Source organism: Micromonospora sp. DT228 (genome assembly GCF_049841595.1).
Classification (GTDB): Bacteria; Actinomycetota; Actinomycetes; order Mycobacteriales; family Micromonosporaceae; genus Micromonospora.
Genome location: NZ_JBNCKO010000020.1, coordinates 1 through 57,671 on the forward strand (window position 1 = coordinate 1; position 57,671 = coordinate 57,671).

General features: G+C 69.5%; 43 protein-coding genes and 1 pseudogene (1 of these 44 running past the window's edge). 34 read left to right on the top strand and 10 right to left on the bottom strand.

Going from position 1 to position 57,671, the window contains the following annotated elements:
- Window positions 1–180 precede the first annotated feature (180 nt).
- On the bottom strand, window positions 181–966 hold the full coding sequence (locus tag ACLQ29_RS29825) for an SDR family NAD(P)-dependent oxidoreductase (protein WP_425774740.1): 786 nt from the start codon (window positions 964–966) through the stop codon (window positions 181–183).
- A 77-nt stretch (window positions 967–1,043) separates the two neighbouring features.
- Here ACLQ29_RS29825 and ACLQ29_RS29830 point away from each other — a divergent pair, with 77 nt between their 5' ends.
- Window positions 1,044–1,448, top strand: coding sequence for a winged helix-turn-helix transcriptional regulator (locus ACLQ29_RS29830; protein WP_425774741.1), 405 nt, complete (start codon window positions 1,044–1,046; stop codon window positions 1,446–1,448).
- Window positions 1,449–1,874: 426 nt separating this feature from the next.
- On the opposite strand, the gene ACLQ29_RS29835 is transcribed toward ACLQ29_RS29830, so the two are convergent.
- Window positions 1,875–2,435 (bottom strand): AAA family ATPase, encoded by a 561-nt coding sequence (locus tag ACLQ29_RS29835; protein ID WP_425774742.1) that lies wholly within the window; start codon window positions 2,433–2,435, stop codon window positions 1,875–1,877.
- A 121-nt stretch (window positions 2,436–2,556) separates the two neighbouring features.
- A complete protein-coding gene (locus ACLQ29_RS29840) occupies window positions 2,557–3,375 on the bottom strand; it encodes a transglutaminase domain-containing protein (RefSeq protein WP_425774743.1) in 819 nt (272 codons plus the stop codon).
- 121 nt (window positions 3,376–3,496) lie between these two features.
- Between ACLQ29_RS29840 and ACLQ29_RS29845 the strand changes: the two genes are divergently transcribed.
- Window positions 3,497–4,429 (top strand): ABC transporter ATP-binding protein, encoded by a 933-nt coding sequence (locus tag ACLQ29_RS29845; protein WP_425774744.1) that lies wholly within the window; start codon window positions 3,497–3,499, stop codon window positions 4,427–4,429.
- Window positions 4,426–5,229 carry an ABC transporter permease gene (locus ACLQ29_RS29850; RefSeq protein WP_425774745.1) on the top strand — a complete coding sequence of 268 codons (804 nt, stop codon included), beginning with the start codon at window positions 4,426–4,428 and terminating at the stop codon, window positions 5,227–5,229. Before ACLQ29_RS29845 ends, ACLQ29_RS29850 begins: the two co-directional genes overlap by 4 nt.
- 109 nt (window positions 5,230–5,338) lie before the next feature.
- Here the strand turns inward: ACLQ29_RS29850 and ACLQ29_RS29855 are convergent, their stop codons facing one another.
- Window positions 5,339–9,373, bottom strand: a complete 4,035-nt coding sequence (locus tag ACLQ29_RS29855; protein ID WP_425774746.1) for a hypothetical protein — start codon at window positions 9,371–9,373, stop codon at window positions 5,339–5,341.
- A 237-nt stretch (window positions 9,374–9,610) separates the two neighbouring features.
- Here ACLQ29_RS29855 and ACLQ29_RS29860 point away from each other — a divergent pair, with 237 nt between their 5' ends.
- The 3 genes from ACLQ29_RS29860 (at window position 9,611) to ACLQ29_RS29870 (ending at window position 14,361) form a co-directional block, all read left to right on the top strand.
- Window positions 9,611–10,069, top strand: coding sequence for a hypothetical protein (locus ACLQ29_RS29860; RefSeq protein WP_425774747.1), 459 nt, complete (start codon window positions 9,611–9,613; stop codon window positions 10,067–10,069).
- A gap of 207 nt (window positions 10,070–10,276) precedes the next feature.
- Window positions 10,277–13,471 carry a BTAD domain-containing putative transcriptional regulator gene (locus ACLQ29_RS29865; RefSeq protein ID WP_425774748.1) on the top strand — a complete coding sequence of 1,065 codons (3,195 nt, stop codon included), beginning with the start codon at window positions 10,277–10,279 and terminating at the stop codon, window positions 13,469–13,471.
- Between the two features lie 110 nt (window positions 13,472–13,581).
- On the top strand, window positions 13,582–14,361 hold the full coding sequence (locus ACLQ29_RS29870) for an AfsR/SARP family transcriptional regulator (RefSeq protein ID WP_425774749.1): 780 nt from the start codon (window positions 13,582–13,584) through the stop codon (window positions 14,359–14,361).
- A 69-nt stretch (window positions 14,362–14,430) separates the two neighbouring features.
- Here ACLQ29_RS29870 and ACLQ29_RS29875 read toward each other — a convergent pair whose 3' ends face one another.
- Window positions 14,431–15,219, bottom strand: coding sequence for an SDR family oxidoreductase (locus ACLQ29_RS29875; RefSeq protein ID WP_425774750.1), 789 nt, complete (start codon window positions 15,217–15,219; stop codon window positions 14,431–14,433).
- Between the two features lie 37 nt (window positions 15,220–15,256).
- A complete protein-coding gene (locus ACLQ29_RS29880) occupies window positions 15,257–15,619 on the bottom strand; it encodes a nuclear transport factor 2 family protein (protein WP_425774751.1) in 363 nt (120 codons plus the stop codon).
- 78 nt (window positions 15,620–15,697) lie between these two features.
- Between ACLQ29_RS29880 and ACLQ29_RS29885 the strand changes: the two genes are divergently transcribed.
- From ACLQ29_RS29885 to ACLQ29_RS29895, 3 genes are all read left to right on the top strand, one after another.
- Window positions 15,698–16,492 (top strand): MerR family transcriptional regulator, encoded by a 795-nt coding sequence (locus ACLQ29_RS29885; protein WP_425774752.1) that lies wholly within the window; start codon window positions 15,698–15,700, stop codon window positions 16,490–16,492.
- 100 nt (window positions 16,493–16,592) lie between these two features.
- The gene (locus ACLQ29_RS29890; protein ID WP_425774753.1) at window positions 16,593–17,813 is read left to right on the top strand and encodes a CynX/NimT family MFS transporter; all 1,221 of its coding nucleotides are present in this window, start codon (window positions 16,593–16,595) and stop codon (window positions 17,811–17,813) included.
- A gap of 206 nt (window positions 17,814–18,019) precedes the next feature.
- Window positions 18,020–19,060, top strand: a complete 1,041-nt coding sequence (locus ACLQ29_RS29895) for an SdrD B-like domain-containing protein (protein ID WP_425774754.1) — start codon at window positions 18,020–18,022, stop codon at window positions 19,058–19,060.
- 282 nt (window positions 19,061–19,342) lie between these two features.
- Here the strand turns inward: ACLQ29_RS29895 and ACLQ29_RS29900 are convergent, their stop codons facing one another.
- Window positions 19,343–20,311, bottom strand: coding sequence for an AEC family transporter (locus tag ACLQ29_RS29900; RefSeq protein ID WP_425774755.1), 969 nt, complete (start codon window positions 20,309–20,311; stop codon window positions 19,343–19,345).
- A gap of 1,259 nt (window positions 20,312–21,570) precedes the next feature.
- Between ACLQ29_RS29900 and metH the strand changes: the two genes are divergently transcribed.
- Window positions 21,571–25,185 (top strand): methionine synthase, encoded by a 3,615-nt coding sequence (metH, locus tag ACLQ29_RS29905; RefSeq protein ID WP_425774756.1) that lies wholly within the window; start codon window positions 21,571–21,573, stop codon window positions 25,183–25,185.
- A gap of 276 nt (window positions 25,186–25,461) precedes the next feature.
- Here the strand turns inward: metH and ACLQ29_RS29910 are convergent, their stop codons facing one another.
- The 3 genes and pseudogenes from ACLQ29_RS29910 to ACLQ29_RS29920 all read right to left on the bottom strand — a co-directional run bounded on the left by ACLQ29_RS29910 (window position 25,462) and on the right by ACLQ29_RS29920 (window position 28,063).
- On the bottom strand, window positions 25,462–26,235 hold the full coding sequence (locus tag ACLQ29_RS29910; protein ID WP_425774757.1) for a GDSL-type esterase/lipase family protein: 774 nt from the start codon (window positions 26,233–26,235) through the stop codon (window positions 25,462–25,464).
- 86 nt (window positions 26,236–26,321) lie between these two features.
- Window positions 26,322–26,748 (bottom strand): annotated as a pseudogene (locus ACLQ29_RS29915) (S8 family serine peptidase); the annotation flags it as partial.
- A gap of 28 nt (window positions 26,749–26,776) precedes the next feature.
- Window positions 26,777–28,063 carry an MFS transporter gene (locus ACLQ29_RS29920; RefSeq protein ID WP_425774758.1) on the bottom strand — a complete coding sequence of 429 codons (1,287 nt, stop codon included), beginning with the start codon at window positions 28,061–28,063 and terminating at the stop codon, window positions 26,777–26,779.
- A gap of 220 nt (window positions 28,064–28,283) precedes the next feature.
- Here ACLQ29_RS29920 and ACLQ29_RS29925 point away from each other — a divergent pair, with 220 nt between their 5' ends.
- The 24 genes from ACLQ29_RS29925 to ACLQ29_RS30040 all read left to right on the top strand — a co-directional run.
- Window positions 28,284–29,063: a class I SAM-dependent methyltransferase gene (locus tag ACLQ29_RS29925; RefSeq protein WP_425774759.1), complete on the top strand. Its 780-nt coding sequence runs from the start codon at window positions 28,284–28,286 to the stop codon at window positions 29,061–29,063.
- Window positions 29,064–29,161: 98 nt separating this feature from the next.
- Entirely contained in the window at window positions 29,162–32,404 is a 3,243-nt protein-coding gene (locus tag ACLQ29_RS29930; protein WP_425774760.1) for a BTAD domain-containing putative transcriptional regulator, read from the top strand.
- Between the two features lie 64 nt (window positions 32,405–32,468).
- On the top strand, window positions 32,469–32,603 hold the full coding sequence (locus tag ACLQ29_RS29935) for a hypothetical protein (protein WP_425774761.1): 135 nt from the start codon (window positions 32,469–32,471) through the stop codon (window positions 32,601–32,603).
- Window positions 32,604–32,798: 195 nt separating this feature from the next.
- Window positions 32,799–34,046, top strand: coding sequence for a TfuA-like protein (locus ACLQ29_RS29940; protein WP_425774762.1), 1,248 nt, complete (start codon window positions 32,799–32,801; stop codon window positions 34,044–34,046).
- Complete coding sequence (locus ACLQ29_RS29945; protein WP_425774763.1) at window positions 34,033–35,181, top strand: YcaO-like family protein; 1,149 nt, start codon at window positions 34,033–34,035, stop codon at window positions 35,179–35,181. Before ACLQ29_RS29940 ends, ACLQ29_RS29945 begins: the two co-directional genes overlap by 14 nt.
- Window positions 35,182–35,190: 9 nt before the next feature.
- Window positions 35,191–36,246 carry an amidohydrolase family protein gene (locus tag ACLQ29_RS29950; RefSeq protein WP_425774764.1) on the top strand — a complete coding sequence of 352 codons (1,056 nt, stop codon included), beginning with the start codon at window positions 35,191–35,193 and terminating at the stop codon, window positions 36,244–36,246.
- Between the two features lie 63 nt (window positions 36,247–36,309).
- Window positions 36,310–37,296, top strand: coding sequence for an ABC transporter permease (locus ACLQ29_RS29955; protein ID WP_425774765.1), 987 nt, complete (start codon window positions 36,310–36,312; stop codon window positions 37,294–37,296).
- Window positions 37,297–37,376: 80 nt separating this feature from the next.
- Window positions 37,377–38,168 carry an ABC transporter permease gene (locus tag ACLQ29_RS29960; protein WP_425774766.1) on the top strand — a complete coding sequence of 264 codons (792 nt, stop codon included), beginning with the start codon at window positions 37,377–37,379 and terminating at the stop codon, window positions 38,166–38,168.
- Window positions 38,165–40,210 carry a dipeptide ABC transporter ATP-binding protein gene (locus ACLQ29_RS29965; RefSeq protein WP_425774767.1) on the top strand — a complete coding sequence of 682 codons (2,046 nt, stop codon included), beginning with the start codon at window positions 38,165–38,167 and terminating at the stop codon, window positions 40,208–40,210. The genes ACLQ29_RS29960 and ACLQ29_RS29965 overlap by 4 nt, the downstream gene beginning before the upstream one ends.
- Window positions 40,211–40,238: 28 nt before the next feature.
- Complete coding sequence (locus ACLQ29_RS29970) at window positions 40,239–41,939, top strand: ABC transporter family substrate-binding protein (protein WP_425774768.1); 1,701 nt, start codon at window positions 40,239–40,241, stop codon at window positions 41,937–41,939.
- Window positions 41,940–42,199: 260 nt separating this feature from the next.
- Window positions 42,200–43,351 (top strand): 2,3-diaminopropionate biosynthesis protein SbnB, encoded by a 1,152-nt coding sequence (gene sbnB, locus ACLQ29_RS29975; protein WP_425774769.1) that lies wholly within the window; start codon window positions 42,200–42,202, stop codon window positions 43,349–43,351.
- A gap of 51 nt (window positions 43,352–43,402) precedes the next feature.
- Window positions 43,403–44,386: a 2,3-diaminopropionate biosynthesis protein SbnA gene (gene sbnA, locus ACLQ29_RS29980; protein WP_425774770.1), complete on the top strand. Its 984-nt coding sequence runs from the start codon at window positions 43,403–43,405 to the stop codon at window positions 44,384–44,386.
- A gap of 19 nt (window positions 44,387–44,405) precedes the next feature.
- Complete coding sequence (locus ACLQ29_RS29985) at window positions 44,406–45,725, top strand: phenylacetate--CoA ligase family protein (protein ID WP_425774771.1); 1,320 nt, start codon at window positions 44,406–44,408, stop codon at window positions 45,723–45,725.
- A complete protein-coding gene (locus ACLQ29_RS29990) occupies window positions 45,713–47,425 on the top strand; it encodes a prenyltransferase/squalene oxidase repeat-containing protein (RefSeq protein WP_425774772.1) in 1,713 nt (570 codons plus the stop codon). Before ACLQ29_RS29985 ends, ACLQ29_RS29990 begins: the two co-directional genes overlap by 13 nt.
- A gap of 7 nt (window positions 47,426–47,432) precedes the next feature.
- Window positions 47,433–47,801: a hypothetical protein gene (locus ACLQ29_RS29995; RefSeq protein WP_425774773.1), complete on the top strand. Its 369-nt coding sequence runs from the start codon at window positions 47,433–47,435 to the stop codon at window positions 47,799–47,801.
- Window positions 47,798–48,100, top strand: a complete 303-nt coding sequence (locus ACLQ29_RS30000; RefSeq protein WP_425774774.1) for a phosphopantetheine-binding protein — start codon at window positions 47,798–47,800, stop codon at window positions 48,098–48,100. The genes ACLQ29_RS29995 and ACLQ29_RS30000 overlap by 4 nt, the downstream gene beginning before the upstream one ends.
- Window positions 48,100–49,044, top strand: a complete 945-nt coding sequence (locus ACLQ29_RS30005) for a hypothetical protein (protein ID WP_425774775.1) — start codon at window positions 48,100–48,102, stop codon at window positions 49,042–49,044. Before ACLQ29_RS30000 ends, ACLQ29_RS30005 begins: the two co-directional genes overlap by 1 nt.
- Window positions 49,038–50,579 carry an aromatic amino acid ammonia-lyase gene (locus ACLQ29_RS30010; protein WP_425774776.1) on the top strand — a complete coding sequence of 514 codons (1,542 nt, stop codon included), beginning with the start codon at window positions 49,038–49,040 and terminating at the stop codon, window positions 50,577–50,579. The genes ACLQ29_RS30005 and ACLQ29_RS30010 overlap by 7 nt, the downstream gene beginning before the upstream one ends.
- Window positions 50,580–50,623: 44 nt before the next feature.
- On the top strand, window positions 50,624–51,841 hold the full coding sequence (locus ACLQ29_RS30015; RefSeq protein WP_425774777.1) for a phenylacetate--CoA ligase family protein: 1,218 nt from the start codon (window positions 50,624–50,626) through the stop codon (window positions 51,839–51,841).
- A gap of 42 nt (window positions 51,842–51,883) precedes the next feature.
- Window positions 51,884–52,648 carry an SDR family NAD(P)-dependent oxidoreductase gene (locus tag ACLQ29_RS30020; protein WP_425774778.1) on the top strand — a complete coding sequence of 255 codons (765 nt, stop codon included), beginning with the start codon at window positions 51,884–51,886 and terminating at the stop codon, window positions 52,646–52,648.
- Entirely contained in the window at window positions 52,648–54,063 is a 1,416-nt protein-coding gene (locus tag ACLQ29_RS30025; protein WP_425774779.1) for an amidase family protein, read from the top strand. Before ACLQ29_RS30020 ends, ACLQ29_RS30025 begins: the two co-directional genes overlap by 1 nt.
- Before the next feature lie 32 nt (window positions 54,064–54,095).
- Window positions 54,096–55,388: a hypothetical protein gene (locus tag ACLQ29_RS30030; RefSeq protein WP_425774780.1), complete on the top strand. Its 1,293-nt coding sequence runs from the start codon at window positions 54,096–54,098 to the stop codon at window positions 55,386–55,388.
- A gap of 23 nt (window positions 55,389–55,411) precedes the next feature.
- A complete protein-coding gene (locus ACLQ29_RS30035; protein ID WP_425774781.1) occupies window positions 55,412–56,788 on the top strand; it encodes an ATP-grasp domain-containing protein in 1,377 nt (458 codons plus the stop codon).
- Window positions 56,778–57,671: the 5' portion of a GNAT family N-acetyltransferase gene (locus ACLQ29_RS30040; protein ID WP_425774782.1), read on the top strand. Its footprint extends 273 nt past the window's final position; only the first 894 of its 1,167 coding nucleotides appear in the window; the start codon lies at window positions 56,778–56,780; the stop codon falls past the right edge of the window. The genes ACLQ29_RS30035 and ACLQ29_RS30040 overlap by 11 nt, the downstream gene beginning before the upstream one ends.

The following is a 57,671-nucleotide window of genomic DNA, read 5'->3' on the forward strand; positions in this document are numbered from 1 at the left end:
CGCCGTGCGCTACGAAGCCACCGTGCACATCGCCGCGATCAACGAGTGGCTATGACCGACTTCGACACAGACCCTAGTGCCACGCTGAGCCCGAGGGCGTCAGCGTCGGCGCAGCGGCTGCGCGACGCCAAGAAGGTCTGCCTGCTGCCGGGCGCTGTGCGTGTGGGCGGCGAGGGGGCCTCAGCTCAGAAGCTCTTCCGTGAGGCCCATCAACCGCTCGGCGTCGCGGGGGTCGAGGGTCGGGAAACTGAGCGGCAGTCGCTTCTCCCGGTCGACCGCGGTCACCGGCGCGGCCGGCGGCGCATCCAGGAACTGGTGAATCGGCGCCACCGCGTCTGCGACAGGTCGGGCCGCCACCGCCAGCAGTCCTCGGACCACCAGCGGGAGTGCGCTTCGATCGCCGCTCTTGGTGAATCCGGGGTGGTAGAGCACGTATCGGGCGCGGCTGCCGGACCGCTGGCCGAAGCCCACGCCGAGCAGGTCGTTGGCTCGACCGGCCTGCAGCTGTGCGGCGATGGCCGAGTAGCCCGACTGCAGCTGCGGGTCGGCCCAGTGCACCTCGCCTTTGGTGACCCCGACACCGGCGACGTTCACGATCACCGGCGCGGTAGCCCGGTCCAGGGCCGGACGCAGGCCGAAGCTGAGCAGATATCGACTGAGGTAGTAGAGCGCGAATGTGCGCTCCAGGCCCTCGACGGTCATGACGCGTCGCGGTGTCACAGCATTGGCGAACAGCGCCAGCGCGTCCACGACTTCGTTCTCGGTAAGGATGTGCTCGATGACCTGCCGCGTCTCGGCCATGCTGGACAGGTCGACGGGAAGGAAGGCGATCGAGCCGCCGGCCAGGGCCTCGCCGCGTTCGCGGCTGCGGCCGAGTACCAGGACGCGGTCGCCGCGTTCGGCCCGACCTAGGGCCAACGCACGTCCCATCCCGTTCGTGCCGCCACTGACTACCACGACGCCCATGTCGTCCCCCGTTATCGTTGCTCATTGACGTGCTCATTCTGGGCAGCCGGTCGGCGGAGGCGAAAGAAGGCATTTTCATGTCCACAAGTAACATCGGTGTGAGTGCCTCACTCCACGACCATCGGCTGCCGACGCCCGTTCCGGTCAGCGAGTACGAGCACTGTCCAGTAACCGACGTGCTGCGGCGGGTGAGTGACAAGTGGACGCTGTTGCTGGTCACCCTGCTCGGCCGGCATCCGTACCGGTTCAACGAGTTGCATCGGGCCGTGGAGGGCATCAGCCCGCGCATGCTCACCCGGACGTTGCGCACGCTGGAGAGCGACGGTCTGGTCGAACGGGAAGTGTTTCCGACGTTGCCGCCGAGCGTCGAGTACCGGCTGACGCCGCTCGGCGTCAGCCTTCTAGAGCCGCTCTCCGCGCTGACCGACTGGGCAGTCGACCACCACGCCGAGATCGCTGCGGCACGCCGGGGACCCATCTGAGACACCACGCGATGCCCGTCTGTCGCTGACAAGGCGCGGCGATCGTGAGCGTGCTACCCGATCGACCGATACGACTGCGGAGCCAGCACTGGTGTCGGCCACAGCACCGGGCCAACAGCGAACGATCGGTCGGCGTCGGCGGCCCGGTGCGATCCGGTTTAGGGGAGCAGGTTGCGAGCGGTGCGGGGCCCTGAACAGCCTTGATTGGGTGCAGGTTGGCGAAGCGGTCTCCGCACCCGAAGTATTCACGGAGGCAGGACAGCGACGAGGCCTTGACCTGCGGTGACGCGGTCGAGCGGTACGGTTCGACCTTCCAGTCGAAGTGGCAAGGGCCTACTGCTCCCAGCATGGCCTTTCCCCGGGTCACGGTCGCCTGTCGTCGCAATGGCGATCCGCTCCACAGGGCGGTGGCCACGACAGCCGCCGTCAGTAACCGTCCTCGGGTCTCGGCGGTACAGAGCCCGGGCTTCCCGCAGTCGCTCGGAGGGCGATCCGCAGGGCGGCTTGGGCAGGCGTGAGGTGCGTGGTGTCGATGACCTCGGCCTCGGCATGTAGCCACGTGCGGGCCGCCTCGGCGTAGGGCTGGAGGTACTTCAGGCGGAACGGGGAGGGGACGGGGTGTTCTCCCTCGATACGCCCGCGGAGGGTGTCTTGGTCGGCGTGGAGGACGAAGTGCCTTACCGGGATGGCGTGTTGGGCGAGGCCGGTGCTGATCTCGCGCCAGTACTGCTCCACCAGGACAGTCATGGGCATCACCAGAGTGCCCCCGGTGTAGTCGAGCACGCGGCGGGCGGTCTCGACGACGAGCTGCCGCCAGGGCAGCCAATCCTGGAAGTTGTCCGTCTCGGGCAGCCCAGGCGTGATGTCCATGAGAGCCTCGCCGACCTTCTCGGCGTCGAACACTCGCGAATCCGGGATCAGTTGCTGCACGAGCGCGCTGGTCGTCGTCTTGCCCGCGCCGTGGGTGCCGTTGAGCCATACGATCACGGGACACATTCAACCGTGCCGGCACCACGGTCAGTCGGAGGGTGAGTCAGATTGGCCGGGTGACCCGCTTCCGCACCGTCACTGTCGGCGGGTGGAAGCAGCACTGACTGCGCACGCGCGCTCAGGGCAGCAGCTCAGCCGGCACTGCCAGGTCCTCACGGGCGTAGAGGTCGGCGATGGCGCCGTGATCGTCGGAGGCACATACGGCTGAGATCGTATCGATGAGTGCGTCGTAGTCGGGACCGGTCTTGCCCTGGTAGGAGGTGTCCATGCGCCCCCATTCATCCCAGGGCAGCATCTCGACCTTGTTCAGCGCGGCGAGGTCCCTGACGGCGTTTCCTCGAATCTCCGCAGGTCCCCAGTTCTCAGTGCCGTACACGCCGAACTGCGCGGCGTCGATACGGCCGTCGCGGAAGGCAGTCCATGCCTCGCCGCCGGCGAGGAACTCGCCGGTGGCGAGGTCTTCGGGCGTGGCCACGAGGGAGTCACCCAAGATCTCGGAATCGATTCGCACCCAGCGGCCGCCATGCCGGTACTCGGTGATCCAGTGGTCCACGCCCTGCCCTGGTTGAAAGTACGTGGCGAAGCCACAGCGTGCGCGGGCCGCGATCCCGCGGTAGCGCAGCAAGGCACAGCTGAGCACGGCGAAGTGGCGGCAGGTGCCGATCACTCGCCGGTCAGGGGCGCGTGCGGCAGTCAGCGGGGCTGGGTCGAGGGCGAGCAGGGCACCGATGATGCCGTCGACAGGACGCAGTTGGTTCTCGGCGAACCGCGGCTCGGAGACTCCGAGCGCTCTTGCGTCGGTGGGCTGAATGACGAGCTCGTGAACGAGGTGGCAGATGTCGACGGGCTCAGTCGGAAGATCATCGAGCGCTGGCTTGTGGACCGTGCCGATTGTCGTCAGCGGACCCGCCATGGCGTAATCGATCATTTCCGTCATGCCGGCCATCGTAGGCATGGCCGGGGCGGATCCAGTGCACGGGTGACCCGTGCAAACGACACGGTCGAATCATGACAGCACGGGGATCGGCATTGCGTTCCCGGATGGGCAGGCTGGAGTCATGGAAGACGTCGTCATTGAAGTGAACCAGCTGCGTCGCAGCTATGGGGAGTTCGAGGCGGTCCGGGGGGTGTCTTTGGCCATCGGCCGCGGCGAGCTGTTCGCCCTGCTGGGCACCAACGGCGCCGGCAAGACCACCACGATCGAGGCGCTCGAGGGGTTGCAGCGGCCGACCTCCGGCGAGGTGCGGGTGCTCGGCCTGGACCCGGTCGCCGACCGCTCCGCGGTACGTCCGCGGACCGGCGTGATGCTCCAGCACGGCGGTTTCACCGGCGCTTTGACCGTACGCGAGACGATCGAGTCCTGGCGTGCGCTCACCGTCCGTCCGCGCACCACCCGCGACATGCTCGAGACGGTGGAGCTGGCCGACCGGGCCGACGTCGCCGTCGAGCAGCTCTCCGGCGGTGAGGGTCGGCGGCTGGAGCTGGCGTTGGCTGTGATGGGCCGGCCGGAGGTGCTCTTCCTCGACGAGCCGACCACCGGCATGGACCCGGCCTCGCGGCGCCGCACCTGGAATGTCATCCGCGAGCTGCAGGCGGGCGGGACCACCATCCTGCTCACGACGCACTATCTCGAAGAGGCGGAGGTGCTCGCCGACCGGGTGGCGATCATGCAGGGCGGGCACATCGTGTCTCGCGGGACACCCGAGGAGGTGGTGCACACGCTGCCGGCGCGGATCACGTTCCGCTCACCGGAGGGGTCCGACCTGCCCGATCTGCCGCACGGCACGCTCTCGGTGGACGGCGACCGCGTCGCCTACGAGACCCGCGACCTGCAGGACGACCTCTCCCGGCTGCTGGACTGGGCCAAAGCCACGGGAGTACGGCTGTACGGGCTCTCCGCGCGCCCGGCCACCCTCGAGGACGTCTTCCTGGACATCGCCGCCGAGCACGACAACGCCGGGTACCGACCGGAACGTGAGGAAGTTCGATGACCCCCGTCACGACGGATCGGGCGGCGCGGCCGTCCTGGCAGATGCTCGCCCTGCTGCGCATGGAGCTGCTGGCGCTGCGACGCAACTGGACCGCCACCGCCCTCTCCGTGGTCACTCCGCTGCTCATCGGGCTGCTGTTGACCAGCGGGTACGGCGGCCAGATGGTCCCCGGAGTGCGCCGGGTGGTCAGCGTAACCGCGCTGATCATGGTCTTCGTGGTGCACCACCATCTGACCACCGTCTACGCCTCGCGCCGGCAGGAGAACGTGCTCAAGCGGATGCGCGTGGGTCTGCCGTCCGACCGCACCATCCTGCTCGGCACTGCCAGCAGCACCGTGCTCACCTTCCTGGCACAGACCGCCGTGCTGGTGCTCTATGCCATCCTGGTTCTCGACCTGCCGGTGCCGCGACACCCGCTGGTGATCCTGCCTGCACTGCTGCTGGGCGCCGCGGTGATGGCCGTCTTCGCCGCGGTACTGTCCGCGGTCACCCGCAGCTCTGAGGCCGCGATGCTGACCACCCTGCCGTCCATGGTGATCTTCCTGGCCACCCCGGGTGCCCTGCTGCCGCTGGGTGCGCTGCCGGCGCCGATTGAGCGGGTGCTGTGGTTCCTGCCGACCGGCCCGTTCACCGAGATGCTGCGCGTCGGCTGGCTGGCACAGACCGACGGGGGTCGGGCGCTCGGCTTCTGGGACAGTTACCTGCTCGCGCTGCCCTCGGCGGGTGTGCTGCTGGTGTGGCTGGTCATCGGCGCCTGGCTGACCCGCCGCTTCTTCCGCTGGGAGCCCCGGCACGTCTGATCCGCCGCCGGCCCGTGGTGCGCCATGGGAGTGGTCCAGACGAGCGCGAGCGTGGCCAGAAGCCCGAGCAGCCGACGGCCGCCCGGGCTCCCGGATCGTGACGCGTTCGTCACGGGTACATCTGCGTGACGGTGAAATTCATCGATTGAGCGAAGAGACTGACACCGGTCGGGCTGTTGGGGTGGAAGGACTGCTGCGACGCCGGGCCGTCCGGGGTGTCACCCGGCGACTTGTCCGTCACGATGCCGTGGATGCCCGCCGGCGAGCCGCAGGCCGCCTTGCCCTCGAACTCGTCGATCGGGTCGGAGTAGTACGCGATCGTCGCGCCGTGCGCGGTGTTGAAGTCGCGGACGACGTCCAGTTGCTCGCCACGCAGCAGCACGCTCATCTCGGACAGCCACACCCGTTCCTCGTCGCTGAGGACGAGCTTGAGGGCGCAGAGCGGGTCGCCGCCGATCTCGACGAGCTTCGGGTACCCCATGAGCATGATCTTGGCGTTCGGCGCCTTCTTGCGGATCTCCTCCAGCACCTTCGTGTTCGACCGGGGAACCGTGTCGGTGATGCGGCGTCTGGTCGACACGTCCACGGTGTCCGTCTCGCCCGACAGCTTCGCCTTGAAGCAGTCCAGCGGGCCGGCCATGAAGACGCACTCCCTGATCACCGAGCTGAATTTCGCGTCGTTGCCGCCGATCGAGATCGTGACGAGCGTGGTGTTCTCGTCCAGGTAGCCCTTGTCGAGCTGGGACACCTCCAGGTACTGGCCCTTGCCCCGCTCGTTGTCGGCGTTGCGGGGCTCGTTGCTGACGGTACGCAGTGGCAGGATGTTCTCCGTCTCCGCGCCCGAGCAGGCGATCAGGTGGTAGTCCATGTTGACGTCGTGCTGCTGGCTCGTGATGTCCGCCCGCGGCCCGATCGGCGTGGACGATCCGGGCAGCACCGCCTTGCGCGACCACGCGTTCTTCGAGCGGTGGCAGCCGTTGCGGAAGGCGTTGTCGCGGTTGTTGTCCGTCTCGCGGTAGTAGTCCGAGCCGTTCACCGGCGAGGCGCCCTCGCCCGACGAGAACGAGTCGCCGAGCGCCACCACCTGGTGCTGCGGCTTGCCCGGCAGTGGGATGAACGCCGCCGCGTCGAAGGCCACGTTCTCCTGCGGCCGGCCCAGGGCCAGGTCGCCCTGCCCGCTGGTCGGCACGTCGTCCCGCAGCTGCGCCAACTCCTCCGGGGTCAGGTCCGACACCATGTTGGTCAGCTCCACCTTCGGGACGTTGTTGAACTCGAACACGCCGAGCGCCACCCAGCGGTTCGCGTACCCGCGCTGCTGGACCATGCGGGTCTTGACCACGCCGTTCTTCGTCGTGATCTTGTATGCCGCCTGCTGCGTGGTACCGAGGTGATCGGGGATGTGGACCATGACCCGCATCCAGCCGTTCACCGTCCGGTCCAGCGTCCACGTCCCACTGACGTAGAGGTTGCTGCCCGGCTCGCGGGTGTGCGTGAACCAGTAGTGCGCGCCGTACCCGCCGCCGACCTGGTGCAGGTCGATCTTGCCCGGGTACTGGAGCGTGCCGTTCTGCGTCTCTCCGGCGAACCCGTGCGTGAACGTGCCGCTGTTCGTTCGTCGGGTGCAGAGCCAACCGGCCTCGTCACGGCGTGGACTGACGACGTCGTTGATCACGTCGTCGACCACGAGCGCGTTCGCCGGCAGGTCGGTGCCGCACTTCGGGTAGTAGCTCACCCCGGCGGCCGGATATGCCCAGCCGGGGTCGTACCTGATGGCGGCGTTACCACAGTCCAGACAGCCCGGTTTCCAGTCCGCGGATCGGTTGTACCAGCACTTGAGGTCGCGGTCGCCAATGCCGTTCACGTGGTGGCACGGGCCGGCCGGCTCATCGATCACCTCGGGCGCCGTCGGCGGGAGGTTGTTGCCGTAGAAGCAGTCGTTGGACTGGTCGCAGAACGTCTGCAGGTGCGGCTTCACCCGCGCGCGCCCGTCGTTCGTGCTCCACCACGCGTACCGGTAGCCGTCGGTGTAGGTGTCCGGCTTCTCGATCGCGTTGAGCGGGTGGCCGGCCCAACCCATGATCTTCTCCGGGTACGGCCAGTGGCTCGGGTGCCGCGCGTCGTCGTAGGTGAACTCCAGGAACGCCTTGCGGTTCGCCGGGTACCGCGGGTTGGCCGGGTTGTTCGCCCAGCCGACGCCCCACGGCCCGTCCGTGCTGCCCTGCGGCTCGTAGAAGCCGGTGTTGTAGGCCCACACCGCGAAGAACCAGCTCTCGATGTACTGCGGGTCGCCGCCGTTGACCTTCATGTTGTACGCGTGGACCTGGTTCCACTTGTCCTGCAGGATCCGCAGCGACTGGGAGATGTTCGCGGCGAAGTCCACGGTGATGGCCAGCTGCTGGTTGTACGGCAGCGGGACCTCGTTCGGCTTCTGGAACCCGGGCTTGCGCATGCCGTCGGTGACCTGCCCGACGCCGTAGCCGCAGTCAGACTTGTCCCAGCGGATCGTCCAGTCGTCGCTCGTGTCGGCGTCGTAGATGTCCAGCCCGTAGTAGTTGCCGATGAGCGGGTTGCCGAACTCGCCGGGCAGGACGTGCGGCGAGGCCTGCCACAGGTTCGACTCCTGGGCGAGGATGCCGAGCATGATCTGCGCGGGCACGTGGCCACCTCCGTTGAGCGGCCGCATCGGGAACCACTGCGCGACGTTGTAGCCGGGCAGGCCGGACTGGTTGAAGTTGTTGCCCCGGTTGAGGATCAGCGCGTCCTGCACCGCCATGTCGACGACCCACTCGATCTCCCGGGCGCGCGGCTGGTACACCTGAACCCGCACGTCGTTGCGGGGGATCGCGCACCAGGCGGCGTTGTCGACCGGGTCGTGCAGCGGTGTCGCCAGCGTCGTGGCGCCCGGTGCCGACCGGGCCCGCCCCGGCGTCTTCGGGTTCGCCCGAGCGCCGGCGTCGCCCGACGTCGGCGTGGTGGGCGTGACCGCGAAGTCCACGCTGCGACCGGTCGCCGGCACCTTGGCCTTCATGGTGAGCGACCGTCCGCGGCGGCCGTCCGCGGCCTGCGCCGCCCGTGGATCGGTCGTCCACCTGATGTCGTCCAGCAGCAGGTCACCCTCGCTGGATATCTCCGCCTGCACGCTCGCGTCGAGCTTTGCGACACCCGTGGGCAGCTTGTGCACCGTGCCGGGGGTACCGGTGATGCCGACCCGACCGCCCGCGCCCTTGACCACGTTCATGTCGGTCGTGCCGCCCTCGGCCAGCGTGGCCGTCGCGCCGGACTTCACGACGGTCCGCTTGACCCGACCGGCCTTGCTGTCGGCATCCATGTACACGACGGCGTCGCCGTTGGCCGCCAGCCGGAACGGCACCCCGGTGGTCCTCGCGACCGCCGACCGGCGACCCTTGCCGTCGACCTTGACCAGCGCGCCGTTGTCGGCGGCGATGATCTCGTCCTTGACCGGTAGCGCCGAGGTGAGCTGGCCCGCCACCTGGATCGGCGCGGCCACGGTGCCGGTCGCGGCGTCGAGCTGCGTCAGGCGGGTCTTGCCCGAGCCGGTGTCGCCGCCGGTGAACGTGCTCAGCACGACGTTCTCACCGGTCCCGCAGCCGGGGCTGAAGTACGCGAGGGACGCGTGCGCGGCCACCTTCCGGACGGACTGGTCCTTGAGGTCCACGACCGCCACGAAGGCGCCGCGGTCGAACAGGTCGGGCTTGTTCGTGTAGGCGCGCGGCGCGTACGTGACGACCAGCCGCCGGCCCGACTCGGTGAGACAGCCGTTGCCGATCCACTGGTCGGTCTCCAGCCCCGGCTCGCTCAGCGTGGCTGCGGTCGTCCAGCTGTAGCCGGAGGCTGCCGACGCCACGAGCACGTGCAGGCCGGTCATGTCGCCGGAGAGGGTCCAGGCCCGATCCTGCGACGTCCGCCAGCCCTGCTTGAGGGCGGAGTCCCGCTGACCGGGGGGTATCGAGGTGGACGCCACATCCTTCGGAGGCGGGTCCGGCGCCGCGGCGGCCGGCGCGGGGAGCACCACGAGACCGCCGGCGGCGATCGAGGCGGTGGCGAGCGCGATGGTGGCGCCGCGACGGGCGGCGCCGGGACTGGGCCCGCGCGGCGGCGCGGGGCGGGGCGGCGATGCTGACACTGCGGTTCCTCCAGGATGGCGTGGGGTCGATGCAGTGTCGGAACCGCGCTCACCGTCGGCGCATCACGATGTCATCGCCGGCGCCCACGCCGACTCCGACGCCGACGGCGGCATGACACCGCGCGGTGCCCTGACGATGCGCCCGCAGTGTGGCGACGCCGCAGGATCACCCCCACGACTTGCAGCACGACTGAGGAGGACAGCATGAAGGTAGGAAAGGTCCGGAAGCATCGCCTGGTGCCGACGCTGATCGCCCTGGTGGCGTTCATGGGGCTCGGCGTGGTCACCACGGCGGTACCGGCGTCGCCCGCGCTGGCCGCGTGTTCGGGCACCGGCTGTCACAACGTCAATCCCAACGGCCAGTGCAGCGGCACCCGGCACGGCTGGACCGGCGGCGGGTACGACAGCGGACTCGGCATCGTCGTCGTGAAGTCGTCCGGCTGCAGGGCGGCCTGGGCACGCCTGCAGAACGACCAGTACGTCCGCTACGCGGGTGCGACGTTCACCGTGCGCATCGAGCGCCGGGTGTGGTCGTCCTACGGCTACTGGTACACCGGCAGCCTCAGCAAGCAGTTCCTCTCCACCAACGGCGGGGTGTGGACCAACATGCTCGAGGATCTCGACTCCTCGGACGAGCACCAAGCCTGCTTCAGCTTGAATGGCGGCGCCTGGACTTGCACCCCCTGGGTCTACTGAACAGCAGGCGGACGTCAGGGCCCCCGGCGGCGCGGGGGCCCTGAGATCCGCCATCCGACAAGCTGGCTGTCGACCCGGGGAAACTGCCCGCCGGGTACGCCTCGCATAGACGTATGGCCCTCTAGCGATGTCGGTTCGTCTTGTTAGCCTGCGGCTGTGGAGCTGCGCCTGCTTGGCCCCGTCGAGGCTGTCATCGACGGACGGGTCGTGCCCATCAGACGCCGTCAGGAGCGACGGCTGCTCGCCATCCTCTCGATGCGACCGGGCCAGTTTCACTCCGCGGAGCGACTCATCGACCTGCTCTGGGAAGATCGGCCTCCGGCCCAGGCACGGGCGGGCCTGCAGGCCATGATCTCGCACCTGCGGTCCACGCTGGAGCTGGGCCGGTCGACGGAGCCCGCGTTGCTCGCCCGACCCAACAGCTACGCACTCGAGATCCGGGCAGAGCGGGTCGACGTGCACCGGTTCACCGCCCTGGTGGCCGAGAGCAGGGGCGTCGCCGACGCCGAACAGCGCATCGCGATACTCAGCACCGCGCTCGGTCTGTGGCGGGGCGCCGCCCTGGCCGACGTCTTCGACGACGCCCAGCGAAGCCGGCTCTTCCCGGATCTCGACGAGGCACGACTGACCGCGCGGGAAGAACTGCTCGACGCGCGCCTCGACGCCGGCCAGCACCGGCAGATGCTGGCACCGCTACACGAGCTGATCAGTGAGGCGCCGACACGCGAGCGCCCCGTCGAGCTGCTGATGCTGGCCCTGAGCGGGATCGGTCGTCGCACCGAGGCCCTCGCGGCCTACGCCACCCTCACCGATCGGCTCGCCACCGACCTCGGTGTCGCTCCCGGACCGCAGATCCAGGCGACGTACCGGACGCTGTCACGCGCCACCGCACCCTCGGACGCCGCGCCGACGTCTCCTGGCGGGCCGGCGCAGCTACCGCTGCCGCCGGGGCACTTCGTCGGCCGCGGCGCCGAGTCGCGTCAGCTCGACCGCCTGCTTGCCAACGCGGCAGCGCCGCAGGTCCTGATCCTCTCCGCGGTCGTCGGCACGGCGGGTGTCGGAAAGACGGCCACCGCCATCCGGTGGGCGTACAGCGTCCGGGACCGCTTCCCGGACGGGCAGCTCTTCCTCAACCTGCGGGGCTACTCCGCCGGTCGGCCAATGCGCTCGGCGGAGGCGCTCGGCGTGCTGCTGCGGGGTCTGGGCGTGCCGGCGGCCCGCATTCCGGCCGATCCGGAGGAGGCATCGGCGCTCTACCGCACCGTCGTCGCCGATCGCCGGCTGCTGATCGTGCTGGACAACGCCCTCGACGCCGAGCAGGTCCGGCCGTTGCTGCCCGGGTCCGCGGACAGCCTGGTGGTGGTCACCAGCCGTGACCGCCTGACCGGGCTCGTGGCCCAGCAGGACGCCCACCGCCTGACCATCGGACTACTCCCGGAACCGGACGCTATCGAGCTGCTCACCGTCCTGCTCGGTGTCGACCCGCGAGCCGCCGAACGCGACGCGATCCGGGACCTCGCCCAGGTCTGCGGTCGGCTCCCGCTGGCCCTGCGGATCGCGGCGGCGCTGCTGCACGACGAGCCTGACCTCGCGGTGTCGGCGTACGTGCGGCAGTTGCGGCAGCGGAGCATCGCCGCCCTGGCGATCGACGACGACCCGAGCGCCGCCGTACAGACGGCGTTCGACCTCTCCTACACCCGGCTTCCCGGCGAGGCCCAGCGGATGTTCCGACTCCTCGGCACCGTTCCAGGGCTCACGCTTTCGGTCGACGCGGTCGCGCACCTGGCGCAGACCAGCCGGGAGTCGGCCCGTCGGACGCTGGCCCGACTCTTCTCTGCGCACCTGCTGGAGTCCGACGACGATCGCGTCGCGCTGCACGACCTGCTGGGGCGTTACGCGGGCCAGCACAGTGCGCGGCAGGGTGGCCGGCCGGAGGCGCAGACAGTCCTCGCCCGCCTGTTCGCGTGGTACCTGGTCCGCGCACAGGCTGCCGGTGACCTGTTGGCGCCGGGGCGGGTCCGCCTGGAGCTGCCGGCGGGCCTGGCGGCCGGTGACGCTGGCCTCCCGGACCGTGACGCGGCACTGGCCTGGCTCGAGGCCGAGGAGTCGACAATGGTGGCGCTGATCAGAGCGGGGGCAGACGGCACGTCGAGGGCCGCTGCCGCCCTGCTCGCCGACCAGCTACGAACGTACTTCTGGGTCACCCGCAATTCACTGAACTGGTTGCTCGTGGCGCAGGCGGCGCTGCACGCGTCGGGTGGGGACACGTTCCCGGCCCTGCGGGCGTCGGCACACATGAGTCTGGGCAACGTGTACCACCTCACGGGCAACCAGCTGGTCGCGATCGCGCACCACCGACGGGCGGGTCACCTGTTCCGCAGCGCCGGGCACACGCAGGGCCAGGCCGCCGCGGCTGGCTCGCTCGGCGCGGTCTTCGGCGACCTCGGGCAACTGGCGACGGCGGCGGCCTGCTTCGAGCATGCGTTGCGGCTGTACGAGCGGATCCGCCACCGTTACGGCATCGCGGTGATGTCGAGCAATCTTGGGACGATCTACGCCATGGCGGGTCGACTGCGGCTGGCGGTCGAGCGGCTCAGCGCCGCCATCGTCATCCACCGGGAGGACGGCGCACGACCCAACGAGGCGGTCATCCTCAACAACCTCGGCCTCCTGCGCATCATCCGGGGTGAGTACCCGGCCGCCTTGAGTGATCTCCACGCAGCGGTGCGCACGGCCCACGAGGTCGACATGGCGTCGATCGAGGCGAATGCGTTGGCCGGGATCGGCCAGATCCACACGCTACGCGGCGACGTGCCGGAGGCGAGGTCCGCGCTCGCCGCCGCGCAGCGTCTCGCCGACCGTAGCGACGACTGGCACTGCAAGGCGTCGATCGACATTGCCGAGGGGGGCCTGCTTCGGCTGACTGGCGACCCCACCCGTGCGGCGGCCACGTACACCCGGGCCGCCGAGTGGGCCAGGTCGGCGCGCACGTTGGCGACGGAGGCCGAGGCCCTGGTCGGTCTCGCCGCATCCGTCGCCGAGCGGACGCCGCTGTTGGCCAGCTCCTCCCTGGAGCGGGCGGTCACGTTGGCCCGACAGTCCGGCGCCGCGGTGATCGAGATCGACGCGCTGGCGGCGATGGGCGAGGTCGCCCGGCGGCACGGCGACCCCGTGCAGGCGGCCCGGCTCGCCGGCGAGGCGGCACATCGCGCGGAGGCGATCGGGGCACCCCTGGTACGCGCCCGCGCGCTGATCACCCTGGGCTACCTGGAGGACTCCTCGCGGGCCTGGCAGCAGGCGCTGAGCATCCTGGATCCGCTCGGCACTCCCGAGGCGGACATCGTCCGGGCCCTGCTGGAGCGGCACGACGGCCGTCCGTTCGACGTCGTCCCGGCCGGATAGCCGACCGTCCCTGCGAGGGCGGGGCGGCGCTGCCAAGGAAACGCCAACCCGTGCTGGGCAACCTGATGACCAGGCCGTGCACGGGGCGCGGTCGGCATGGAGGTCATCGTATGGAGTTCCGGATCCTCGGCCCGCTGGAAGCGTCCGTCGATGGAACGCCCCTGCCGCTCGGCGGACGCCGGCAGCAGCGGATCCTGGCCGTGCTGCTGCTGCGGGCCGGCCGGGTGGTCCCGGCCGACAGCCTGGTCGACTGCCTGTGGCCGCTGCGGCCGCCGGCCACCGCGGCGAGTCAGATCCGCAACTGCGCCGCGGCCCTGCGCCGTCAGCTCATCGCCGGAGGCCTGTCCGAGCGCTCGCTGGTACGCCGGCCGGGCGGTTACCTGCTGACGGTGGAGCCCGGCGCGCTGGATCGGACCCGGTTCGACGACGAGGCCCATCGGGCTCGGCGGGCGCTGGCCACCGGTCGCGCGGCGGAGGCCGTCGGGTCCTTCCTGCGGGCCGAGAACCTGTGGCGCGGACCCGCCATCGCCGGTCTCGCCGATGGCATGCTGGAGCCGGAGGCCATGAGCCTGGAGGAGTCGCGGCTGCAGGTGATCGAGGAACGGCTGGAGGTCGAGCTGAGTCTGGGCCGGCACGCAGGGGCCGTACCGGAACTCACCGCACTGGCCCGGACTCATCCCGGCCGTGACCGCCTGCAGGCGGCCTTCATGGTCGCGCTCTACGGCAGCGGGCGGGGTGCCGACGCGCTGGCCTCCTTCGACCGGCTGCGCTCGTCGCTGCGCCGTGAACTCGGCCTGGAGCCGAGCCGGCGGCTGCGGGACCTGCGCCAGGCCATCCTCACCGAGGACGAGGCCCGGCTACCGCCGATGGGCGTGGGGGCCGGCACGTGACGGTGAGCTTCATCGGTGGGCATCTCCTCTCCCGACGCGTGCCGCCCACCTGTGCGACCGTTTGCGGGCTCAGACGGTCGGGACTGTTCCACCATCGATCACGTACTCGGCGCCCACGATGGCCGAGGCGCGGTCCGAGACCAGGAACCCGACCAGGTCGGCGACCTCCTCGGTGTTGGCAAACCGTCCCAGCGGCACGCCTCCGAGGGAGTCGTAGATGCTCTGCTTGGCTTGTTCGCGGCTGATCCCGTTGCCCTCGGCGATTCGGTCCACGAACCTCTCGTAGGCCTCCGTCTCGATCCCGCCGGGGCTGATCGCGTTGACGCGCACACCACGCGGGGCGAGCTCGTTGGCGAGCCCCTTGCTGTAGGTGCGCAACGCGGCTTTCGCTGCCGCGTAGGCCAGGGACGCGTCGTACTGAGGAAGCTCACGCTGGATCGAGGTGAAGTGCAGCACGACCGCCGACCCGGACTCGATCATCGCCGGGAGGAGAGCTCGATCGAGCCGTACCGCTCCGAGGAGGTTCACGTTCAGCTCGATCATCCACTGCTCGTCGGTGATGACCGCGAACCCACCGGACGGTGTCGAGGCACCTCCGACGACGTGCACCAGGATGTCCAGTGCGCCGCCGGTCGAGGCGATCCGGTCGGCCACCGCCTTCGCGCCCTCGACCGTCGAGGTGTCCGCCTCGATGAACCGGTCGGGGTGCTCGTACCCCGCGGGCATGGTCCGGGCCGTGACGTAGACGTCGGCGCCCATCTCCCGCAGCCTCTCGACGACGGCCTTGCCTGAGCCCTTCGATCCGCCCGTGACCAGCGCACGGCGTCCATCGAGACGATCGCGATCTGAAGTAGGCATTCTCTCTCCCTCGAAGATTGACGTGGTGCGGGTCGTATCAGGATTCGTGGTTGGCGATGACGAGTTCGGTGACGACGTCCGCACGGATCGCGAACCGGTAGTCGAGCTCGGCGACGCCGCCCGGGAAGGTTCCCTCGAGCCGCAGCGTCACCACCCAGTGGTTGTCGTCGACGCGGGCAGCACCGATCTGCTCGGTCGTGTACTCGAACTCGGAGCCGGCGTCGCGCAGGAACGCGTGAATCTGCTCTCGGCCGCGGAAGGACTCGCCCTGATCGACGGCCACCGCGTCCTCGGCGAAGAACGACGATGCCGTGTCGGCGTCGCGGACGACGTGAGCGGCGAGGAAACCGCTGACGGTGGCGGGCAGTGGATCGGACCGGAGGCCGTTGTGCTGTGTCATAAGCCCAGCGTGTGGCCTCGCGGTGCAGGAGGGTCAAACGCTGGACTCTCCCCCTGGGGGAGCCTTCATACTGCGGGGGTGCTGACGATCGGGGAGTTCTCGCGCCTGACCCACCTGAGCGTGCGGACCCTGCGTCGGTACCACGAGGGCGACCTGCTGGAGCCCGCCGTAGTGGACGAGACCTCCGGCTACCGCTACTACGCCATCGAGCAGATCCCGACCGCCCAGGTCATCAATCGGCTCCGCGAACTCGACGTCCCCCTGGGCGACGTGCAGCGGATCCTGCGGTCCCCGGACCCCGGTGTCCGCGCCACCCTGATCGCCGACCACCTCCAACGCCTGGAAGCCGAACTCGACCGCACCCGAGCCGCGGTCGCGTCGCTGCGCCGCCTGCTTCGGCCCGACCCCGCGCCGATCAAGGTAGAGCTCCGTGCCGAGCCCGCCCGCACGGTCGCGGCGGTGGCGGCCGTGGTCGACGAGGGCGAGGTCGAAGCCTGGTTCGCGGGCGCGATGGCCGAGTTGGAGGTGGCCGTTGGCGACGCGGTGACTGGTCCACCGGGTGGCACCTACGACAACTCCCTGTTCGAGCAGGGCCGCGGTCACGCGTTGGTCTACCTCCCGACGGCCGCTCCACCTCGTACCGGGCGGGTGCACGCCGCGACCCTGCCCGCCGCGGAACTGGCAGTGGCCACCCACGTTGGCGAGCACGATGGCATCGAGGTCACCTACGGCGAGCTCGGTACCTGGGTCGTGAAGAACGCGATGTCGGTGGCGGGGCCCGTGCGGGAGGTCTACCTCGTCGGACCTCGGGACGCGAGCGATCCGACCGCGTGGCGCACCGAGATCGGGTGGCCGGTGTTCCGAGTGACCTGAGTGGGCCGGCTCACACTCGTCGCCGCCGGTCGGTGCTGGGGCGTGTTGAGTCACCCGGGCCCAAGGTCAACATCTCCGGGCGGAGTACTAGGCTCGGGGGGTGTCCGAGCACCGCCGCCTTCCGCTGTGGGCGGGACGCACGGCGTCGTTGCTGGGCATCGTGCTCGTCGCATTCACCCTGCGCCAGGCGGTGGCGACGATATCGCCGATCCTCGGCGACATCCGGGCGGACATCCCGATATCGGCCATCGGTGTCGGGCTGCTCGGCACGTTGCCACCGATCCTGCTAGCGGCATCCGGGTTCATCGCGCCGCGCGTCGCCCGTGGCATCGGCCTCGAGGGCGGCATCGCGCTCGCGCTGCTGCTCATGACCCTCGGCCATCTCGTGCGCGCATGTGCCCCGGGTTTCGCGGTGCTGCTCGTCGGCAGTGTCGTCGCGCTCGCCGGCACGGGCATCGGCAATGTGCTGCTGCCGCCGATCGTGCGACGCTACTTTCCCGACCGGGTAGCGCTGCTGACCGCCCTCTACGTCTGCATCGTGGGCGTGGGTACGGCCGTGCCCGCCGCGGTCGCCGCTCCCGTCGCTGAGCAGACCGGCTGGCGGTTCCTGCTCGGCGTCTGGTCGGTGACCTCGATAGCCGCGCTCCTTCCGTGGCTCGTCATCATCGCGCGGGAGCGCCGCCAGCGGCTCTCGGATGCCGTCGCCGTTGAGTCCCCGACTTCCGCCCTCGTCACGCGTCTGTGGCGGTCACGCGTGGCCCTGTCGATCACCGTCGTGTTCTCGACCAGCACGATCTGCACCTACGCGGCTTTCGCGTGGCTGCCCGAGATCCTCGGCGACATCGCTGGCTCGACGCCGACCGAGGCCGGGGTGCTGCTCGCCGTCACCGGCCTCATCAGCGTGCCCGGCGCATTCATCGCGCCCCTACTCGTCGCACGGCTGCGCAATGTCGGCTGGCTGATCGCCGCCGGTGTCGCGAGCTTCGTGTGCGGCTACCTCGGCCTGCTGCTCGCGCCCGCGACACTCACACTGCTCTGGGTGCTGCTGATCGGCTCGGGGTCGATCCTGTTCCCGGTCTGCCTCGTGCTCATAAACGTTCGCACCCGTTCCCACGGCGGCACCGTCGCGCTGAGCGGCTTCTCTCAGGGGGTCGCGTACGCGCTCGGCGCGCTCGGTCCGCTGCTGGTCGGGCTGCTGCACGACGTGAGCGGCGGATGGACCCTGCCGCTGCTGTTCCTGTTCGCCGTCGCCCTCGTGGCGACCATCCCGGCGATCACGCTTGCGAGGCCCGCGTTCGTCGAGGACGAGCTCACCCGTTGATCTGGGGAGCAGATTGGGAGCAACAGAATGCGTGCTCCCGGTTGTCAGTCGGGGAGTATCCGCACGTGCCGCTGAGCGTTCACTCGACCATCACGCTAACCGTGACCAGGACGCTTTCCGACCACATTTTTGATCTTGGGGCAGCGGAGTTACTCACCCAGCCGCTAGCATCACGCTGATTCCCCTTCCCCATTACGGAGACCTCCATGCGCAAACTTGCCGCCGCCGCCCTCATGGGGGTGCTCGTGGCCTTCCTTCCGGCAACGGCCGCCCTCGCCGCCAAGCCCAAGCCGGATATCGCGGTGACCTCTGCGGCCGACAAGGCCAACTACGCCGAGGGCGAGACCTTCACCATCACGGTCACGGTGAAGAACAAGAGCTCCGTCGCCGCCAAGCACGTGCACTACACCGGCGGCGACAGCGAGGGCGTCGACGGTGTCGCCTACGGTGTGCTGTCGACCGGCTTCGACCTCGCCGCCGGCGCCACCAGGACCGTTCAGATCACCGGCAAGACCAACCACGCGGCGTGGAAGTTCGGCTACGGATTCGTTGCCTTCTCGCTTGCCGCCAACAACGGCGAGGCCAACGAAGCCGACAACATCACCAGCGCGCGGCTGGTGGTGGCGGGCGCCTTCGACAATCTCGGCGGCTACGTCTTCCAGGGTGAGTCCTATGACGCCGAGTGGACGCCGCAGACGCCTGGCGTCCCGGGTGTCAAGGTCGTCGCCACCAGTGCCGACGGCAAGACGAACTACGCCGAAGTCAGCACGGACGCCAAGGGCCTGTTCCGCTTCGCCCGCCTCCCGGTCGGCGACGTCCTGCTGACCTTCACCGCCCCGGCGGGCTGGAAGATCCTGGCCGGCGAGAACGACGGGGAGGACCACACTCTGGCGCAGGTCAGCGTCGACGACAACGACGAGCCGCGCGTCTTCGTGGCGGCGAAGAAGGTCGCCGTGAGCTCGCCGAGCGCGACGCCGACCTCGACGCCGACCTCGACTGCGACGCCGACCTCGACTGCGACGCCGACTGCGACGCCGACGTCGACTGCGACTGCGACGCCGACGGCGACGGCGACGCCGACTTCGACGACGGCGCCGTCACCGTCGGCGTCGTCGAGCAACGGCCCGGGCCTGCCGGTCACCGGCGGCAACACCATGCTGTTCGTCGGCGCTGCCGCGGTCGCCATCGCGGTCGGCGTCGCGCTGGTGCTTGTCGCACGGCGTCGCCGCGTACGCCTGCAGGCCTGATCGACCTAGGGCCTGTGTCAAGGTCCTCGGCCGGCCAGGGGCTTTGACCCAGGCCCTAGATCGCTCCGGCGGCCGAACACACGCGGGCTGCAGCGTTCCCCGCTGAGTCGAGCAAGGCGAAGGGCGCCGAGGCTTCAGCACCTCGCTGGAGCCTCGGCACCGCGGCTCCGGCCAGGCATCGAGGATGCCCGCCGCATCATCAGGCGATGATCGTGGCTGCAGACCTGGCCGGCCAGCGCCATGGTCGGCGTGACTCACCGTTGGACGAGTGAGCTGACGGACCTACCCGAGCAGCGCCGCCGCCGTGGCCAGGGTGGCCAGCGAGAGCGTCGTGGTCACCACCACCGTGCGGTTGGCCACCGCCTCGCCGACGCCGTACTCCTGACTGAAGATGAACGTGTTCTGCGCCGTCGGCAGGCCCGCGCACACCACCACGGCGAGCAACTGCGGCGCGGACAGGTGCAGGGCCAGCCCGGCCGCGTACGCGATGACCGGCTGTGCGACGAGCTTCAGCGCGGTGATCACGGCCAGCTCGCCCGGCTTGGCCAGCTCGCCCGGCTTGGCCAGCTCGCCCGGCTTGGCAGGCTTGGCAGGCTTGGCCGGCGACGGCGCCGTGCGGTGCATCGACGCGCCGAGCGCGACCAGGGCGGCCGGAACCGCGGCACCCGACAGCAGGGTGAGCGACGCGCCGGCCGTCGACGGCAGATGCAGGCCGGCAGCCGAGCACGCGACACCGAGCAGCGACGCCAGGATCACCGGGTTGCGGACGGGCAGGGAGGCGATACGGCGGACCCGTACCCGCCCGGCCGGGTCGCTGTGCCGGTCCAGAGCGACCAGGATTACGGGCGTCACCACCAGCACCTGCAGCAGCACCACCTCCGCCAGGAACGACACGTTGCCGAGAACCTGCGTTGCGATCGGGATGCCGAGGTTCGCCGAATTGACGTACCCGGCGGCCATGCCCCAGATCGGCCGTTCGCCGGGCTCGCGACCGAACAGCCAACTCGCGCCGACCCACCCGAACCCGACGACCGCGGCCGTGCTCACCCCAAAGGCGAGCAGCGAGCGGCCGGCGAACCCGGAAAGAGGCATTCGGGACAGGGCTAGGAACAGGGCGGACGGCATCGCAAGGTGGAAGACGAATCGGCCGAGCACCGACGCCGCCGCCTCGCCCAGCAGGCCCCAACGACAGGCCGCGTAGCCGATCGCGGTCAGGATCCAGATCGGTACGAATGCCGACACCAAGCTCATCCGGGCGTCACCGGCGGGCGAGCGTCTCGCCGGCTCATGGACTGGCGAGCCCGATTCCGTAACACTCCACCGCGCTTGCGCCGGTCTTCAGACACACCGACGCGTCCAAGGTGCGTACCAAACCGCCGGGCAGCAGGGGTTGTCCACGTGTACGTCGATCCGGAAGCCACGCGTTCAGCCTCGCATCCCGTCCGGATCGAGCGACCATCCCGCTCATCCGCTACGTGCAAGGGCCGGGAGGGCGAACGGCGCGTGGTCGATGCCCGCTTCGCCGACCTCGACCCCCAGTGCCCGACACCACGACAAAAACTGGTGGCCTCGCCGGCCCGTCGCGCCCTACCGTGCAACTGGATCTTTCTTTTCCAACCCACTCAGGAGAGGACTTCACCCCGCGTGACGCCGCCTGCTCTTTAGACCTGACACCTTCTCCGTGCATCGGTCGCCGACGTCGACGTCGGCTCTTTTCCCATGCCTTCCGTCAGGTCTTCAGAGGGATCATGTCTACGCGTCCTCATCTCATTTCGTCCCGGACTCCTCGGCGCCCGGCCCTTCCCCTGCTCGGGCTCCGCTGCGTCCACTGCCATTCCGGCCTCGCCAGCACCGGCAATGGCACGTTCCGCGTCAGTGCCAACGGCGAACTCCTCGACATCCTGCTCCCGGTCACCTGCGTTTCCTACGAGCGCACCAGCGAAATCACGGTCCAGGATCGCCTCCCGGTCCGGTACCTGGATCCGATCCTGCTGGAGTGCTACTCCGGCAAGTCCTCCCGCCGTGGGCCTGAGCTGTGGCGGGAGGCACGGTGGCCGTGCCCCGGACTGCATCATGCGGCGGTCCGCGCGCGGTTGTTTCAGACCGGGCGCGAACGACGATCAGGGCCGGCCCGATACCGGCGACGAAGGTGAACGGCCCGGGGTTCAAACCTCCGATCCGGCGGACCTGCTGCTGGCTGTTCGCCAGATGCGGGCCGGTGGGGCGGAGACGATCGAGCGGCTGCGAGCGATGCCCGGGGAGCGGCACTCGTTGCCGTTTCTCCGGCGTCGGCTCCCTCTGATGGGTCCGCTCGACATCTCAGTGGTTGGCGCCCACGACGACGGTGACTGACAGTCGGGTACCTTCATGTGTTCGGGACGAGAGGCGCTGCGACGGGGCCCGCAAGATCGGGCCTCGCCACGCTCGTCCGGCCCACCCGTCGCGGTTCTGGCTGTGGCAGGAGGGTGTAACCGACCAAGGGCGCCTCCGTTGTAACGGAGGTGGTCGGTGTGGAGAGAAGCGCGACAACTGCTGAGCTGCGACGTCTGCTGAGCGAGCGGGTCCTGGTCCTCGACGGTGCCTGGGGCACGATGCTCCAGGCGGCAAAGCTGACGCCCGACGACTACCGGGCCGGCGGTGTGGTTCCCCCCGATCATCCGCAGGACGTCAGTGGGGATCCGGATCTGCTCAACGTGACCCGGCCCGATCTGATCCTCGACATCCACCGGCAGTATCTCGCCGCCGGTGCCGACATCACGACCACCAACACGTTCACCGCGACCAGCATCGGCCAGGCCGACTACGGCCTGGAGTCGCTGGTACGCGACATGAACGTCCAGGGCGCTCGCCTGGCCCGGCGGGCGGCCGACGAGGCGGGCGGCCGATTCGTCGCCGGTTCGGTCGGGCCGCTCAACGTCACGCTCTCGCTCTCGCCCAAGGTCGACGACCCGGCCTTCCGGGCGGTCACCTTCGACCAGGTCAAGGCGTCGTACGCCGAGCAGATCGCGGCGCTGGCCGAGGGCGGCGTCGACCTGCTGCTGATCGAGACGGTCTTCGACACGCTGAACGCGAAGGCGGCCGTCGCGGCGGCCCGCGAGGTGGCGCCCGACCTTCCGCTCTGGATCTCGTTGTTCGTCGACCTGTCCGGCCGCACTCTCTCCGGGCAGACCGTGGAGGCGGTTTGGCGCTCGATCGAGCGGGCCCAGCCGCTGGTCGTCGGCGTGAACTGCTCGCTCGGCGCGCTCGAGATGCGCCCGCACGTGGCTGATCTGGCCCGGTTCGCGGGCACATGCGTCGCCTCGCACCCCAACGCCGGCCTGCCGAACGCGTTCGGCGGCTACGACGAGACCCCCGAGGAGACCGCGGCGCTGGTCGGCGAGTTCGTGGCCGACGGCCTGGTCAACATCGTTGGCGGCTGCTGCGGCACCACCCCGGCGCACATCGCGAAAATCGCCCAAGCGGTCGCCGGCCAGGCGCCGCGGGTGCTGGCCGGCGAGCCGCGGACGACCCGGTTCTCCGGCCTGGAGCCGTTCGCGATCGGCCCGGACACCGGATTCGTGATGATCGGCGAGCGCACCAATGTCACCGGCTCGGCCCGGTTCCGCCGGCTGATCGAGGCCGACGACTACCAGGGCGCCGTCGGCGTCGCGCTCGAGCAGGTACGCGGCGGCGCGAACCTGCTCGACGTGAACATGGACGCCGATCTCCTCGACAGCGAGCTCGCGATGACCACGTTCCTCAACCTGATCGCCACCGAGCCCGAGGTGGCCCGGATCCCGGTGATGATCGACAGTTCCAGGTGGAGCGTTCTCGAGGCCGGTCTCAAGTGTGTGCAGGGCAAGGGGGTGGTCAACTCGATCAGCCTGAAGGAGGGTCCGGAGGCCTTCCTCCAGCAGGCCCAACAGATCCGCAACTTCGGCGCCGGTGTGGTCGTCATGGCCTTCGACGAGCAGGGCCAGGCGGACACCCGCGACCGCAAGGTGGCGATCTGCGGACGGGCCTACGACCTGCTGGTGCACGAGGCCGGGTTCGCTCCCGAGGACATCATCTTCGACCCGAATGTGCTGGCCGTGGCGACGGGCATCAGCGAGCACAACGGATACGCCAAGGCTTTCATCGAGGCACTGCCGCTGATCAAGCAGCGCTGTCCCGGCGCGCGCACCAGCGGTGGTATCTCCAACCTGTCGTTCTCGTTCCGCGGCAACGACGTGGTCCGCGAGGCGATGCACTCGGCGTTCCTGTTCCACGCGGTTCAGGCCGGCCTCGACATGGGCATCGTCAACGCCGGTCAGCTGGCCGTCTACCAGGACATTCCGGCTGATCTGCTGGAGCTGGTCGAGGACGTGCTGTTCGACCGGCGGCCGGACGCGACCGACCGACTCGTCGAGTTCGCCGCCACGGTCAAGGGTGAGGGCAAGCAGCGCGCGGTTGACCTGTCCTGGCGGGAGGCGCCCGTCGACGAGCGCCTCTCGTACGCGCTCGTGCATGGCATCGTCGACTTCATCGAGGAGGACACCGAGGAGGCCCGGCAGCTACTGCCCCGGCCGCTCGAGGTGATCGAGGGCCCGCTGATGGAGGGCATGAAGATCGTCGGTGACCTGTTCGGCTCGGGCAAGATGTTCTTGCCGCAGGTGGTCAAGAGCGCCCGGGTGATGAAGCGGTCGGTGGCCTATCTCGAGCCCTTCATGGAGGCGGAGAAGGAGCAGGCCCGCCTGGAGGGCCGGGTCGAAGTCGACCGCGGTCAGGGCAAGGTCGTGCTCGCGACGGTCAAGGGCGACGTGCACGACATCGGCAAGAACATCGTCGGCGTGGTGCTCGGCTGCAACAACTACGAGGTCATCGACCTCGGCGTGATGGTGCCCGCGGCCAAGATCCTCGAGACGGCGATCGCCGAGAAGGCCGACGTGATCGGCCTGTCCGGGCTGATCACACCGTCGCTCGACGAGATGGTCGCGGTCGGAGCCGAGATGCAGCGCCGCGGCTTCACGCTGCCCTTGTTGATCGGAGGGGCGACCACGTCCAGGCAGCACACGGCGGTGCGGATCGCCCCGGCGTACGAGGGGACGACGGTGCACGTGCTCGACGCGTCCCGGGTCGTCGGTGTGGTGTCCGACCTGCTCGACGCCGACCGGGCGAGCAAGCTCGACGAGAGCAACCGGATCGAGCAGGAGCGGCTACGCGAGCAGCACGCCAACCGGCACGCCCAGCCGCTGCTCACCCTCGAAGCCGCGCGGGCCAACCGCGAGTCGGTCGACTTCAGCGACCTGCCCACCCCGGCGTTCACCGGCGTACGCGAGGAGCAGCCCTCGATCGCCACTTTGCGCGAATTGATCGACTGGCAGTTCCTGTTCCTGGCCTGGGAGCTCAAGGGCAAGTTCCCGGCCATCCTGGAGCAGCCGGTTGCCCGTGAGCTCTACGACGACGCCAACGAGCTGCTCGACAAGATCATCACGGACGGCTCGTTCACGGCCTGTGGCCGGTACGGCTTCTGGGCCGCCCACAGCGAGGGCGACGACATCGTGCTCGACAACGGCGTGCGCTTCCCGATGCTGCGTCAGCAGACCAGGAAGCCGGCCGGGCGGGCCAATCGCAGCCTGGCCGACTACGTCGCGCCGAGCGGCGACTACCTGGGCGGGTTCGCGCTTGGCATCCACGGCGCCGACACTCTAGCCAAGCACTACGAGGCCGAGCAGGACGACTACCGGGCCATCATGGTCAAGGCGCTGGCGGACCGGCTAGCCGAGGCGTTCGCCGAATACCTGCACCTGCAGGCCCGCCGCGAGTGGTTCGAGCCCGACGCCAAGCCCAAGCTGGAGGACCTGCACGCCGAGCGGTTCCGTGGCATCCGGCCCGCCCTCGGTTACCCGGCCAGCCCCGACCACAGCGAGAAGGAAGACCTGTTCAAGCTGCTCGGCACTGACACCATCGGGTTAGGACTCACCGAGTCGTACGCGATGACCCCGGCCGCCGCCGTCAGCGGCCTGATCTTCCAGCACCCCGACTCGCGTTACTTCACGGTCGGCCGCCTGGGAAAGGACCAAATCACCGACTACGCCGCCCGCCGCGGGATGACGGTGGACGAGGTCGAACGCTGGCTGCGCCCCAACCTGGCCTACGAGGCCTGAGCTGCCCGGGCCTCGAACTCGGCCCGACCGCCCACGCGGAAGTTCCCCTTCCGCCTGGGCGATCGGGCACCAGAGAACCTTCTCGAGAGGCAGGCACTGCTTGGCGAGGTAGTTGGTCGTGGTGAAGTGCCGGAAGAACAGCCGGGGCAACAGGGGTGCTCGCTCCAGCGATCCGGCTTGACCTTCGAATTCGCCCACCACTGATCAAGTACCGCGAGAACCCGACGATGGTCTTCGGCGCTGGTTGATGGACGGTCAAACTCTCAGGAATCTTGATCATGTTGAGTGCCTCAGGTCGGCTGGCATGCCGGCCAGCCACCGCAGGAGAACCGGCTCTACCAGGGCGGCGAGGCGGGCATAACCGGCCGCGAACGGATGATAGGCATCACCCGCAGCGATCTCCCGGCTCCAGGCCGGGTCCGCGGAGAGCTCCGTGACGTCGACGAACGGCACGCTTCGGGTGGTGCACACCTGCGCCATCCCGGCGGCGAGATCGGCTGCCCGTTTGCTTGCCTGCCGGTCCAGCACCGGCGGCGGCCCCACCACAAGCGCGTGCCACCCTGCGGCGTGGGCGTCATCGAGCATCGCGGCAAGCAGCGCGAGTGATCGGCCCGGCGGGACGCGAACCTCGCCGAGCTGCATGTCCACGTCGTTGGTCCCGAACGCGAACACGACCCCGAAAGCCTGCCCGTCCTTGAGGCGGACACGGGCTTCAGGAAGCCAACGTCGGGCCACGTCCAGGGATGTGTCCCGGCGAACCCCCATGTTGTAGACGGTCAGATCATGGCCCTGCGCACGGGCGGCAGCGGCCACGGGCCCCACCCAGCCCGCACCGGACGGGTCGCCAACCCCCGCCGTGAACGAGTCACCGAAGAAGCACACCCGCAAATCGCACCGCGATCCCGTCGCGCCGGGCTCCTCCGGTGGCGTCAGCTTCGCCCCACTCATCCGACTGTCAGGCGGCATGTTGCCACTGGGAGGGTCCGCCTTCCCCCGAGTAGTAAACAGTCGAGACAGGCACCTGTATGGGTGGAGAACATGCCCGAGCATACCTATGTGGTGGACCGCATGACAATGCGATGCGGGTGTCAGTCTCCATGGCTCCAGACGGCGAATTCTCCGGTCGCCGTCTGGTGCCAGGTCGGCGCGGTCGAGATCGCCGATCTGGGGGGTGATGTTCGGCTCGAAGCCGCCATCCTCGCGCGGTCCCGGGGAGGAGAAGTTGAACAGCGCGTTCTTCTTCGTGACCACCGAGCCGTAGTTGGCCAGCCAGGTGTCCTTTCTGATGTTCGCGGCGACGCTGACGACGTTCTCGGCGACCGAGGGGTCGCCGACGGTGTTCAGGCCCGGTCCGGAGTTGCCGGCGGAGATGAACATCTGGACGCCGCAGGTGGTGATCAGGTCGTTGTAGAGCTACGCGCGGGCGTTCGCGCCGTCGTTGAGCGTCGGCAGGCCGCCGATGGACATGTTGACCACGTCGACGTGCCGGTTGGTGACCAGGTCGGCCATGCCGGTGGTCAACGCCGCGGTGGTGCAGCGGCCACCCCAGGAGCAGGCCCGGGCACCAGGTTGAGGGCTCGTTGCATCCGGGTCAGTGCTCCGGCGGAGCCGACACTGGGATTCCGTCGCGGAAGAGGCGTTCGCTTGGGAGGTCCGTCGACCGGGCGATGGGAAGTAGCCACAGGCTCGCCAGCGAAGCGCCTGCGGCCGTAAGCCACAGTGTGGGGCGGATACCGAGCCAGGTTCCGAGTGCTCCACCGACCAGCGCACCGAGGGGAGCGGCGCCTGAAGAGACCGTCCGCATGGTGGCGCTCATGCGGCCGAGGAGGTGGGGCGGGCACAGTTCCTGGCGGAGGCTGATCTGGACGACGTTGTAGGCAATGAGGCAAAAGCCGGAGACGGCCGCGCTGATGGAGAAGAGAGCCAGACGCCATCCGTCGGAGGTGACCGGCAACAACAGTGCGCCGAGCCCGGCGATCACCGCGTACAGGGGGAGAGCTCGATGCCGCCCGATCGCGCGCGTGAGCCGAGGAGAGCAGAGCGCGCCGAGAAGACTGCCGAGGCTCCCGCCAGCGAATAGCAAGCCGATGGTGCTCGCCGGGACCTGAACGTCGCGTAGCAGAAAGAGCACCTCGACGGCTCCCTGCGCCGAGTAGAGCAGCATTGCGGTGCCGTTGTAGCACGCGAGGGCGCGAATGACAGGCTGCGCGAACACGAAGCGAAGTCCTTCGGCGATCTGCTGCCCCAGCCGGGTGCCGGGTGCTCGCGCCGGCTCGGCCTCCGCGGTCGTGATGCCGGCCACCCATGCCGAGGACCACAGGAAACTCGCTGCGTCGACCACGACGGCGATGGGTGCGGTCAGCCACTGGACGAGATAGCCAGCTAGCACTGGTCCCGTCGTCGTCGCTATCGTGCGGTTGGCTTCGATACGGCTGTTGGCTTCAACGAGAAATTGCCGGTCCACGACGGCCGGCACGTAGGACTGGAAGGCGACGTCGGAGAAGACGGTGAACACGCCGCCGGTAAGCGCCACCACGTACAGCTGCCACATGGTCAGTACGTCCAGCAACGCCGCCACCGGGACGGTGGCGAGTACCAAGGCGCGGCCCAGGTCGGCCACGATGATCAGCGGGCGGCAGCGCATCCGCTCGACCCATGCGCCGACGGGCAGGCCGATCACGACGAACGCGATTGTCTGCAGCGCGGTGAGCATTGCCATCTCGAGGGTGCTCGCGTCAAGCGTCTGGGCCGCCGCCAGCGGGAGTGCCAGCGCGCTGACCTGGGTTCCGACCCTGCTCAAGCTGTCTGCGGTCCACAGACGACGGAAGTCGTCGTTCCGCCGCAGCAGGCCCCCGGCCCCAGATGACTCTTTTGGCATCGACTGATGACCATAGCCCACATCGTCAGCCGCCGCTGGGGGCCGGATCAGGGCCGGCGCAGGTGGTGGTCCACCAACGCGTCAACGGCGCGACTGCGCGGCGACAGGGCGAATCAGTATCAATGCTGCGCGGCCGGGCGTCATGTGTCGTGCCGGAAAAGCGACCCCTGACAGGACGAGGTCCTCTGGTGGTCATCATGAGAATGAGGGGTGTGCGCGTATGACGGCGTCACGAGTGGTGACAGCGGAGTTCTTCGACGGCATCTACCGCGCCTACGAGAAGTCGCCCAACCTGCGTGTGTTGCTGCGTTCGGCGCTCGACGAGGGCCTTCCCATCGAGGTCGAGCCGTATTCCTTCGTCACCATGGACGCACTTCGGGAGATCACGGAGCGGCTGCGGCCGGCCGCCGGTGAGCTGCTGGCCGACCTGGCCTGCGGCCGGGGCGGGCCGGGTATGTGGGTGGCCCGGTCCACCGGTGCCCGAGTCGTTGGAGTGGACTTCTCGGCCGTTGCCGTCGCTCAGGCGACTGCCCGGCGCGGTGCGTTCCAGCTCGGGGACCGGGCGGAGTTCCGGATCGGCAGGCTCGAGGCGACACGGTTGGCCGAGGCCCAGGTCGACGCACTCATGTGTGTCGACTCGCTGCAGTTCTCCGGCGTCCCGGAACTCGTCGCTCGCGAGGCGTGGCGCATCCTCCGTCCCGGCGGCCGGGCGGTGGTGACGACCTGGGAGGCGCGCGAAAAAGGGGATCCGGCCGTACCTGATGCGTACTCCCGGCTGGATGTGGGCCGCCTGCTGCGAGCCGCCGGCTTCACCGACGTCGAGGTCGCCGAGCGTCCCGAATGGCACCAGCGGGAGCGTGCGGTGTTCCAGCGGGCGCTGGACACCGAGCCCGGGGACGACCCGGCCCTCCAGCAGTTGCGGTCCGAGGCCGGCCGGGTCATTCCCGTGATGCCGCGAGTGCGGCGAGTGATCGCCAGTGCCGTGAAGGGCCGCAAATGATCATAATTGATCGCGTTGTTCGTGCGGACGCCCCCGGTCACGTCGTGCCAGCGCGCTATCCTGCGTGGGATATGCCAGGAGCCGCCGGCGGGAGTCCGATGAGCAACGCCCGTGGCCTTCCCCAGGTCGCCTTCGGTCTGCTAGGTCCTCTGTCGGTGGTCGTCGACGGCGCACCTGTCATCGTGGGCGCGGCGAAGATGCGGATCGTCCTGGCCAGCCTGCTGTTGCGGCGGGGCGAGGTCGTCTCCGTCGACATGCTCGTCGAGCGGCTATGGGACGAGCAGCCGCCGCCAGGAGCCCGAAACGCGGTCCAGACCTACATCCGGCGACTTCGGGCCCTGCTGGGTGCCGCCGGCCGGGTGATCGTCACCAGCGCACCGGGTTACTACATCGACGTGCCCGCCGCTGCCGTCGACATCGACCAGTTCCGGCGCCACGTCGAACTGGCTAGGAGTGCCGCCTCGGCGGGCGACATCGAAGCGGAGGATCAGGAGCTCCGGGCCGGTCTCACGCTCTGGCGTGGCGTGCCGTTGTCGGACGTGGAGAGTGAATCGCTGAGCAGGGACGAGCTGCCAGTGCTGATCGAGGAGCGGCTCGAGGCCCAGGTGGCCCGGTTCGACGTCGACCTACGGCTGGGCCGTCACGCCGAGCTCATCGCAGAGCTTCGCGGTCTGGTGGCGGAGCACCCGCTGCGAGAGGGCTTGTGGCACCAGCTGATGCTCGCGCTGTACCGGTCCCATCGGCAGGCCGAGGCGCTCAGCGTGTTCCGCCAGGTGCGAACGCTTCTGCGGGACGAGCTGGGGGTGGACCCCAGCGCCGAGCTGGTGGAGCTGCACCAACGCATGATCAGCGGTGACCCGGAGCTGCACGGGCACCGAGAGCCGACGAACGACGGCTGGGTGTCGGTCTGCCAACTTCCGCCAGAGGTCCACGATTTCGTCGGCAGGTCCGAGTCCGTCGAGCAGATCAGGTCCGTGGTCGCCGCGACCGGTGGTAGCCGGACAGGCCTTCCGCTGGCCGTTCTGACCGGGCCGCCCGGAGTTGGCAAGACCGAGCTGGCCATCCACGTTGCATACCAGCTCCGCGCGGAGTTTCCGGACGGACAGCTGTTCGTGAACCTTCGTGGATTCTCGCTCGACGCGTCCCTCCGAACGGAGGAGGTGCTGGGCGGATTCCTGCGTGCGCTCGGTGTTCCCGCGGAACGGGTCCCGCGGCACCCCGACGAGCAAGGCGCGCTGTTCCGGTCGCTGATGGCCGGACGGCGCGTGTTGCTGGTGCTCGACAACGCGGGCAGTCCCGACCAGGTGCGGCCGCTACTGCCCGGTGATGCCGCCTGCGCGGTGATCGTGACCAGCCGCGACAGCCTCATCGGCCTCTCGGCGGTGAACGGCGCACGCCGCGTGCAGATCAATCCGGTGAGCCGCGCCGAGGCGGAGGCCTTGCTGTCGAGGATCATCGGCGCGGATCGAACCGGGGCGGAACCGGCTGCCGTTGCCGACCTCGCCACCGCGTGCGGCTACCTTCCCCTGGCCCTGCGGATCGCCGCGTCCAACCTTGCCGCGATGCCCGATCAGCGCATCGCCGCTCACGTGCGGGAGCTCCGGTCGGAGGACCGGCTACGGGCATTCGCCGTCGATGGAGACGACCAGGCGTCCGTACGAGCGACGTTCGATCTCTCGTACCGCGCTCTCAGGCCGGAGGTCGCCAGGCTGTTCCGACTCCTGAGTTTGGTGCCCGGCTCAAACTTCGACCTGTACGCCGCGGCGAGCCTCGCCGGCGTGAGCCCGGCGGAGGCCCGCCGCATGCTCGCGAGCCTCACCACCGCCAGCCTGGTCGAACACCTGCGCAATGGCAGGTACGAGTTCCACGACCTGCTCCGCGACTATGCCGGCTGGCAGGCGCGCCAGGACAGCCACGAGGTACGCCTCGCCGCCGCTCGAAGGCTGCTGGACTACTTCCTGCGAGCGGCCGACGCGGCCAGCGGGCTGTTGTACGCCGACTTCCCGCGGCTTCCGCACCCCGACACCCACTCGTCTCCGGAGTTTCCGAACTGGACGGATCCCCTCGACGCGCTCGCCTGGCTGGAGGCCGAGGTGATGAATCTGGTCGCCACGGTCGGTGACCCGCTGCTCCAGGAGTCGGGCGCACCGGTGTGGCTGCTGGCCGACAGCCTGCTCGGATACTTCGTTCGGCAGCGCCAGGACATCGCCTGGCCGGACACCCTTCGCAGGGCGCTCGAGGCCGCCGAGCGGGCCGCCGATCCACACGCCACCGCGGCTCTGCAGCGCGGTATGGGGCGGTTGCATTTCCGGCGTAACGAGTATGCGGAGGCGCGGGCGTCCTATCAACGCTCCGCGAGGCTCTCGCAAAAGCTCGGAGACCGTGCCGGCGAGGGCCGCGACGTCATCGGCCTGGGGAACGTAGCCTTCGAGTTGCAGAACTACATCGAGGCAGCGCGTTGCTACGAGGAGGCCCTGCCCCTACTGCGGGAGAGCGGCGACCGGGACGGGGTGGCCATCGCGCTGGTCAACCTCGGCATCACGCTGATCATGATCGGCCGGTCCGGCGAGGGGGCCGAGCGCCTCGACGAGGGTAAGAAGATCGCCGAGGATCTGGGCCTGCGGAACCTCGCTCCCCGCGCCACCTCGGGGCTCGCGATGCTGGACTCCTGGTGTGGAAGATTCGAAGAGTCCGCCGCCGGGTTCGCGTCAGTCCTCTCCGACTGGTCCGATCTGGGTTACGTGCAGGGCCAGGCAGAGACACTGCGGAACATGGCAGAGGTTCATCTGGAGTCAAGGCGGGCAACGGAGGCGCTCGCCATGGCGGAGCAGGCGCTCGGCCTGGCGGAGCAGATGGACGCCAAGTGGATGGCGATGGGGGCCCACGTCACTCTCGCGGAGGCGCATCTCCGGCTGGGCGACGCCGGGTCCGCGCGGCGGAGCCTGACCGCCGCCGCCGCCCTCACCGCGACGGGTGGCGGCTACTGGTATCCGTTCGTCCTCGTCAACCTCGCCGCCTGCTACCGCCTCGCGGGCGATCACGAGACGGCCGTCGAGTTGGCCCTCGATGTCGCTGAGAACCAGCGTCCGCGCCTGCGGGCCCGGGCGTTCGTCGAGCTCGCGCTGATCTCGGTGGCGATCGGGGACCACGCGGCCGCCGTGCGATACGCCAGGTCGGCGCTTGAGACCAGCATCCGTTACGGGTACCGGCCGGACGAGGACCGTGCCCGGACCGTCCTTCGGCAGGCGGCCGGCCAGCAGGTCGCCGACGACGGTTCGGCAGTGCAGGCCGGTGACCTCGATGAATCTCTTGTCATTGACGGTGATCGTCCGACAATGTAGCGTTCACCATGCCGTGCGGTGAAACGACTCCTGTTCTTTGCACCAACGAAATCGGGGAAATAACATGAAGGAACTGACTGAACGCCTCCGTGTCCTGCGGGCAACCGCCAAGCTGGAGGATCTGTTCGACGACAAGCCCGCTTCGATGGAACCCACCAACGGATGCGCCGCGACCGAGGTCGGCTACTCGAAGATGTAGCGGTTCCCGGAGATGCAATGCTCCGGTCGGTCCTGAATCGCAAACTCTGCTGCTGGAAATCGTTTGCCGATACATGTCTTCGCGGGGCCGACGCTCACTGCGTCGGATGTGGTGTCTGCCGTTCCGGATGCGATCATCCATCCGCCGGTGACCCACGGTGACCTTCTCCGTCTCGACCCTGGTCCCGGTGACACGGTGGTCATCGTCGACGGTTACTACCATCAGGTTCCATCGCTGCGTCACAAGGAAATCCTCTGGATGCTGGCGCGGTCGGTGCGAGTTGTCGGCTGCAGCAGTTTCGGCGCGCTGCGTGCTGCGGAACTCTGGCCCTACGGCATGGTGGGGAATGGGACCGTCTTCGAGATGTACCGCGACGGCGTCGTCGATGCGGATGACGAAGTCGCCGTGGCGCACGGCGAAGGCCCCGAGTATCGGAAATTCAGCGTCCCCATGGTGAGCATCCGTCATGCGGTCGCAATGGCGCGGAGGGGCGGTGTGGTGACGGCCCCGGAGGCCGCCGACGTTGTCGCGGTATGCCGGGGTCTGCACTACACCGCCCGCAGCTGGCGGGCTATCGAGGCACTGGCCCAGGGTGACGCCGGCCGGGTCGCCGCGATCCACCGGATCCGAGCTTTTCTGGCTGACCATCCCGAACACGCCGACGTTAAGGCCGCTGATGCGCTGGACACGCTGAGGCGCCTTGGCGAGCTCGGCTGCGGCGTTTCCGTTACCGCCAGGGGATGGGTCGGCTCACCATGGTGGCAGAACCGACTGCTGCACGAATGGCGGGCGGAGTTCTCGGGGTCCCAAATCGACGGAATCCACATCGGTGACGCAGCGGTAATGCGATTTCAGCAGATCTACGACCGGGATTTCCCCCGGCGGTGGTCACGGTTCGTCCTGCGCGCCATCCGGGACGGCGTCGCCCTGCGTCCCGGCGACTACGCCAACGAAGAAATCGAGGATGACGTCGTGGCGATAAGTGCTGGCGCCGGCATCACTGAAGGTTCACTCTCGGCGGAGCAGCGCGCGGAGTGGCTGACCCCGCGAGAAGTGTCGGAGTTGAATCCGTCGGCCACCGTCGTCCGCATGCTCGTCCGCTCCTACCGCTCGCCACGCGGCCTTTTCGACCTCGTCGCCGCAGAACGTGACCTGGTCGATGACGCGGCCACTCGGACTGCGGTGGCGGAATCATCGGTATTCAACGCTGAAATCGCGCGGTGGGCACCGAGGCAGGGCGTCGAACACCTCAGGGCCGATACGCTCCGGGATCATCTTGGCTCGGTATGGGGGGCGGACGACGAAACGTCGCTACTCGCGGCTGCCCGTGACCGCGGGTTCGGTTCCCTTTCCGAGGCGGTGGAGGCCGTGCGGCCCTTTTTCCTGCGGCACCACCTGGCGAACCAGGAGCCGGTGGCGGAGAGCCGAGATGCCGACAACTGAGGTCAAGGTGTTCCGGGACGGAACGCATCGCGTACGGCTTCCCGAGGAGACCTGGAGCGTCATCGAGCCCAAGTTCCCGCGATTCGGCATCACCAGGGTCGCTGATGTGACCGGTCTCGACACGATCGGCATTCCGGTGGCAATGGCCGTGCGTCCACTGGCCCGCAGCCTCAGCGTGGCCCAGGGGAAGGGACCGACGATCCTCCTGGCCAAGGTCTCTGCGGCCATGGAGAGTCTCGAGCACTGGCACGCGGAGCACGCGTCCCCGGCGGTGGTCGGCAAGCACGTGCCCGCCCGGGAACTGGACCTCATCTATCGGATGGCTGACCTGGACGCCGATCCGGGCTCCCTAGTTGGCGAGTCCACACCGCTGGACTGGGTCTCGGCCGAAGGACTGATCACCGGGCGGCCGGTGCCGGTGCCGCTCGATCTCGTGTGCCTGACCCGCCCGGATAGCCGTCGCTGGACGCCTCCCGGCCTCAGGCGCAGCAGCAACGGCCTAGCTTCGGGAAACTCCCCCAGAGAGGCGGCCCTGCACGCGCTCTACGAGGTGATCGAACGAGAGACGGTTCGCGGCTGGCCGGGGCGCCGGCGACGGCAGGGCGTGGACCCGAGCTCGGTTACGGACCCCGGGTGCGCGGCGATACTGGCCAAGCTGCGGTCAGCCGGCGTGATGTTCTCCATCGAGTACGTCCCCAATCCGTTCCGGGTGCCCTGCTTCGCCGCGTGGATCTGGAGTGAGGACCTCCCGGTGACCTCGCTGGGATTCGGTGCCCACCTCGCGCCCGAGGTGGCGCTCTCCCGGGCGGTGACCGAGTCCGCGCAGAGTCGGCTCACCGTCATAGCGGGCAGCCGCGAGGACCTGCCTCCGGTGTACGGGAAGGTCCAGGACGGAGCGGACGGGCGGCCACAGGCGGTCGCCGTCACGTCGACCTGGGCGGAGGTCACCGCGGGCGCCGCCGGCGGCTCCGCCGAGCTCGGCGAGGAGATCGCCCTGCTGGCGATGGTGGTCACCGACGTGATCGGCGGCGAGCCGCTGCTGGTCGACCTGAGCACCGATGACGACTTCGCCGTGGTGAAGGTCATCGTTCCCGGTACGGGCTCCGACCTCGATCGTTTCCATGCGTCACATTAGGAGTCACCCGTGATTCGAGTGCGCGGCATCGTTCTGCCCGACCGGGAGGAGAGATCGTTCTGGATCGACGGGGAGCTGCTGAGGACCGACCCCGTACCCGGCGCCGACCTGGTGGTCGATGGTGGTTATCTGTTGCCTGGCCTGGTCGACGCCCACACGCACCCGGGCACCGAACGGCCGGGCGTACCCTTCGACGACGCGACGTTGCGCAGCCATCTGACCGACCATCGTGAGGCCGGCGTGCTGCTGGTCAGGACGCCGGGGTCGGCTGCCCGCATCCCGGCCTGGGTCGACGAGGACCCCGATCTTCCCAGGGTCCGCTCGGCCGGGCGCTGGCTGGCGACCCCCGGCCGGTTCGTTCCCGGGTACGGCCGGGATGTCACGGAGGCGGAGCTGGTGGCCGCGGCAGTGGACGAGGCGCGCTCCTCGTCGGGATGGTGCAAGGTCATCGCCGACTGGGAGTTCGGCGATCCGGCGATCTCCCTCGGTCTGCTGACCGAGGTCGTCTCGGCCGTTCACGCGGTGGGCGGCCGGGTCGCGGCTCACTGCCAGACTGCCGAGGGCAGTCACAACGCGGTGCTGGCTGGCGTGGACAGTCTGGAACATGGCCGCTACCTCGACCAGGACCTGCTCGACCGGATGGTCCGGAACGGTACGGCGCTGGTGCCCACGCTCAACGTGATGGGCAACAAGATCGACGAGGTACGTGCCCGGGAGGCCACGCCGCGACGGGACTGGCTGCTCAAGGGGTGGGAGGGGGCTGTGGCGAACGTCCGCGCCGCCGAAGAGGCGGGTGTGCTGGTCCTGGCGGGGACGGACAGCTTCCCCTGCGGTACCGTCGCGAACGAGGTCGGGTGGCTCATTCGCGGCGGGATGTCGGCCGAGGCCGCGATCGCGGGCGCATCCTGGGAGGCGAGGTCCTGGCTCGGCCTGCCGGGGCTGGTCGACGGCGCTCCCGCTGACCTGGTCGTGTACGACGTTGATCCAACCCTCGACCCGCGAGTGCTCGCCCATCCGAGCGCCATCATCCTGCGTGGCCGGGTCGTCCGATCCCGGAATCTCTGAGGTGTCCGCTCCACCGCCGTTCGATCGCCGCCCGGGCAGGTGCGGGGCGACGAGATGGTGAGCGTGCTCGGATCCGTCGCCAGGCGTCTGGCGCTGGTCCTGATCGCGGCCGGCTTCGGCTACCTGCTCGCCGCGAGCGCCCTGCACCCGCGGGCGGCGTACGACGCCATGCAGCCGAAGCCCCCGGAGTCGACGATCACCATGGCGCTCAACGAGGCAAACCTGAATCCGGCCGACCCGAAGCTGGTCCGGCTTGGACGGTGGGCGAAGGGAATCGTCACCGACTTCGACTTCGGCAGGACCATCGACGGTCAGTCGATCAACGCGGAGATCGGCCGACGCGTCTGGAGCAGCGTCCGGCTGCTGGTCGTCGCCTCGGTCATTGGGTCGGTCCTGGGCGTCCTGACCGGCGCGTACAGCGCGACACGGCACAACCGGTGGTCGGACAACGCCATCACTTTCGTCTCGATTGTCGTCCTTTCCGTACCGGTGTTCGTCCTGGCCGTCGCGATGAAGCAACCGGCGATCGCCTTCAATGACGCGGTCGGAACGCCGGTCCTCCTCCTGCAGGGAGAGTACGACGTGGGCGGGGGAGGCTGGGGCTGGGACGCGATCGTGGACCGGGCCCGGCACCTCGTGGTGCCGACCGTGTCGCTGGCACTCGGCATGGTCGCGCTCTTCAGCCGATACCAGCGCGCGACAATGCTCGACGTCCTCGACGGTGAGTTCCTGCGTACCGCCCGGGCGAAGGGGCTGCACCGTCGGCAGGCCCTGATCCGGCACGGCCTGCGCGTCGCCGTGATCCCGATGGTGACTCTCTTCTCATACCACTTCGCAGCCATGTTCGTCGGCACCATCTTCACGGAGAAGATCTTCGGCTGGCACGGCATGGGTGAGTTCTTCATCGACTCGGTCAACAAGAACGACATCAACTCGGTCGCCACGGTCGTTCTCTTCTCCGCGGTGCTTGTCCTAGCGGCCGGAGCCATCGCCGACCTCGCCCACGCCGTCCTCGACCCTCGGGTGCGCGGCGTCCGGTGGTCCAAATGACCGCGAGTCCGCCCGGTGTGACGAGACCGTCATCGCGGCGGCGCCTGGTCGTACGGCGCTTCTTGAGGCGCCGCAGGGCCGTGGTTGGCCTGTTCGCGCTCATCGTGTTGTTCGCGCTCGCGTTCCTCGTCCCGTTGATCGACCCGTGGGACCAACCTACCCGGGACTTCACGGCCTTCCTGGAATCTCCCTCCGCCCGCCACTGGTACGGCACGAGCCAGACCGGCGCGGACCTGTTCGCGCAGGTGCTGCGCGGGATGCAGAAGTCACTGGTCATCGGCCTGTTCGCCGCGGTGGTGGCGACCGGGCTCGCCGCGTCGGTCGGCGCGGCCGCCGGATACTTTGGCGGCTGGACCGACCGGCTGCTGATGTGGGGCGTCGACCTGCTGCTCGTGCTGCCGGCGTTCCTGGTCCTGGCCCTGCTCTCGCCGTCCCTGCGCGACCGCGGTTGGCTGCTGTTCGCCCTGCTGCTCGCCTTGTTCCAGTGGATGGTCACGGGACGGACCGTGCGGAACACGACTCGGTCGCTCCGGGAACGGGAGTATGTTCGGGCCGCCCGCTACCTGGGAGTCCCGTCGTACCGGATCATCCTCCGGCACATCGTGCCCGCCATGGCGCCCCTGCTGATCGCCGACGCAACCGTCAACCTCGGGAGCGCGATCGTGGGGGAGGCCGCCCTGTCGTACGTCGGGTTCGGGATCCAGCCGCCGGAAACCTCGCTCGGCACGCTGATCGCAGATGGCAGCTCGTCGTTCCTCACGACGCCCTGGCTCTTCCTGTTTCCCGCGCTGACGCTCGTCGCGATCGTCCTGTCGGCCACGTTGGTCGGCGACGGGCTGCGGGACGCCCTCGACCCTCAGTCGACACCGTGAGCGACGTCGTGCTCGAGGTTGACGGACTGTCGGTGACCTTCCCCAACGAGCACGGGGCCGTCGAGGTCGTCCGCGGGATCGGTTACGAGCTGCGCGCGGGCGAGGTTCTCGGCATCGTCGGCGAGTCGGGCAGCGGAAAGTCGGCCTCGGCCCTGGCGGTCATGGGTCTGCTGCCGAACCACGCCCGCGTCAGCGGGTCGGTGCGCTTTCGCGGTGCAGAGTTGTTGACGATGAGCGACAGGAGGGCCTCGGCGATCCGCGGCAGCCGCATCGGCATGATCTTCCAGGACCCCTTCTCCGCGCTGACTCCCGTGTACCGGATCGGTGACCAGATCGCCGAGGCGTTGCGGGTGCATCGCGACATCTCGAAACGGCGCGCCGCTGAGCGGGCCGTCGAGCTGCTGGACCTGGTCGGCGTCCCGGATCCGCGGCGGCGTGCCCTGGCATTCCCGCACGAGTTGTCCGGCGGCATGCTGCAGCGGGTGATGATCGCGATTGCTGTCGCGAACGATCCGGACGTGATCATCGCCGACGAGCCGACCACCGCGCTGGACGTGACGGCCCAGGCGCAGATCCTCGATGTGCTGCGGACCGCCCGCGAGGTCACCGGCGCGGCCGTCGTCGTCATCACCCACGACCTGGGGGTGGTCGCCGGGCTCGCCGACCGGGTCCAGGTGATGTACGCCGGCAAGCTCGTCGAGAGCGCCCCGGTCGAGGAGTTGTTCGAGCATCCCCGGATGCCCTACACGATCGGGCTCCTCGACTCGCTGCCGAGCCTGGACGACGACCGACGCCGGTCGTTGTCACCGATCGCCGGGACCCCGCCGCCGCCCGGCCGTCCCCCGCCGGGGTGCGCGTTCCGGCCACGATGCGCACTGGTGATCGACATCTGCGCGGAGCGGGTACCGGACCTGCGGCGGCCGTTGGGCGCCGGGCGATCACACCACGCGGCCTGCCACCGCAGCGACGAAACGGATCGCGACCGGCCGGCGGTGGCGGCTTCCGACGCCACCGGAGCCGCGCCGGAGCCGCGACGGAAGACACAGGTGCTCAGGGTCGACGGCCTCGTCAAGTGGCACGTACCGCGAACCGACGGCCTGTTCCGCCGGAGAAGTGCTGCGGTCCCCGCAGTCGACGGCATCAGCTTCGATGTTCGTGAAGGCGAGACGGTCGCCCTCGTCGGTGAGTCGGGCTGTGGCAAGACCACGACGCTGCTGGAGATTCTCGAGCTGCGCCGTCCACAACACGGCAGGATCGAGGTGTTCGGGCGCGACACAGCGAGCATGACCGGCGCGGAGCGGTTCACGCTGCGACGCGAGGTGCAGATCCTGTTCCAGGACCCGGTGGGATCCCTCGATCCGAGGATGCCAGTCGGCGACATCCTCGGCGAACCCCTGCTCACGCATGGCGTTTCCCGCGACGAGCGGCACCGCAGGGTACGCGAGGTGCTCGCCCTTGTCGGTCTCGCCTCGGACCATGTCGACCGGTATCCGCACGAGTTCTCGGGCGGTGAACGTCAGCGAATCGGTATCGCCCGGGCGCTCGCGTTGCGGCCCCGGCTCCTCGTGTTGGACGAGCCGGTCTCCGCCCTCGACGTGTCGATCCGCGCGGGCATCGTCAACCTGCTCGCGTCGCTGCGCGACGAGCTCGGGATGTCGTACCTTGTGGTCTCCCACGATTTGTCGATGGTCCGGCATCTCGCCGACCGGGTCGCCGTGATGTACCTGGGCCGGATCATGGAGATCGGTCCGGCCGCCGCGGTGTTCGTGGCACCCCGTCACCCATACACCCAGGCGTTGCTGTCGGCCATCCCGTTGCCCGATCCGCGCAGGGAACGCGCCCGCGAGCGTGTTCTGTTGCGCGGAGACCCGCCCGTCCCCGGCGGGCCGGCCAGCGGGTGCCGCTTCCGTACCCGCTGTCAGCTCTTCCCGGAGCTCGGCGACGACAAGCGCCGCCGCTGCCTGGCCGAGGATCCCTCGCCAGCCGGCTCCGACGACCATCACACCGCATGTCACTTTCCCGTACCGCTGCGGGTGCTGTAGCGACCTGCTGATGTCTCCTGGAGGAAAGTTGCAAAGACGAACCCTGCTCGCGGCCCTCGTGGCGGCGCCACTGGGGGCGGCCGTCGCGGCCTGCACCGGCTCCGGCGACAAGGCCAGCACCACCCAGCCGCCAGCGGCCGGCGTTCTCGACGTCACGCCGACGCCGCGCGAGCAAATCAAGGACGGTGGGGAGTTGGTGTGGCCCGTCGCCGACATCCCGGCCACCTTCAACTTCCTGCAGCTCGGCGGCACCCCCCGTGACAATTCCGACATCATCCTGGCGCTGCTGCCGTCGCTCTACCGCACCGACGCGGCCGGCACCTCTCTCTGGAATAGGGACTATCTGGCCGAGGAGCCCGTCGTCACGCCCGGTGCGAAACAGGTCGTCACCTACAAGCTCAGCGAGCTGGCGGCGTGGAACGACGGCACACCGATCACCTACGCCGACTTCGAGGCTCAGTGGAAGGCGCTCAACGGCGGCGACGAGGCGTACAAGGTCGCCAACCGAAACGGTTACCGGGACATCGCGAGCGTGGCCCGCGGGGCCAACGACCGCGAGGTGGTGGTGACCTACGCGCGGCCCTACACGGACTGGCAGGCGGTCTTCACCCCGCTGTACCCCCGATCCACCACGTCCGAGCCGCATACGTTCAACACCGCCTGGGTGGGGAAGATACCCGGACCGACCGCCGGGCCGTTCATGTTCGCGGCGCTCGACGAGACCGCGAGGACGGTGACCCTCAAGCGCGACCCCCGGTGGTGGGGTGATCAGGCGAAGCTCGAACGCATCAGCTACAAGGGCATCGAGGCGAGCGCGGCTGCCGACGCGGTCGACAACGGCGAGGCCGACTTTTTCGAGATCGCCGCCAACGTCAACCTGTACGGACGCGCCCGGCAGATGTCAGCGAAGGTGGACCTCAAGCGGGCGGGTGCGCCGTTCTACCGGCACGTGACGTTCAACGGCGCGAGGCCGCACCTGGCCGATGCCCGCGTCCGTCGGGCGCTCGCGCTCGCGATCAACCGGGAGACGATCGCGCAGGCGTTGCTGGGGCCGCTGAACTTTAGGCCCGAGGTGCTCGGCAACCGCATCTACATGCCGAATCACAGCCGGTACCAGGATAACTCCGGAACAACCGGTGCCTACCGGCCACAGGATGCCTCGGCCCTGCTCGAGGAGGCCGGCTGGACGCTCTCCGGCACCACCCGGACGAAGGACGGCATGCCCCTCGCCGTCGACTTCGTCATCTCGTCCGGCGTCGCGGAAAGCAAGACGGAAACCGATCTGATCAAGACGATGCTCGCGGACGTGGGCGTGCGGGTCACCATCCGCGCCGTCCCCGCAGGCGACTTCTTCAGCAAACACATCACACCGGGCAACTTCGACATGGCGGTGTTCGCGTGGGGCGGCCGGCCGTACCCGATAAGCATTAACGAGTCCATCTTCGCCAACCCGGTCCGGCGCAGCGACGGTCAGCTCGACGTCCGACAGAGCTACGCGCGGGTCGGTTCGGATGAGATCGACACCCTGTTCCGCAGCGCGAACTCCGAATTGGACCCGGCCGCGGCGGCAATTATCGCGAACCGGATCGACGGCAAGCTGTGGCAGCTCATGCCCAACCTGCCCCTGTACCAGCGGCCCGACCTCTGGGCGGTACGCAAGGGTCTCGTCAACTTCGGTGCCTTCGGTTACGCGAGCAGGGTCTACGAGAACATCGGCTGGCAGGCCTGAGTCGGGGTCACGCCACGACAGCAGTGCGTCGGGGTGCCGAAACGCGGCCGCGCCTGACATTCCGCGCCCACGGGCCCGCCGTACCCGGCGTACGGACGGTCGTGCCCGTGGGCGCGCGCGTTGGGCGGGTAGCCGCCCGCGACGACGAACGTCCGCAGGTCCGGCACATCTGACCCGTCCTCCCACTTCGGACGGCCCCGCTGTCTTGGGCGTCATCGGCGCGACAGCGAGACGCCAGCAGCCCTCGATAGAAATGCCCAGTGAAGGCTTCGGGCCATCAACAAGCACGTGAACTCGCTGAAGGAATGACGCGGTCGAAGACATTCGTGCAACGAGGGGGCAGATTCAGCGTGACAGGCATTGCGCCATCCACCCAAGAGGCAGACCATCCGACCTCGCCGGCCTTCTCCGTGATCACGGGGGCGCAGGTGCAACGGGTGCTGCGGGGCCGGGAACAGCAGCTCGTAGACCTGGTGGGACACGTGTACGGCCTCCATTCGCGAGGCGGCACGGTGAACCCGCCGTCGTACTTCCTGCGCTTTCCGGACCGGCCGGCGGCGCGCATCATCGCTCTTCCGGCCTCGGTCGGCGGGGAGGTGGGCACGGACGGCATCAAGTGGATCTCGAGTGTGCCGGCGAACATCGACCGGGGGCTGCCGCGGGCCTCGGCGGTCCTGGTGCTCAATGACCCCGCGACGGGATTCCCGTACGCCTGCCTTGAGGCCTCGGTGATCAGTGCAGCCCGGACCGCGGCGTCGGCGGCACTCGCTCTGCAGCGGCTCACCCGGGACCGGAAGCGGCCGCAGCGGCTCGGCTTCGTCGGCGGCGGCCTTATCGCCCGGTACGTCCACTCCTACTTGGCCGGATCCGGCTGGGAGTGGGACTCGGTCGGCATCTACGACCTGTCCTCGGAGTACGCGCATCGTTTCCGGGAATCGGTCCGCAAGACGGTGCAGGGAGAGGACGTGCGGGTCTACGACAGCCCGGAGGATCTGGTGCGCGCCAGCGACGCCGTCGTCTTCGCCACTGTGGCGGGCACGCCGCACGTCACCGATCCCGCCTGGTTCGACCACCACCCGGTGGTGCTGCACCTGTCGCTGCGTGACCTGTCACCGGAGGTCATTCTGTCCGCGGTGAACGTGGTCGACGACGTCGAGCACTGCCTCAAGGCCGAGACCTCGGTGCACCTGACCGAGCAGCGGCTCGGGCATCGCGACTTCCTGGCGGGAACGCTCGCCAGCGTCATGGCCGGCGATGTCGAGCTGCCCCGGAACCGTACCGTCGTCTTTTCGCCGTTCGGGCTCGGCGTCCTGGACATCGCGGTGGGCCGGTGGGTCCACGACCAGTTGGCCGAGGACGGCGATCTCACAGTCGTCGATGGCTTTTTCTCTGAACTGAGCCGCTATGCGTAGCGGTGGAACGGGATCGCGGCACGGTTCGGCCGACGGGGGCGCGTCGTGCCGGTGATCTCATCTCCTCAGGAGTTCAACGTCGACAACCTCTTCGTCGACCTGCGACCGGTCTTCGGCCACGACCTGTTCCTCAAGTGCGAGGGGTTCAACTTCGCCGGCTCCATCAAGCTGAAGGCGGCCGTCGAGATGGTCACGATCGCCGAGCGTACGGGCCGCCTACGGCCGGGCATGACGCTCGTCGAGTCGTCCTCGGGCAACCTGGGCGTCGCGCTGAGCGTCATCGCCGCCGACCGGGGATACCGATTCGTCTGCGTCACGGACGTCCGGTGCAACCCGGCCACTCATCAGCTGATGACCGCGCTCGGCGCGGACGTCCGGGTGGTGAGCGAGCCGGCCGGAGGCGAGGGCCTGCTCGGTGCCCGGATCCGCTACGTGCAGGAGCTCTGCGCGGCGAGCGACGACCACGTTTGGCTCAACCAGTACGTGAACCGTGCCAACTGGCAGGCGCACTACCGCACCACTGCGCCAGCCATCGCCGCCCAGTTCCCGGACCTTGACGTGCTCTTCGTCGGCGCGGGCACGACCGGCACGCTGATGGGCTGCGCCCGCTATTTCAAGGCCTACCATCCCGGCGTACGGGTGGTCGCCGTGGACAGTGTCGGCTCGGTCAACTTCGGCGGGTCGGCGGGCCGCCGGATGATCCCTGGCATCGGGACGAGCGTGCGACCGCCGATCCTCACCGACACCTTCGTCGACGAGGTCGTGCACGTCGATGAGCCGGACACGGTCCGTACCTGCCGGCGGTTGCTCGGGCAGGGTTTCCTCTTCGGCGGCTCGACCGGCACGGTGATCAACGGTGCCCTGTCGTGGCTCGACGACCGGCCGCTGCGCGCGGTGGCCATCGCGCCGGACCTGGGGGAGCGCTACCTCGACTCGGTGTACGACGACGCCTGGGTCCGCGAGACGTACGGCGACGTCCTGGACGATGCCGGGTCCGATCTCAGCCTGACCTCGCACGAGGCACTTCGTGTCTGAGCCGAAGGAGTTTCCGCGAATGTCCAGTTTCCACCGCCGCACCGTGGCCGCCCGCACCGCCGCAACCCAGGAGCGGAACACCCTCACCTCTGCCGGATTCACGCCGGAGGCCGTCGACCGCGTCCAGGCGGAAAAGCTCATCCGGTTGTGGGACCGGCTCGATGGATCACCCCGGTACCGCGAGCTGCCGCACGTGACTGCCCGGGACTTCGCCGCAGCCCCGGTCACCCCCAAGCAGGAGGTGAAGACGGAGCCGTTCGCGTTCGTCCGGGACGACGATATTCTCGCCCGCTACTACGAGACCTCCGGCTCCACCGGCTCGCCCACGCCCACACCGCGCGCGGTCGAGGATGGGGTGTGGAACACCGAGTCGGTCGCCACTGTCTGGGGCCGTACCCTGCGACCGGGCGACCGGGTGGCGTCGCTGCTGCCGTCCGACGTCGCGCCGGTCGGAGACCTGGTGGCCTCCGTCGCGGAGAGCCTGGACTGCACGTTCCTGCGTTGCTACCCCTTCGCCCAGGGCATGTGCGACTGGGACCGGCTGGAGGAACTGTTCGCCCGCTTCCGTCCGGAGCACGTGTTCGTCGCCCCCGGAGTGCTGATCCAGTGGACCCGGATGCTCAAGCAGCGCGGACGGCTCGACGCGGTCCGGGAGAGTGTACGGACAGCCCTGCTCCTCGGCGAGGTCAGCACCGCGCCGATGCGGGTGCGGCTCGGCGACCTGTGGAACTGCCGGGTCCTCGACGCCTCATATGGCAGCACGGAGACGGGCACGATCGGCGCGAGCTGCGAGCACGACCGCATGCACCTCCTGCTGCCGGCCCACATCGCCGAGCTGCGGGACGAGGATGGCGTGGTCCACCCCGGCGTGCCCGGAAACACCGGTGAGCTGGTGACGACGACGCTGAACAACTACGCCCGACCGTTGCTGCGGTACGCCACCGGCGACATCGCGAGCGTCACGCCGGGCGACGGGTGTCCCTGCGGTCTGGGCCTGCCGGTCCTCACGATTCACGGTCGTGCCTCCGACGCGGTGAGCGTCGGTGGCCGTCCGATCTCGGCGGAGAGCGTCGAGTCGGTCGTCTACACCGTGCCCGAGGTGACCGGCTACCTGATCCAGCTCCGCAGCGGCGAACAGCCGGCCGCGCGCCTGGTGCTGGAGCGTGACGTGGATTACACCGGTCCGGCGGAGCCGGTCGCCGAACGTGTGCGCAGCCGTTTCGCCGAGGCGGGAGTGGCCTGGACCAGCGTCGTGCTCGTCAACCAGCTCCCGGCAGTGACCAAGGCCGGCGCGAGCCAGAAGAACTGGAAGCGGACGAACGTCGAATGGCTGAGCTGATGAACGACGGACCGATCATCCGGACCGGGGACGGCGGGGCCCGCCAGGGCGGCGCAGATCTCTGGTGCACCTACGCGGCGGTGCGGACGCTGACCTGGCTCGGTCGCCGCCCCCGGAACGTCGACGCCTGTGTCACCGCCCTTATGAGCTGCCAGAACAACGACGGCGGATTCGCCTGGCAACGGGGGCTTCCGTCGGACATCTGGGCGACCTACTACTGCACCCAGGCGCTGCACGACCTCGGCGCCGCGGTGCCTCGCAGGGACGAGCTGACACACTGGCTGGCAACCCTGCAGCATCACACCGGCGGCTTCGCGATGATGCCGGGACAGAACCCCGACGTCTGGGCGACCTACTACGCCCTGCGGACGACCCGCGAGATCCTCGGCGTCGAACCGGGGGACCGGGAGACCCTGCGGACCTGGCTCGCCGGGCTGCAGCACGCCGACGGCGGACTGGGCTGGTATCCCGGCGCGACGGAGCCCGACGTCCGGGCCTGCTACTACGGGGCGATGGCCTGGCGGGCAGCCTTCGGCGCGACCGCCGCGCCGTGGACGTCGGAGCTCGTCTCCTGGATCAACAAGCGTCAGGCGCCGTCGGGCGGCTTTCGGTTCTTCGCCCGAAGCGCCGCCCCGTGCCTCTGGGCGACGTTCCGGGCGGTACGCGCCTTGGACGCGCTGGGTGTGCGGCCGGACCGGACGCAGGACTGCGTCGACTGGATCGCCACTCGGGCACGTCCAGAGGGGTACACCCGATGGGACGACTACCTCACGGCTGACGTGTGGGCCGCGTTCAGCGCGGTCGGCGCGCTGCAGACGCTCCGTGCTCCCGTGCCGTCCGCGGACTCGGTCGCCGGTTTCCTCGACAGGTGCGAGCTGCCCGAGGGCGGCTTCACGTACCGGGAGGTGGCGACGGCCGGCGACAGCCTGGCCACCGCCGCGGCGCTGTTGATCGAGTCGGCTCGGAACGGGGCGGACGCGGCCGGGGACAGCTATGCCGACTGGCTCGTGGGCGCACACCTCCCCTACGAGGGCGGCGTGATGTACATGCCGGGTCGGGGCGCAGAGGTCCGGTGCACGCTGTGGGCGGTCTCGGCGCTGCGCGCGGCGGGACGGAAGCTGCCGGAGGCGGAACGGATCGTGAACTGGTGCCGGCGCATCCAGAATTCCGACGGTGGCTTCGGCTACTGGGAGGGCCGGGGCTCCGACATGGTCGCCACCGCGTCGGCGGTGGAGGCCCTCACCGAGATCGGCTCCCCCGTCGAGGTGCTCGACACCGGGCAGTTGCGGGCGTTCGTCGCGTCCTGCGCGATGTCTCAGGGCTACCGGCACACGCCGGACGGCCCCGCCACGTGCGCGGCCACCGCGCAGGCCGCCCGCATCCTCGGCCTGCTGGGCGACTACGAGGCGGCCGCCCGGGCGGCGGGGCAACTGGACGGGTTCGCGTCGCGGCTCGGCGGCTACGCCTCCGGCCCGCGTGGCCTGCCCGACCTCGTCTCCACCTACCAGGCGGTACTCGCCCAGCAGGCGCTCGGCCGGCCGGTCGACAACGAGGGCCTGAGCCGGTTCCTCGCCAAGATCCGGACAGTGCCGGAGGGGTTCGCCTGGGGGCCGCTGAGCCGTCAATCCGGCGGGGTCCTGGCCACGGCTCTCGGTACGCGCCTCGCCGGCGAGGCGCCACTGCCCCGGCTCAACCTCTAGGAGCCCCGTGCCCACCATCATCGTCGAAAGCGGCGAACTTCCCGAGGCCGTACGCCGGACCTTCACCAAGGTGGTCAGCCGATGGCTCCGCGGTGAAGGCGTCAACCTCAACCATGTCATCACCATCTTCCAGGACCTCGAACCCGGAGCGGTGTTCAGCGGGCCCTTCCCGTTGGCGTCCAGCGGACCCTATGCCCTCGTCCGATGTCGGATCGATGAGCGGCGCCCGGAGAACTTCCGGCGCGGACTCTGTGCCCAGATCGTCGAGGCGCTCGACCAGGTCGTACCGCCAGGGCGGATCTTCGTCCAGTTCGAACAGGTCAGTCCAGAGCTGCACCTCACCGGTGCCGAAGTCCTACAGGAGACTCGATTGTGAACAACCCGACAGGAGCGGAAGCGAACGACGAGGTGCGTGCGGGGATCCGAGCCGTATTGGCGGATCTGGTGCAGGTGGAGCTCGACCCCTCGGCCGACGAGATCGGCCTGAGCACGCTGTACGGGCAGTACGACAGCCTGACCGTGCTCGACGCCGTCGGCGCGGTGGAGCAGCGCTTCGGGGTCTCGATCGACCTCGTCGACGACGACCTGCGCAGCACGTTCGCCAGCGTGGCGAGCATCGATGAACTGGTCCGCCGCAAGATCGCGGACCGGGCGGTCCTGGACGTGTCGTTCTGATGTCCCATCTTCTCGACGAGTTGCCGACGGAAGTCGAGTTCGCCACCTCCGGCACCACCGGTCCGCCGGTCACCTGGCGCCGCACGAGCCGGCAGTTGGTGGCCGAGGCCGAGATCCTCGCGGCCCTGGTGCGTGGCGACGGCGTGCGGGCGGTGGTGACGTACGCTCCGGAACGGCACCTCTACGGCTACCTGTTCCATCGCCTGGTGCCCCGGATGCTCGGCGTGCCGGTCATCCGGGCGGCGGTCACCGCGCCGCTGCTGGATCCGGCCGGTGGTCTCGTCGTGGCTGCGGTGCCCTCTGCCTGGTGGCAGATCGAACGGTCGCTGCCGTACCTTCGCGGCGCCGCTCCGATCACCATCGTCCACAGCACTGCCACCCTGCCGGACCGGGCGGGCGAGGTGCTGGCCAGCCTGTCCGGTTCCCGCCTGTGCGAGCTGCACGGATCCACCGAGACGGGTCTCGTCGGCTTCCGGGGAGCGCCCGGCGAGGAATGGACCCTGGCCGACGACGTGACGCTCGCGATGGACGCCGGGCGGCCCGGCTCCCAGGCGATGCGGGTGCGCAGCCCGCGGCTGGCGCGCCCCGCAGGGGCCGCCGTGCCTACCGAGCACGTCCTGGATGACGACGTGGTGATCACCGGCCCGCGTACCTACCGGCTCACGGGCCGTAGGCACCTGGTCAAGGTCGACGGCCACCGGTTGGACGTGGCCCGGGTGGAGCGTGACCTGCAGGCCCGCATCGGCGCGCGGGTGGCGTGCCGGGTCTTCCGCGACGATCTGCGCGGCGAGTGGTACGAGGTGCTGGTCAGCGGGGGAGAAGAGCTGCGCCGGGACGCGGTGCGGGCCTTGGCGCAGTTGTTGCCGGCGGCGCACCGACCGCGTGCGGTCCGCTCCTCGGTGTCGCCGGTGTCCTCGTCGGCCCGGAAGTTGGACGCATGCTGAGCGCCCCTGCCCGGGACGAGGTGTCCCTGCCCATGGCAGACGGTCTCGGTGACCTGGTCGCCGCAGGCCTGCGGGCGGAGCGACTCACGCTCACCGGCGAAGATCGTGAACGGATGGTGGGCAGCGTGTCCGACCTGGACAACTGGGTGGCCGCAGGCCACGACGTCTACGGCGTGACCCGCGGTTTCGGCCCGCTGGTGCGCTATCCCGCCGCCACCGACCGGCACGAGCAGGGGCTCAACCTCATCCACCACCTCTGTGTGGGTCAGGGACGGCCGCTGAGCCCGGCGGCCAGCCGGCTCCTGGTGTGGCTGCGCCTGCAGAGCATGCGGCTCGGCCACTCCGCCGTGCCGCCCGAGACGTGGGAGAGCATCGCGGACCTGGCCGGAGCCGGTCTGGTGCCGGTGGTGCCGAGCGAGGGAAGCGTCAGCGCGAGCGGCGACCTGGTTCCGCTGGCGCACGCCGCGCAGGCGTTCGCCGGACTGGGAACGGCCTGGTGGTCGGGGCGGCCCGTCCCGGCGGAGCGGGTGATCCGGCGAGTGGGTGGCCGGCGCGTCCACTGGTCCGGCCGGACGGCCCTGGCCTTCGTCAACGGGTGCGGCGCCTCGCTGGCGTTGACGATGCTCAACCACGTCGAGGCGGCCGGGCAGGCCCGGGCCGCCGCGGCGCTGACGGCAAGGCTCGTGGAGCTGCTCGGGTGCAGCCGGGAGCCGTACGCCGAGCCGGTTCACCGGGTACGGCCGCATCCGGGTCAACAGCAGGCGGCGCGCTGGATCGAGGAGGACCTGGTGTGCTCGCCGCCGCCGGACGAGTCCCGGCCGCTGCAGGAGCCGTACTCCCTGCGGTGTGCGCCGCAGGTGATCGGTGCGGTTCTGGACCAGTTGGCGCTGCAGGAGCAGCCGCTGCTGCGGGAGGCGACCGGATGCACCGACAATCCGGTCGTCGCGGACGGCGCGGTGTGGCACGCGGGCAACTTCCACGCGGCGCCCGGCGGCCTGGTCTCCGACGTGCTCTCGCTCTGCGTCCACCAGCTCGCGTACCTGGCCGAGCGGCAGCTCGCGCTGGTAGTGGATCCCGCCCACAACGGCGGGCGGAACCCGTTGCTGGCGACCGACCCGGGCCGCACCAGCGGCCTTGCTGGCGTGCAGATCGCCGCGTCCTCCATGGTCGCCAAGATCCGCCAGCTGGCCTATCCCGCGACCCTGACCGCGATACCGACCAACCTCGGCAATCAGGATCACGTGCCGATGGCGCTGAACGGGTCCGTCGCGGGTGCCGAGATCGTCCGCCTCGGGTGGCTGGTGCTGGGGTCACTCGGGCTGGCCGTCGTCCAGCTCGCTCGGTTGACTGGCACCGAACCGCAACCCGGGACCGAGTGGCACCCGCTGCACGAGCGCATCGCCCCCCTGGACACGGACCGGCCCCTCGCCTCCGAGGTCCGCGTTGCGGCGCGGATCACGCGGCGGTGCTGGGGAGGGGAGGCGCTGGGACTGGTGCAGGACGAGTTCGATCCCGACCGCGCGGACGCGGCATGAGAAGGCCGTCGACCGGACGGCCACCGACAGAGAGGGAAGACGAAGTGCAAACCGACCGCACGAGGATCGACGCCGCGGCGCTGCGCCGGATGTACGAGAACGTGTCGAGCCTGCCGGCCCTGCGCGAGAAGTACGCCGGCGAGCGGAACGACGGCGGCGAGCTGTCGATCGAGACGCTGCCGGTTCTCACCAAGGACGAGCTCGCCGGTGCCCTCGACGACATTGTGGCCGCCGCACGGAGCCGGTCCATCGGGGCGTACCTGTACGGCAGCGGCGGTACGACGTCGAAGCCGAAGCTGAGCGTCGTACCCACCGGTATGTTCGTCGCCGCCATCCGCCGCGAGTGGCAACCGCTGAGCCCGAACGACATGCTTGTCAACTTCTACAGCACCGGCCAGCTGTGGTCGTCGCACAACTTCTTCAACATGCTGGCGCATGAGTCGGGCGCGGTGGTTCTGCCGCTCGGTTCCGTGGAGGGCGACGAACTCGGCGAGTGGCTCGACGTCATGGAGCGGTTCGGCGTCACCGCGCTGAACGCCACCCCGAGTCAGATTGCACATCTGCTCGAGCACTGTGAAGCCACCGGCCGCAAGCCGCCGGCCATCGAGAAGTTGTTGTGGACCGGCGAGGCCTACGGTGACCGCGCAGCGGAACTGACCCGTTCGATGCTGCCGGGCGCGAAGATCTACGGCTGCTACGGCTCCACCGAGACGTGGGTGATCGGCGCCAACGGGCCCGACTGCGCCCTGAACGTGTTCCACGTGATGCCATACCAGCACGTGGAGTTGGTCGACGGCGTGGTGCTCGTCACCACCACCGACCCCGACTGCATCAACCCAATCCTGCGGTACCAGGTCGGCGACCGCGGCGAGTTCGTGCAGTGCCCGTGCGGGCGGAGCGAACCGGGGCTGCGGGTGCTCGGCCGGGCCGACACGCAGGTGAAGTTCATCAGCGTCCTGGTCGCACCGACCGAGCTCGCCAATATCGCGCGCCGGATCACCGGGGTGCGGGACGTCCAGCTCGCCTTCCTCGACCACGCCCACCCCAACGAAACGCTGCAGGTGCGGTTGTTGCTGCAGCCGGGCGCGGACGCGGCCGCGGTGACCGGCCTGGTGCGGCACGAACTGCTCACCGAGGTGTACCGACTGCGGGCGGTCGTCGACCGCGCGCCCCGCGCGCTGGAGGTCATAGCGGTGGACCGGCTCGCCGTCAACGCGCGGACGCGAAAGACGCCGCTGTACGTCAGCGAGATGCGGGGATAGGGCGATGGACCGTGCATGCGAGAAGCAAGGGGTGGGGGCGATATGAGCAGGGTCGTCGTGGTGAGCGGGGGCGGAACGGGAATCGGGCGTGCCGTGGCGGAGCGGTTCGCGGCCGACGGCGCGCGGGTGGTGCTGATCGGACGTCGCGAGGACGTTCTCAAGGCGGCAGCGGCGGAGCTCGGTGACGCACATCCGGACGCTCCCGGTCCCCTCCCCGTCGTCGCCGACCTGGCGGAGCCGGAGCAGGCCGAGGCAGCCGGCGAGGCGATCCGGCAGCGGTACGGGCGGGTTGACGTGCTCGTCCACTGTGCGGGCGGAAACGTCGCGCTGCAGGGCCGCCCCGCGCTCGACAGCACCGTGGCGACAGCAGCCGACCACTGGAACGGCAACCTGCGGGCCAACGTCCTGACTGCCGTGCTGCTTACCGAGGCGCTCCGGGAGTTGCTGGGTGAGCGGGGAAGGATCGTCTTCATCAGCTCGATCGCGGCGTACCGGGGCTCCGGGTCTGGCTCGTACGCGGCGAGCAAGGCGGCGCTGCACCCGTACTGCTACGACCTCGCTGCGGCGCTCGGGCCGACGGGCACCACCGTCAACGTGGTCGCCCCGGGCTTCGTCGCCGGCACCGAGTTCTTTGCGGGCCGGATGACCGAACAACGGCACGCGACCATGGTCCAGCAGACCATGAACGGCCGCGCGGGCACGGTCCAGGATGTAGCCGACACGGTGCACTGGCTGTCCTCGCCGTTCGCCGGCCATGTCACCGGCCAGGTCATCCAGGTCAACGGCGGCGCGGAGCGAGGGCGCTGATGGCGCCGGTATACAGGCAGGACGAGGATCACGCCGGTGTCTTCAGGGCCGCGCGATACTCCCCGACGGGCGCTGTGCCGGAGTCGCTGTCCGGCTCGCTGGCGCAGCGGGCCGAGGACCTGCGTCAGGGACGGATCGACCATGACCGGTGGCGCGTCGAGGCAAGCAACTGGGCCGCGTACGCCGACAGCCGTTACCAGGCCTGCGTCGACCTCCGGCCGGTGCAGCGGGGCGGGCCCGGCTTCCGGGTGGGTGTCAAGGACACGCTCGACGTCGCCGGCTTCGCGACCCGGATGGGGCTGCGGCATTACCGGCACTACCCGCCCCGCACCGCGCCGGTGCTGAGCGGGCTGCCCGTGTCGTCGGTCGTGTCGAAGCTCGTCACCACCGAGATCAACATCGGAAGGGGGCACGGCTGCGTCAATCCGTACTTCCCCCACCTCGACCCGGCCGGTTCCAGCACCGGCTGTGCGGTCGCCGTCGCGGCCGGCATCACCGACGTGGCGATCGGCACGGACAGCGTCGGCTCGGTGCGCCTGCCCGCGGCCGCGTGCGGCGTGGTGGGGTTGCGGCTCACCCACGATCCGCTGCACTTCGCGACGGGCTTCCGCAGCTCGTCGCTGCTCGACGCGCCCGGCATCGTCGCCCGGACCGCCGAGGATCTGGACTGGGTCTGGCGTCAGGGCTGGTTTGGTTCGGCAGGACCGACATCCTCGGCGCGGTCGTCGATCCGGGTGGGCGTGGTAGCCGAGGTGCTCGAGAACTGGCGCTCGCCGGAGGTGGTCCGGGCCCAGGACCTCGTCATGCGAGCCCTCACCGCAGGGGGACATCAGCTGCGTACCGTCCGTCTGGACGAGATCTGGCGGTGGCGCGGCTCGGTCTTCCAGCTGTGTGCCCGGCACGCCTGGGACAGGTGCCGCACCTGGCCGAAGCGGGTGACCGGGTCCTTCGGCGAGCCCACCCGGCTCGCGCTGGAGTCTGGCGCGGCGGTCACCGACGAGCGGCTGGCCGAGATCGAGGCGGCGGTGCGGCGGACGCGCGCGGCCGTGCCGGCGATCTTCGACGATCAGGACGTCGACCTGTGGCTGCTGCCAGCCGGCCCGCGGCCGCCCAGGAACATCCACACCACATCCGCGCCGGTGTCCACGATCCCGGACCCGGACGACCTGGACGACCCGCGGCTGACGGGTTACGCCTCGGTGGCGAGCCTCGCCGGACTGCCGGCGATCACCTTCCCGGTGGTCTACGACGAGACGCTCGACGCCCCGATCGAGATGCAGGCGGTGGGCAGGCCGCACAGCGAGCCGGTGCTGATCGACTTCGCCCGCAGGATGTTCCGCCTCCTGGAGGGGCCGGTCTTCCGACTCGGCGCCGTGCCGCCCGCCCCCGTCGCCGACCCGCGAGTCGCCCGGTGACCGCCGCCAGGACGCCCCAGCCGGAATCCGTGGTGACGGGCACCGACGACGGTCGTAGTACCGCGCACTTCCTGGCCGTGTGGCTGCCCAGCCTCGGCGCGGTGGTGGCCTCCGGCGTGGCCATATTCGCCCTCAGCTGGTGGGTCACCCGGTCCCCGAGCGGCGGGGCGCACCTGGGACTGATCGTCGGCATCTCCAGCGTGTTGTCGCTCAGCACGATGATGGTGGTGTCCGGCGTCCTGGACCGCTCCGACCGCCGCCGGGCGGTGATCCTGCAACTGGCGTTGATGGCGGCGCCGATGGTGGCGCTGCTGGGAATCTTCCGCAATGACCAGAACGTCTGGGCGGTGCTCGCCGCGGGCGTGTGCTACGCCGCTGTGCTCACCCTGCAGACCATCTACCTCGGCACAATGGAGAGCGTCGGGGCCGACCTGGCCCCAGAGACGTGGCCGGGACCGAGAGTGGCGCTGCTGACGCAGCTACACCCCCAGCTCAGCCGGGTCGTGGCGCCCATCGTGGCGGGAGGGCTCGTCGCTGCCGGCGCGCTGCAGGGAGTGTCTGTGGTCGCGCTGGCCCTGGTGCTCGTCGCGTTGCTCGCGGCGATCCTCCTGGCCCGGCCGTTCGACGTGGTGACCGCACGGCACCTGTCCGGCACCGCGCCGAAAGACGGCAGCACCACGCCGGCCGCTCCACGCACCGGCTTTCTGCGCCGGACCTTCGGCGAGGCCCGCGAATCGCTGACGATCATCCGTGGCCACCGCGAGCTGGTCTTCCTCGTCTGGTTCGGCATGCTGGCCAACCTGGTGGTGGCCCCGTTCTACTCGGTGCTCCCCGCCTTCATCAAAGAATACGGCCTCACCGAGCAGGCTCAGGCGGTGTTGTACCGCAACGCCGCCAGCGCCTACGGCATCGGCCTCCTGGTCGGCTCCCTCGCGCTGATGCGCTACGGCCGCCGGAAGCTCGGCGCCGCGGCCTCCGCCTTCGCAGTGATCTGTGCGCTGTTGCTGACCGTCACGATCGCCGGCCAGGACTGGATCATCGTGCCGGCCATGACGCTCAGCGGGATGCTCTTCGCCGTCCTGGTCGCCGTCGGCGGAGCGGCGTGGCTGGCCCACACCCCGGCTGCGGTACGGATGCGGGTCTTCAGTCTCCGCCGGCTCGTGGTCTTCTCCAGCATTCCCCTGGGGAACGTCCTGATGGGCGTCGGGGGCTTCCTGATCGGCTACCGCGTCTTCATCCGACTGCTGTTGATCGTCGTTCTCGTGGCACTGGCCGCCCTCTGGTGGCGCTTCGTCCGGACCGCCAGGACCCAGGCCGCAGCGTGACCTACCCGAAGGAAAGAGAGCCCGTGAAGCGCATCCTCTTCGTGCACGGCCGAGCCGGCACCCCCCTGCAGTACGCGCTACCGCGCATCGCCGAGTGTGCCGACCTGCACGTTCTGGCGATCTCTCCGCTGCCCACCGCGGGTGCTGAGGCATGGCGGCCACGCTGCGCGTCAGTCGTCGAGGCCTGGCAGGACCGGCCGCGCGGCGAGGAACTCGTCGAGCTCGTCATGCGGCGGGCAAAGCAGATCGACGCCGACGCCGTCCTGTGCCTCTCCGAGTACCTGGTGCTCGCCGTGGCCGTGGCTGCCGAGCGGCTGGGGCTGAGGGGGCCCGGTGCCGACGCGGCCCGGCGAGCCCGCGACAAGCGGCTGATGCGGCAGCGCTGGCAGGAGACCGAGGTTCCGATCCCCCGTTTCCTACCCGTGCAGGGCAAGGCGGACGTACGACGGGCGATCGGGCAGCTCACGCCGCCCCTGCTGCTCAAGCCGGCCTGGGGCTCGGGATCCATCGGCCAGATGGTCATCCAGTCGAAGTCCGGCGCCGCGCACGCCTTCAACGCCCTCACCGACTCCCTCGGGCGCAACGACGACCTCGGACTTGTCGAGTGGTACGAGGCGGAGGCGTCCCGAAACCTGCTCGTGGAGGAGATCGTCGAGGGCACCACCGAAGGCTGGTACGAAGGCAACGCCCGCCACCGGTACGGCGACTACGTCAGCGTGGAAGGCATCGTCGCCGAGGGCGAGTACCACCCGCTCTGCATCACGGCCCGGATGCCCACCGTCCCCCCGTTCACCGAACTCAGTAGCAACGCGCCGTGCGTCCTGCAAGAGCCGTTGCAACGACGGGTGGAGGAGGTGGCCCGCGCGGCCGTCGACGCGCTCGGTCTGCGGAACTGCGGCACGCACACCGAGATCAAGCTGGGTGCCGACGGGGACGTGGCGGTGATCGAGACGGCCGCGCGGTTCGGTGGTTCGGTGATCACCCGCGTGGTCGAGCACGTGTTCGACCTCGACATGGTGAGCATGCTGACTAGGCAGCTGCTGGGGGAGGAGGTCGAGTACCCCGGTCGCATGCTGGTTCGCGGCCGTGGCGCGGCCGCGACGCTGGCCTGGCTGCCGGTCGACGCTTCCGGTCGTCCCTGGACAAGCCAACCGGTGTGGCGCCCGGAGGCCGCCCGGCTCGAGACGCTGCTGTCGTCCGGTAGCACCATCGAGTCCGTCGCCGAGCTGACCGCGCCGGCCGGCAGCACCGTGCCCCGCTACGACCCGGCAGGCGGGGCTCGGAACTGCTTCGGACGGTTCTTCGTTACGGCCGAGGACGCCGAGACGCTGATGACCGACCTCTATGCCGTGGTCAATGGTCTCGAGCGGACGCTGGCGGCGGTGCCCGATGAGCATTGAGGTGCTCGACACGCCGACAGCCGTACCGGGATGGGACACCGCGCTGGGCGACCGCGACACCTTCTACGCCAGCCGGGACTGGCTCGTGTTCTCCGACTCCGACGGCGAGGCGCGGGCGCGGTACGCCGTTGCCGGCGACGCGGGGACGCCGAGTGCCATGCTGCCGGCGCACCTTGCCCGAATCGAGTCGAACGGCCGGTACCGGCCTGGGCATGAGGTACGAGCGCTTGCCTCCTGCCCGCACCGGCTGGCCGTCCTCGGCGGCCGACGCGGGCACCGGTCCGTGCCACTGCCCACGGCGGAGGTCCTGCCGGGCCTGCGGGCGGCGGCGGTCACGGCCTTCGACGAGACCGTCGACGGCTGGTGGTGGCCCTATCTGCTCAGCGAGGAGGTGGGCGTCGCGTCGGGGGCGTCCGTGGACCACAGGCCGGCGGTGAGCCTGCTCAACGCCGACTGCGTACTGGACGTACCCGGCAGCAGCCTCGACGACTACCTCGCCGCGCTGCCGAACAAGCGGCGCAGGTACAACGTGCGGCAGGAGATGGGGACCTTCGCGGCATCCGGGCTCACCGTCCGCCGGCTCCGTCTGTCGGAGTGCTGGGAACAGGGTGGCCTGCTCGCCTCGAACGTCCAGCGTCGCTACGGGCACGACCACTCGCCGGAGCTGATGGCGGACGTGCTGCGCCGGCAGGCGAGACAGCTCGACCACCGGTCGGTCGTATTCGGCTGTTACGACGGTGCGCGGATGGTCGGCTTCTCGCTGGCGTACCGCTGGCGCTCCGAACTGGTCATCCGGCTCGTCGGCTTCGACTACGACCGCCTTCGCGCGGCGTTCGAGTACCCGCAACTGGTGTTCTACAGCCCGTTGGAGTTCTGCTATGAG

Bases quoted from the DNA above. Each gene is read 5' to 3' on its own strand.
- ACLQ29_RS29825 (WP_425774740.1), bottom strand. From the start codon at position 966: ATGGGCGTCGTGGTAGTCAGTGGCGGCACGAACGGGATGGGACGTGCG.
- ACLQ29_RS29830 (WP_425774741.1), top strand. From the start codon at position 1,044: ATGTCCACAAGTAACATCGGTGTGAGTGCCTCACTCCACGACCATCGG.
- ACLQ29_RS29840 (WP_425774743.1), bottom strand. From the start codon at position 3,375: ATGACGGAAATGATCGATTACGCCATGGCGGGTCCGCTGACGACAATC.
- ACLQ29_RS29845 (WP_425774744.1), top strand. From the start codon at position 3,497: ATGGAAGACGTCGTCATTGAAGTGAACCAGCTGCGTCGCAGCTATGGG.
- ACLQ29_RS29850 (WP_425774745.1), top strand. From the start codon at position 4,426: ATGACCCCCGTCACGACGGATCGGGCGGCGCGGCCGTCCTGGCAGATG.
- ACLQ29_RS29870 (WP_425774749.1), top strand. From the start codon at position 13,582: ATGGAGTTCCGGATCCTCGGCCCGCTGGAAGCGTCCGTCGATGGAACG.
- ACLQ29_RS29875 (WP_425774750.1), bottom strand. From the start codon at position 15,219: ATGCCTACTTCAGATCGCGATCGTCTCGATGGACGCCGTGCGCTGGTC.
- ACLQ29_RS29880 (WP_425774751.1), bottom strand. From the start codon at position 15,619: ATGACACAGCACAACGGCCTCCGGTCCGATCCACTGCCCGCCACCGTC.
- ACLQ29_RS29895 (WP_425774754.1), top strand. From the start codon at position 18,020: ATGCGCAAACTTGCCGCCGCCGCCCTCATGGGGGTGCTCGTGGCCTTC.
- ACLQ29_RS29900 (WP_425774755.1), bottom strand. From the start codon at position 20,311: ATGAGCTTGGTGTCGGCATTCGTACCGATCTGGATCCTGACCGCGATC.
- ACLQ29_RS29910 (WP_425774757.1), bottom strand. From the start codon at position 26,235: ATGCTCGGGCATGTTCTCCACCCATACAGGTGCCTGTCTCGACTGTTT.
- ACLQ29_RS29920 (WP_425774758.1), bottom strand. From the start codon at position 28,063: ATGCCAAAAGAGTCATCTGGGGCCGGGGGCCTGCTGCGGCGGAACGAC.
- ACLQ29_RS29925 (WP_425774759.1), top strand. From the start codon at position 28,284: ATGACGGCGTCACGAGTGGTGACAGCGGAGTTCTTCGACGGCATCTAC.
- ACLQ29_RS29930 (WP_425774760.1), top strand. From the start codon at position 29,162: ATGAGCAACGCCCGTGGCCTTCCCCAGGTCGCCTTCGGTCTGCTAGGT.
- ACLQ29_RS29935 (WP_425774761.1), top strand. From the start codon at position 32,469: ATGAAGGAACTGACTGAACGCCTCCGTGTCCTGCGGGCAACCGCCAAG.
- ACLQ29_RS29945 (WP_425774763.1), top strand. From the start codon at position 34,033: ATGCCGACAACTGAGGTCAAGGTGTTCCGGGACGGAACGCATCGCGTA.
- ACLQ29_RS29985 (WP_425774771.1), top strand. From the start codon at position 44,406: ATGTCCAGTTTCCACCGCCGCACCGTGGCCGCCCGCACCGCCGCAACC.
- ACLQ29_RS29990 (WP_425774772.1), top strand. From the start codon at position 45,713: ATGGCTGAGCTGATGAACGACGGACCGATCATCCGGACCGGGGACGGC.
- ACLQ29_RS30005 (WP_425774775.1), top strand. From the start codon at position 48,100: ATGTCCCATCTTCTCGACGAGTTGCCGACGGAAGTCGAGTTCGCCACC.
- ACLQ29_RS30010 (WP_425774776.1), top strand. From the start codon at position 49,038: ATGCTGAGCGCCCCTGCCCGGGACGAGGTGTCCCTGCCCATGGCAGAC.
- ACLQ29_RS30020 (WP_425774778.1), top strand. From the start codon at position 51,884: ATGAGCAGGGTCGTCGTGGTGAGCGGGGGCGGAACGGGAATCGGGCGT.
- ACLQ29_RS30025 (WP_425774779.1), top strand. From the start codon at position 52,648: ATGGCGCCGGTATACAGGCAGGACGAGGATCACGCCGGTGTCTTCAGG.